This window comes from Nocardia sp. CDC159 (assembly GCF_023740735.1).
In the GTDB taxonomy this organism is placed as follows: domain Bacteria; phylum Actinomycetota; class Actinomycetes; order Mycobacteriales; family Mycobacteriaceae; genus Nocardia; species Nocardia pulmonis.
On sequence record NZ_JAMRXH010000021.1, the window covers coordinates 56824 to 114494 of the forward strand.

The window sequence follows — 57671 nt, forward strand, 5'->3', positions numbered from 1 at the left end:
TCGAATTGGCGTCGGTGCACCGCTTCACCCGCATTCACCGCGACTTCCTCGACCAGCTGATGGAGACCGTCGGCGTCAACGTCAACACCATCGTCGCCAATGCCCGCACCGACGAACTGCTGGGCGAGTCGCAGCGGCTGACCACCGAGTTGCAGGCCCGCTCGCAGGAGTTGCAGGTGCGGCAGGAGGAACTGCAGCGGTCCAACGCCGAGCTGGAGGAGAAGGCGGCGCTGCTGGCCATGCAGAATCGCGACATCGAGACGAAGAACCTCGAGATCGAGCAGGCCCGCCAGGAACTGGAAACCCGCGCCCAGCAGCTGGCGCTCGCGTCGAAGTACAAGTCGGAGTTCCTGGCCAATATGAGCCACGAGCTGCGCACCCCGCTGAACAGCCTGCTCATCCTCGCGCAGCTGCTCGCCCAGAACCCGACCCGCAACCTCACTCCCAAACAGGTCGAATACGCGGGCATCATTCATTCGGCGGGTTCGGATCTGCTGCAGCTGATCAACGACATCCTCGATCTGTCCAAGGTCGAGGCGGGCAAGATGGACCTCACGCCCGAGCGCGTTCCGCTGCGCAAGCTGCTGGACTACGTCGAGGCCACCTTCCGGCCGATGACCACGCAGAAGAGCCTCGGTTTCCGCGTCACCACCGCGCCCGGCCTGCCCCTCGAAGTACTCACCGACGACTCCCGGCTGCGACAGGTGCTGGGAAATCTGCTGTCCAACGCCGTGAAGTTCACCGAGACCGGGTCGGTGGAGCTGCGAATCAAACCGGCCGAGCCGGGTGAGGCACCCGCCGGGGTGCGCCGATACGGTCCGGCGCTGGCGTTCGAGGTGATCGACACCGGCATCGGCATCGCCGAACATCAGCTGGAGTCGATCTTCGGCGCGTTCCAGCAGGCCGACGGCACCACCAGCCGCAAGTACGGTGGTACCGGCCTGGGCCTATCGATCAGCAGGGAGATCGCCTATCTGCTCGGCGGCGTCATCACCGCCGAAAGCACGCTCGGACAGGGCAGTACGTTCACGCTGTACCTCCCGATCGCCCGGCCGGATTTCCAGGAGGCGACACCGCACGCCGGGGAGGACGCCCAGCAGATCGACGGCGATCCCGAGCGCGCGCCCGCACCCGCCACGCCGCAGCAGCAGCGCAGGTTGCTGGTCGTGGAGGAGCGTTCGCACGGTCTGTTGTCCCTGGTCGCGCAGAGCGCGGTGGCCGACCTCGCCGACGGTAACGATCCGCGCGGTCCCGTCCAGATCGTCACCGCGGTCGGCGGCGAGGAGGCGGTGGGGGCGATGGCCGCCGAGGCATTCCACTGTGTGGTGCTCGAGCTGGACATGCCCGACGGCGCCGCGCTGCGTTTTCTGGAGACGATGAGTGGCGACCCCGCGCTGAGCGGCGTTCCGGTGCTGGCCCACAATCGCCGACTCGACGCCGAGCAGGAGCGCCTGCTGCAGGAGCACGCCGCGAACCGGCCGCTCGAGCTGCTGTCCAGCCTGGACGAGCTGCGCGAGCGCATCGTGCTGCACGTCAGCGCCGAGGCGCCCGGTGACGTGCTGCCCCTGGTGCGCCGCGAGGAGGCCCCGGCCGCCGCGCCGCAGCGGCCGGACGGCAAGCTCGCCGGGCGCACGGTGCTCATCGTCGACGACGACGCCCGTAATCTGTTCGCGCTCAGCAGCATTCTCGAACTGCACGGCGTCAGCGTGCTGCACGCCGAGAACGGACGCGAGGGCATCGATGCGCTGCTCGCCCACCCCGAGACGGATCTGGTCCTGATGGACGTGATGATGCCCGAAATGGACGGCTACACCGCGACAGCGGCGATCCGCGAGATGCCGCGCTACGCGGACCTGCCGATCATCGCGGTGACGGCCAAGGCCATGCTGGGCGACCGGGAGAAAAGCCTCGCCTCGGGCGCCAACGACTACGTCACCAAGCCGGTCGACGCGGATGTGTTGCTCACGTGCATCCAGCATTGGCTGGACGCCTCATGACCGAGTCGGATACGCGCGACCCCGCGTCCGCGACCGACCGCCCGGCCCCGGAGCCCGCCCTGCACCGCCTCGCGATCACGGTGGAGCGGTTGCGCCGGGAGATCCGGCAGGCCCAGGCCACCGCCGACGGCCGGGCGCTGCTCGAGCTGGCGAAGGGGGTGCTGGTCGAACGGCTGGGATGCGGGCCCGCGCACGCGGCGCGCCAGCTCGACGCGCTTGCCGAAAAGGCCGGTGTCACGCCGCTGGAACTGGCCGCCGAACTGGTCGATCAGGCGGCCCAGGACGAGGTCAGCGCCGCGGCGGGGGAGTTCCTGCAGCGTGCCGTCACCCCGGATGCACCGTCGGTGACGGTGCGGCTGCGCACCGCCGAGAGCGGACTGCTCGCCGCGGGCGATACCCAGCGGGTGGCGCAGTCGGTGCTGGAGCACGCCCTGGCCCCGCTGGGTGCCACGGCGGTGGCGATCTGGTCCGCGGGCGCCGATATGTCGCTGTCCCTGCTGGGTTTCGCGGGCATCGGTCCGCAGGAGGCCGAGCGCTGGCGGTATGTGCCGCCCGGCGTGGCGACTCCGGCGCGGCGGGCACTGGTGGAGCGCCAGGCGGTGTGGATCGAGGATCTGGGCCGCTCCGGCCTGCCGTCGATCGGCGCCCGCGACGGCGGTCGGATGGCCATCCCCGCGGGCAGCAGCGGCAGACTGCTCGGCGTGCTGGAGGTGTGCTGGCCGCAGCCGCTCGCGCCGCAGCCGCCCCGGATACGCCGGCAACTCGAGGCGCTGGCCGAACTGTGCGCGCACACCCTCGAATCCGATGTGGCCGCCACCCTGGCGCCGGACCGGCCGGCCGTCGCCGACCTCGTGCGGCTGGCGGACGGGCTGTTCGACCCGGCCCTCGTCCTGCTGCCCCGCTTCGACGACGACGGCGCGCTCACCGACTTCCACATCCATCACGTCAACACCTGCTTCGTCGATCCGGTGGGCCGCCCCCGCAGCCTGATTCACGGTGCGTCCCTGCTCGAGGTCTATCCGCTGGCCGCGAGCGAGGGGCGGTTGTTCGAGCGGATCGAGCACGTCTTCGCCACCGGCGAGAGCTTCCGTGCCGACCGGGTGGCGCTGACCGAACTGGTCGACCAGGTCCCCCTGACCGTCTCCGCCGCCCTCAGCATCAGTCGCCACGGCGACATGCTGCTGCTGGTGTGGCGGGTGGAGGACGAGACGGTGCGGTTGGCGGCCCTGCTGCAGCACGCGCAGCGCCTGGGCCGCGTCGGCGGCTTCGAGGAGAATGCGGTCACCGGCGAGATCATCTGGAGCAGACAGATTTTCGCGCTCTACGGACTGACGCCGGATGCGGACCCGATCCCGCTCAGCCGACTGCCCCAGCACGCCCACGCCGACGATGCCGACGCGGTACGGCGGTTCCTGCGAACCCTCTTCCGCTACGGTAACCCGGCCTCGACGGCGTTTCGTCTGATCCGGCCGGACAGCGTCACCCGGCACATCCGGGTCATCGCCGAACCGGTACTCGACGCGGCCGGGCAGCTCCTCGCCATTCGCGGTGCGTACCAGGACATCTCGTCGCAGCACTGGACCGAGGTCGCGCTGTCGGCCACGCGGGATCAGCTCACGCACACCGAACAGCACGCCGCCGAGCAGAGCCGACTGGCGCGGCAGCTGCAGCAGGCGATCATGCCCGCCACCCAGCCGTCCATCGACGCCTTCGGTCTGCGCATCGCGGTGCGCTACCGGCCGACCGAACAGGACCACCTCGTCGGCGGCGACTGGTACGACGCGGTCGTGCTGCCGTCCAAGCAGATCCTGGTATCCGTCGGAGACATCACCGGCCACGGCATCACCGCGGCCACCGGCATGGTCGTGTTACGTAACGCCCTGCGCGGTCTGGCCGCCACCGGATCCGGTCCCGGCCAGCTGCTGATGTGGCTGAACCTGGTGGCCCACCACCTGACCGACGCCATCTACGCCACCGCCGTCTGCGGCCTCTACAACCCCCAGACCCGCGTCCTGCGCTGGGCCCGCGCGGGCCACCTCCCCCCGATCCTCATTCGCGACGGCCGCGCCCGCACCCTCCCCCTGCTCGACGGCATAATCCTCGGCGCGCTGGCCGAAACAACCTACGAGGAAGCCGAACTCCAGCTGGAGCCGGGCGACACCCTGCTGTTCTACACCGACGGCCTGATCGAACGCCGAGGCCGCCTGCTGGACGAGTGCGAGCAGCGGCTGCTGGCGGTGTCGGCGCAATTCACCGGAAGTCTGGAGGACCGCCTGGACGCGTTGCTCGACGGCAGCGACGCCGACACCGACGACGACACGTGCGTGGTCGGTATCCAGGTGGGATAGCGAGGCTAGTGCCCGTTTCCATTGGGGGCGAACCGCATTCGGGCGGTCGCGTCGATGTCGACCTGGAGGGTGTTCAAGAGGATCGCCATGCCGGAGTAGAGCGCGACCAGGATCATGAGCTCGACTGTTCCCCGGTCGCCGAGATGGTCGTGGGCCCGGTCGAAGGTCTCCTCCGGCACGTCCGCGCTGTCGTGCAACGCGGCGGCGACCAGCCGCAGGACGGCCTTCTCGGCGTCGGTGAACACCGCGGCGGACGGGTCATCGGCCTCGAGTGCGTCCAGCTGAGCCTGGGTCACGCCGACCGCCCGCGCCGAAACCTCGTGCTGGACCGCCTCGTACGCGCAGCGGCCGGAGTGTGCGACGAGCAGGATCACCAGCTCCCGCAGCCGCGGATCCAGCGTGGATTCGGCCAGGATCGACCGCGTGGTTTCGTGTAGCGGTCCGACCACGGTGCGGGCCTGAGCCAGCATTCGATCGATGTTCAGATCCCCGAACATCCGCACCTGCGCCCGCACCTCGGGGGCCAGGGCTTCGAGATCGCCGTACGGCACACGCGCCATCAACGCCTCCTTCCGGTCAGTGGTTCGCCGCGACCAGCGTAAGCTGATAATTTGCTGAGGTCTAAAACAGCTTATGCGGCACTGCGAAATCGGCGCGGGGCCACCACCGACGCTGGCAGCGTCGAGCCTGGATCCCGCTCACCGCGCGGGTCGAGACCTCGGGTCGGCGGGAGCGACTTGGCTTGTGGTGTTTCATGTTTCGTGGACCGCACGCCTGGTACGGTGCGATCATTTCGGCGGGCAGGTTCGACGTTCGTGGCGAGACGGTACGGGGGAGGTGCGATGGTCGCGGAGGTGCCCCGGCAGCTTCCGCCGTGGAACAGCAATCACGTGGATCGCGAGGATGAGCTCGATCGGGTCGAACGGCTGGTCCGGGATGGTTCGGGGAACGTCACGGTGATCTTCCGCGGTGCTCGGGGCGTGGGCACGACGTCCGTGGCGACGGCGGTGATGCACCGGTTGTCGCAGCGGTTTCCCGACGGGCAGCTGTTCTATCCGCTCGCCGACGGTGACACACCGCCGAGTGTGTCGGATCTGCTCGCGGACGGGCTGATCGCCCTGGGGGATCGGCGAGATGAACTCCCGGACCTCCCCGAGGCACGGTACGGCAGGTATCTCACCAAGACTCGGGGCCGCCGGATGGCGGTATTCGTGGACGGGGCGTTGACGGCGGGGCAGGTGCGGTGGCTGTGCCCGGCCGACGGGCCCTCGCTCCTGGTGATCACCGCGCGCAATGCGGCGCTCGACCTCGGCGTGGGCACGACGGTGATCGATGTGCCGACGCTGCCCGACGCCGCGGCGCGGGAGTTGCTGATCCGAATCGTCGGAGACGACCGGATCGACCGTGAGCCGGAGGCGGTGAATCGGATCCTCGCGTTGTGCGACAACCTTCCCGCCGCGATCTGTGTCGTCGGCGGCATGCTGGCCCGCCATCCGCAGCGGTCGATAGCCCGAGTCGCCGAACTTCTGAATGACGAGCATCGTCGATCGGAGGTATTGGGATTGCCGGAAATCTACGACGCCGCCTACGAAGATCTGTCCGATGACGCCAAGCGCTGCTACCTATTGCTGGGACTGCGCTCCCACGCCGGTTGGTTGCGCACGGCGGCCATCGAGGCGGCGCTCGGGATGCCCCGGGATGAGATCGACTGGGCCATGCTGGAATTGGCCGAGCACTTTCTGGTTGTCGAGCAGAACGACGGATACCGGGCGGTGTCCTCGGTGCGGACCCATGCCCGGTCGGTGGCCAAGCGTCTCGGCGCCGAACAGGAGAAGTGCGAAGAGAACCTGATCCGGTACTTCGACCGGGCCCTGTGCCACGCCGATGTGCTCCTGGCCCCCGCCCGACCGTGGCGCGCATTGCTCTTCCCCGACGTCGCATTTCCGGGCCCGGGCGTCGGTGAATTCGATGACGCCGACGCGGCCCGAACCTGGTTGCGTTCGGAGCTGGCGAATATCGCGGCGGCAGCCGAATACGCGTTCCACGCGGGTCGCGACCGCCTGCTCATCCGATGGTGCGTGCTGCTGTGGGCGTTCCACGAGAAGGACAAACACCTCGACGCGATGCGTGCGATGCATCTCCACGCGATCGCGGCGGCCGCCCGCTCCGGAGACCGGGCGGGCGAGAGCCTGCTGCGCACGCAGTTGGGTTTCCTGCACTACTGGCTGCGCGAATTAGCCGAGGCGACAATCGAATTCGAAACCGCTGCCCATACTGCCGGCGCCCTGGACGGGTCGGTGGCCACGCAGCTGGAGGCATCGGCGCTGGAAGGTCTGGGACTCACACTGCTGGCTCGGCAACGACCGGACCCGGCGCGTGCGGTGCTCCGGCGCAACCTCGAGCTCGCGCACGGGATCGGCGACACCCGCCGGATCGCGTTGGCCTCGTTGCATCTGGCGAAGGCCGAGGATCCGGATCGGGCCTTGGATCTGCTCGCCCAGGCCGACGCGATATTCGGCGCGGCAACGTACGACGAAACCGAGAACCGCGCGAAAGTTCTTGCTGGGCGGGGGCGAGCGCTTGTACGGCTCGGCCGATGGGGCGAGGCCGAGACGGCGCTGGAATCGGCGCTGGCCGTGATGCGCGAGCGCCGACGCCGGTTCGACGAGGCGGAAATCCTTGTCGCTCTGGGCGACTGCCGGTTGGCGGCCGGAAGCAGATCCGCCGCCGTCGACCGCTACCGAGCCGGGCTCGAGATCTACGACGAGCTGTGCTTCACCGAATCGGCGGCGGTCGTCTCCGCTCGGGTCGCCTCGGCGGAAAATCGATAATCGGTTCCGCCGCAACGGATTCGCCAGCTTCCGGCGATGGCTTCCAGCGGCGCGCCACGACCGTGCAATCGATAGGCCACCGAGGCGAACAGGTGACCGCCGCCGTCGGGTGCGCGCACCCGCACCACCGTAGTGCGGTTTCCGAGCAGCCAATGACCGGCTTCGGTCGGGGCGGCGGCGATCACGCAATTGGGCAGCCGCCTGAGCGTATCGGCGATCCACGCCGCCGTGGCTCCGCCCGGCCGACCGATCAGGACATCGGCGGACGCCAGCCAGCGTCCGCGCGGCCCGTCGACCCCGACCACGAGATGGCCGTCGGGTTCGATGCGCTCGTCGGTGAGCAGACGCTCCGCCGAGTACCGGGTAATCGTGGCACTGCGCTCGGAGCCGATGCGGACATGGACCAGATACGCGTCCGCGTCCCGCAGCGGCGCTGCCGGGATCGGGAGCACGGCGGGATCCGGCGGTTCGGTCGGCTCCGGCAACCGCAGCATGCGGTACATGGCGGATCGAAGCAGTGGCGCGCCGGCGGCGGGCTCGGAGGTCGTGAGCGCCGTGATGGCCGCATATCGGTGCGGATCGTGCGCTGTGAGCACCCGCCGTATCTGGGCCTCGATGTCGGCGGTTCCGTCGAGTCGTGGTGCCGCCCGCAGCAATTGGGCGATGGGTGAATCCGGATCCACGGTGTGCTCGGGCGCGGCGGCCAGGAGCAGCGGATTGCCGAGCGCGGTCGAATAGAAGCCGACCGAGCCGTGGTCGCTCACGGCGAGATCGGCGGCCACGACCGCTGCGCGCCAATCGTCGACACCGCGCAGCAGATGCACTCCCGCCCGGGCGGCATCGTCGAGATGGGCCTCGACCTGCCAGCGTGAATGATACGACCGAATATTGGGATGGATCGCGAGTGCGATGCGGAATTCGTCCGCGGGCAGCGCGGCGGCGAGCCTACGCGGCAGATCCGGCTCGCTGGCGAGCAGCGAATCGGGGCCCCAGGTGGAGGAGATCAGCACCAGTCGCTGCCGGGGACCGAGGCCGAAGGCGCGCCGATAGCTCGGGCGCAGCGGCATGCTCGCGCAGAGCCGGTCGTAACAGATATCACCGGCTACCAGTGATTTGGCGACGGCTTGTGGGCAGTCGCGAAACAGCCGTTCCCGTTGTTCGTGGTGTGACAGGACGATGAGCGATGGGACGACCCTGCCCTTGTGCAGCAACCAGTCCGGCGACAGACCGAATACCGAATGTTCTTTGTTCTTTGTTCTTTGTTCTTTGTTCTTTGTTCTTTGTTCTTTGTTCTTTGTTCTTTGTTCTTTGTTCTTTTGCAGGTATTTATTGTATCCCATTCCGTGAGGGACGACTATCAATGGAGCTCGAACTTTGTGGAGCTTTCCTCCATAACTCGCGGAGACCGCCAGATCGTATTCGCCGAGAAGCGCCTGCTTCCACGGTATTTCGCGAGTCCCTCGGGAGCCGAGGAATTCGCTGGCATCGGTGTCGAAGACCGACGACCCCATCCGGGTGAAGTCGATTCGTATCCGGGGGTCCGGTGCCAGCAGGCTCAGGGTGTCGAAGAGCCGGGTGGCGGCCGTGGTGTTGTGGGTGATGGCGAGGACGGTCCGGTTGTGCGGATAGGTCGACCAGCGGATCGCGTTGTCTGGCGCATGCTGATCGGACGGTGACACGAGGATCGATAGTACCGCCGCGTGCCCCGGGAACCGGGTCCGCTCGTGGGTTCCGACCTGGGCGATCTGGTCGGTCGTGCGGCCGAAGTCTGCTGGTCGGGCCCCGGTCGATGCGGCGCCCGGTATGGTTATTGTGCGGCAAAGGCTTTCGTGATCGTGCTGGTTGGTACCGGTGGTGCCCGGAAGGAGTGGTCGTTCGTGTCGGTCGGCAACGGTCGGGACCGAAGCGGGGATCTGCAGCAGCAGCGCCCGCATTCGGCGCGCATGTACGACTACTTTCTCGGTGGAAAGGACAACTATCAGGTCGATCGCGAGTACGCCACGCAGATCCAGCGGGTCTTTCCCTCGGTGGGTGTGGCCGCGCGAATCAACCGGGCGTTCATGCATCGCGCGACCTGGTATCTCGCATCGCAGGTCGGTATTCGTCAGTTCCTCGACATCGGCGCCGGCATTCCGACCGAACCGAATCTGCATCAGGTCGCCCAGCAGATCGCGCCGGACGCGCGGGTGGTGTACGTCGACAACGATCCGCTGGTCATGGCGTTCGCGCAGGCGTTGTTGCGGGGAACTCCGCAGGGCCGCACCGCCTATGTGCACGCCGACGCCGCCGATCCGGAATCGATCCTGACCGCCCCGCAGCTGCGAGAAACCCTGGATCTGGATCAGCCGGTAGCGCTGAGCCTGATCGCGGTGCTGCATTTTCTGCCCGACGATCGCGACCCATACAAGGCGGTGTCGACGTTGCTCGATGCGCTGGCCCCGGGCTCGTATTTGGTGATTTCGCACCTGACCGTCGACTTCGACCCCGACACCGTGCACCGCGTCGTCGAGGTGTTCCGCGACGGCGGTGTCCCGTTCCAGGCCCGCACCCGGAAAGAGATCGGGCGCTTCTTCTCCGGCCTGGAGTTGGTCGAACCAGGGATCGGGGCGCCGCACCGGTGGCGGCCAATCGAACCACCGTGCTGGTTGCGCCCCGATATCGATCCCCTCGGCCCGGGTCTGGATGAACGGGTCAACTGCTGTGCCGCCGTGGCCCGGAAGTAGCGGCCTTCGGCAGCGACCACAGGCCGAATCGCAGCCCGCGTGGGTCGCGTATGCGGGAGAACACCAGCCCGTCAGGAGCGGCGTCCGGGGCGAGTTCGATGCCGCCGCCGAGTTCCGCGGCGATGGCGGTGGCTGCCGGGACATCGTCGACCAGGAAGGAAGGCATCAGATAATCGACGCCGTCGGGGCCCTGGTCGTACATCCCGCCCGAGGGGCGGTCATCGCCCGTGAAGATGTGGTACCGCGTGGCATTGGCGCCGTCGTCGAGGACGAATTTCCAGCCGAACGCCCTGGTATAGAAGTCTTGCGTGGTCGCGGCGTCGGTGGTGCCCAGTTCGAACCAGCCCATGGATCCGGGAGTCGGCTGGTATTTGGCTTCCTCGATGGCCTTCTCGCCCTTCCGCATCCGTTCCTCGAACCGCTCGGACTCCGAGCGGGAGAACAGTGAGAACGGGTTGCCCCGCGGATCGGTGAGTACCGCGAACCAGGTGACATCGGCGACCTGAGTCGCCGGAATCTCCACGGCGGCACCGAGTTTCGCAAGCCTGTCGACATCGGCGCGCACATCGGTGGACAGGATCGACAGGTTGATCCGTGCCGGGGCGCCCGGGGCTTCACTGATCGCACCCATCGGGAACGGTGCGCCCGGAGCGATGATGCGAATGTAGCGGCGGCCGTCGATGGAGGAATCCGGATCCAGCTCATAGGTCCAGCCCAGCAACTCGCTGTAGAACTTCTGCACCGGATCGGCCGCGTCGATACCGATTTCGAACCAGACTACTTGCCCGGGGGTCATGAAAGTCATGAATTTGTCTCCTTTGGTGTTTATTCGATTGCGGTACAGGACGTCTCGTCAGGCGCCGGGTGCCGACATCCCGCGGTCGAGGTCACGCCTGACGTACTCCGCGGTGTGGGAGTTCCGAGCCTCGAGCAGTTCGGCCGGGGTGCCTTCGAAGACGATGCGGCCACCGTGGCGGCCGCCGCCGGGACCGAGGTCGATGATGTGGTCGGCGTGCTCGATGACATCGAGGTCGTGTTCGACGACCAGCACGGTGTTGCCCGCGTCGACCAGGCGGTCCAGCAGGTTCAGCAGGGTGTCGATATCGGACATGTGCAGGCCGGTGGTGGGTTCGTCGAGGATGTAGATGCCACCGGATTTGCCGAGTTCGCCCGCGAGCTTCAGCCGTTGGCGTTCGCCGCCGGACAGTGTCGACAGGGGTTGTCCGAGCGTGAGATAGCCGAGCCCGACATCGACCAGTGAACTGATCCCACGGCGGATCGTGCGGTCGGGGAACAACTGCGCGGCCTCTTCCGCGGTCAGGGCCAGCACGTCCACGATGGTCTTGCCGCCCAGGGTGTAGGCGAGGACGTCGGGGTCGTAGCGGTTGCCGTGGCAGCGTTCGCAACTCGTGGTCACCGGATCCATGAACGCCATGTCGGCGGTGATCTCGCCGCGGCCGCCACAGCCGCGGCACGCGCCTTTGCTGTTGAACGAGAAAAGCCCGGCGTCAACGCCATTGGCGTCGGCGAATGCCTTGCGGATGCGGTCCATGACACCGAGATGGCTCACCGGCGTCGACCGCGGGGAGATGCCCAACCCGGCCTGATCGACGACGACGGACTCGGGGTGCTCGGCGGCGAAGACCTCCGTCACGAGTGTCGACTTCCCCGAGCCCGCGACGCCGGTGAATACCGTGAGCGCGCCGGTGGGGACATCGACGCTCACATCGCGCAGATTGTGCAGGTTCGCGTGCTCGACACGTAGATACCCAGTGGGCGTGCGGAATTCGGATTTCACGGCGCCACGGCGGCGGAGCGCGCGACCGGTGGCGGTGTCGGCAGCGCACAGGCCGGCATAGTCGCCTGTATAGACGATCTCGCCGCCGTGGACACCGGCCGCCGGACCCATGTCGACGAGGTGGTCGGCCACCGCGATGACGTCGCGATCGTGTTCGACCACCAGCACAGTATTTCCCTTGTCCCGCAACTGTTTCAGCAGCGTGTTCATCCGGCCCACATCACGCGGGTGCAGGCCCACGCTCGGCTCGTCGAAGATGTAGGTCATCCCAGTCAGCGAGGAACCGAGAAACCGCACCATCTTCAATCGCTGCGCCTCACCACCGGACAGGGTGGTCGTCTCGCGGCCCAGGTTCAGATAACCCAAACCGATGTCGACCAGCCGCCGCAATCCGGCAATGGCCTGCTCGGCCAACGGTGTACCGAGCGGATGGTCGATCTTGCCGAGCACCTCGACGAGTTCGGCCACCTCCATGATCGCGTAGTCGTCGATGGTGTGACCGTTGATCCTCGTCCGCAGCGCCGCCCGGTTGAGCCGCGCCCCGCGACACAGCGGGCACACGCCCTGGGTCGTGCACTGCTCCAAGGCCTTTCGCGTGCGCGCCGACAGCGTCGACAGATCTCGATTCAGATACAGGCGGTGGAACTTGTCGAGCAGGCCCTCATAGCTCGTCCACGGGCCGGACCGCGTCGGCTCCGAACCCTCGCGGGGGCCGTGGACGAGGTTGTCCCACTCGGTCTCGCTGTACTCGGCGACCGGCTTGTCCAGGTCGAACAGTCCCGAGGCGGCGAACATCTGCCACTGCACGGTGCCGACCGCGAACAGCGGAAACCGCAATGCCCCCTGGTTCAGCGACAACGACCGGTCGATCATGGCGTCCAGATCGACGGTGGTGGTCCGACCGAGCCCGTCACAACGCGGGCACGCACCTTCGGGCGTGTTGAACGAGTATGCCGTCGCCATCCCCGCCGATGGTTCCCCGGCGCGGGAGAACAGTACGCGGATGATCGAATAGATATCGGTGGCGGTGCCGACAGTCGAGCGGGCATTGCCGCCGATCGGCTTCTGATCCACCACCACCGCGGTGGTCAAACCCTCGATCCGATCCACATCCGGCTTCTCGTAGTGTGGCATCCGGGCGCGCACGAACGTCGTGAACGTCTCACCCAGCTGGCGCTGCGACTCCACCGCGACAGTCCCGAACACCAGTGACGACTTCCCCGAACCGGAGACGCCGGTGAACACCGTGACGGTGTCCTTCGGAACCGACAGCGAGACGTTCTTCAGATTGTGCTCCCGCGCGCCGTCGATCACGATCTCCACAACGACTCCTCTCATTCTGTCGGCCACGACGCTATGGGCCGTATAGGTCACTCGGTGACCTACTCGAATGTCGGGATGGCTTCCCCACCACGGCGACCGGGATCTCGACCGAGGGCGCGCCGGTAGCGGGCGTCGAAGTGGAGTGGGGCGCGTTCTGCGTCAGCAGGCTCCACCAGATGTTGCCGGTCTGGGTGGCCGTGCGCCCGGCCACATGCCGGTAGACCTCACCCACGACGAAATCCTCGAAGTAGCGTCCCTGGCCGATGTCCACCGGCCCACGCTCTCAGTCTCGAGACCGCCGCGGCATGGATCCTCGCCTCATAAATCGCCGCCGTCGTTGTGCCTGATCACAACGCGCGGGGTCCATTGAACGCACGTCCGTCGAAACCAACGGAACTGCTGGGGATGTGGTGCGCGAGGGGGGACTTGAACCCCCACGTCCGAGGACACTGGAACCTAAATCCAGCGCGTCTGCCAATTTCGCCACTCGCGCATGATGGTACGACCGTCCAAACTCTACCGGGCTTGACCGGGTTCGCGAAGCACTGGTCGGGTGTTTCGTACTGGTGAGTAACACCACCTGGGATTATAACAATTTGGTAACGGGCAATGTGAGGGACCCTCAACTTTACTAACGGTCGGTAACGGGGTGGGAGCAGCGGGTTTGAAACATGAGGGAGAGTCATGTTTCGGGGGATTCTTGGACGGGGGTACCGGAATACCGAGGGGTAACCCCCTGGTCGGCGGTGGAACATGAGGAATCCCTCATGATTTTGTGCCATCCTCGGCTGCAATCAGGTCCTCAGGGGCGAGGGACACCTGCGCACGGAGGAGCGGCCCCCTCGAGGGACGAGCCGCCATGAGAAGGAAGTCGATACGTCTTGACGATCAACGAGAGCACCGGGACCGGATCGAGCGCGAAGGTGGCGGCTGGGGGAGCGGCGGACAGGGCGGTCAAGGCGTCGCTGCTGGATCGGCTGCTGGGAGGCGAGACCTATGCCCTGGCCTTCGGTGGGCAGGGTGCGCGGTGGCTGGGCGAACTCGACGAGATCGGGCGCGACGGCGCTCTGGAGCCCGAGCTGACGGCGTTGGTGAACGAGGCGGCCGCGCTGCTGGAGCCGGTGGCGGCGAAGCTGCTCACGGTGCGCCCCATGGGTTTCGACCCGATCGCGTGGATGCTCGAGGACGATCTGGCCGATCCCGAGCAGGGCGAGGTATCGGCGGCGCCGTCGGAGCAGGCGCTGCGCTCGGCCGCGATCTCCATGCCCGGTGTGTTCCTGACCCAGGTGGCCGCGCTGCGGGCGCTGAAGCTGCAGGGCCTGGATCCGGCCGCGCACGCGCCGGTCGCGATCGTCGGGCACTCCCAGGGCCTGCTGGCCGCCGCTGCCGCGCGCGCCGGTGGTGAGCGCGATGCCGAACTGCTCGCGCTGGCCCAATTGATCGGCGCCGCGGCCACTCTCGTCGCCCGTCGGCGCGGTCTGCTCCCGATCGGGGAGCGCTCGCCCATGGTGGCGGTGTCCAACGTCGATCCGGAGCGGCTGCGCGAGGTCGTGGCCGAGGTGTCGCAGGGCGTGGATCCCGTTGCGGCGGCGGTGGTCTCGATCCGCAACGGCCGTCGCCGGGCGGTGCTGTCGGGTACCGTCGCCCAGCTCGAGCGGGTACGCCAGCGCTGCGCCGAGATCCACGACGAGCAGACCCGCGAGCGCGAGGCCAAGAAGCGCGGTGGCGCGGTGTTCGCTCCGGTGTTCGAGGATGTCGAGGTCGAGGTCGCCTTCCACCACCCGGCCCTGGCCGACACCGTGGATCTCGTTGCGGGATGGGCGAATCAGTGCGGTATCGACGGCGAGACGGCCGTCGAGCTCACCCGCCGGATCCTGGTCGATCCGGTGGACTGGGTGGAGATCGTGGACACGGTGGTGGGTCAGGAGACCGACTGGATCCTGGATCTGGGCCCCGGCGATCTGCTCACCCGCCTGACCCTCGGCTCGCTCAAGGGCACCGGTGTCGGCATCGTCGCCGCGTCCACCCGCCCCGGCCAGCGCAGCCTGTTCACCCCGGGCGCGGCGCCCGAGGTCGCGCCCGCGTGGTCCGCCTACGCCCCCAAGCCGGTGCGCCTGCCCAACGGCCGCATCGTGGTGGAGACCTCGTTCACCCGGCTGACCGGCCGCTCGCCGATTCTGCTCGCCGGCATGACCCCGACCACCGTGGACGCGAAAATCGTTGCGGCCGCGGCGAATGCGGGCCACTGGGCCGAGCTGGCCGGTGGCGGTCAGGTGACCGAGCAGATCTTCGCCGACCGGGTGGCCGAGCTGAAGACGCTGCTGCATCCGGGGCGCGCGGTGCAGTTCAACTCGCTGTTCCTGGATCCCTACCTGTGGAAGCTCCAGCTGGGCGGCAAGCGGCTGGTGCAGCGTTCGCGGGCCGCGGGCGCGCCGTTCGACGGCGTCGTGGTGACCGCGGGCATCCCCGAACTCGACGAGGCCGTGGCGCTGATCGAGGAGCTGACCGAGGTCGGCATCACCCACGTGGCCTTCAAACCCGGTACGGTCGCCCAGATCCGGGCCGTGCTGCGCATCGCCGACGCGGTGCCGAACTACCCGGTGATCATGCACATCGAGGGCGGTAAGGCCGGTGGGCATCACTCCTGGGAGGACCTCGACGACCTGCTGCTGGCCACCTACGCCGAGCTGCGCAACCGCGCCAATGTGATCATCTGCGTCGGCGGCGGCATCGGCACCCCCGAACGCGCCACCGAGTACCTGACCGGCGAATGGGCGCTGCCACACGGTTATCCGGTCATGCCGTTGGACGGCGTGCTGGTCGGCACGGCGGCCATGGCCACGCTCGAGGCCACCACCGCCCCCGAGGTGAAGCAGCTGCTGGTGGCCACCCCCGGCACCCCGGACTGGGTGGCCGCGGGCACCGCCTCCGGTGGAATGGCCTCGGGCCGTAGCCAATTGGGCGCGGACATTCACGAGATCGACAACTCCGCCTCGCGCACCGGCAGGCTGCTGGACGAGGTCGCGGGCGACGCCGAGGCGGTCGCGGCGCGGCGCGGCGAGATCATCGAGGCGCTCAACCGCACGGCCAAGCCGTATTTCGGCGATGTGGCGACCATGACCTACCTGGAGTGGCTGGAGCGCTACGTCGAGCTGGCCGTCGGCCTGGACCGGCGCAAGGATTTCGACTGCGGCACCGATTTCGGCGACGTGCTCGCCGACGTCAACCGCTCGGTGTGGCTGGACATCACCTGGCGCGACCGGTTCGCGGAGATGATGCGCCGCACCGAATCCCGGCTGCATCCGGCCGATCGCGGCGCGATCGCCTCGCTGTTCGCCACCGACGACGCGTTCGAGCAGCCGGTGCAGGCGATCTGCCGTCTGAAGGAGACCTACCCGGCCGCGGCCAATACCGTGCTGCACCCGGCGGATGTGCCGTTCTTCGTTTCGCTGTGCAAGACCCCGGGCAAGCCGGTCAACTTCGTGCCGGTGGTCGATGCCGACGTGCGGCGCTGGTGGCGTTCGGATTCGCTGTGGCAGGCCCATGATCCGCGCTATTCGGCCGATCAGGTCTGCGTCATCCCGGGAACCGTCTCGGTCGCGGGCATCACCCGCGCCGACGAGCCCGTGGGCGAACTGCTGGACCGCTTCGAACAGGACACCGCCTACGCGCTGATCCGCGGCGGGGTCGCCCCCCGGGCCGTGGACGGCCGCCGTCGCGTCGAGGTGACCGCGGGTGCGATCGATATCGTGCTGGCCGCCCCCGATGTGCAGTGGGCCGGGCGTACCACCGTCAATCCCGTGCACCGCCTGGGTGATCTGGATAAATGGAGCGCCGACGAGAAGGGTGTGGTGCACCACCCGACCGGCGCGACACTGGTCGCCACCGAGGGGCCCGAGGACCACGCCTACGTGGAACTGACCGTGCCGCTACTGGGTAGCGACGCGGTGCGCATCCGGATCACCGTGCCGACGTCGGTCTACAACGGTGGCGCGCCGGTGATCACCGAGGGCGACGCCGAGGCCGCGATGTCGGCGCTGCTGGCGGTGGCCGCCGGGCGGGAGCTGCCGGAGGTCAAGTCCGCCAACGGGACTCATGTCGCGCACGTGAATCTGGCCTGGACCCCGGACCTGATCGCCGACCACGCCGGAGTCACCGGCTCGGGGCTGCCGCCCACGCTGAGCACCATCGGCCGCGTCGTGCCGGACGTGCTGGTGGGCGCGTGCTGGCCCGCGGTGTTCGCGGTGCTGGGCGCCACCCGCACCGCCGACGGGCTCGGTGTCATCGAGGGCATGCTGGATCTGGTCCACCTCGATCACCAGATCGATCTGTGCGGTGAATTGCCCTCGGCCACAAGCGTTCTCGCGGTGCGCGCGGAGGCGGGCGAGACCGTCGACACCGATATGGGCCGCGTCGTCGAGGTGCGGGTGAAGATCACGGCGATGCTCGACAAGGTCGAGACCGGCATGTCGATGCCCACCGTCGCCACCCTCACCGAGCGCTTCGCGATTCGCGGCCGCAACGGTCAGCACACGCTGACCGATCCGCCGCGCGCCGCGGGCACGGTGTCGGCCGAGGTGACCGACACGCCCCGCAGGAGGCGTCGCGATGTGACCATCACCGCGCCGCGGGCGATGGCCGCGTTCGCGGAGGTCTCCGGCGATCACAACCCGATTCACACCAGCGAGGCCGCGGCCAAGCTGGCCGGGTTGGGCAGCCCGATCGTGCACGGCATGTGGCTGTCGGCCGCCGCGCAGCACGCGGTCTCGGCGATCGATCCCGAATCGGCCTTGCCGCCACGGACTTTGACCGCTTGGACCACGCGTTTCCTGGGCATGGTGCGCCCGGGTGCGGAGATCGATGTGCGGGTCGAGCGGGTCGCGGTGGATCGCGGCAGCGAGATCGTCGAGGTGTCCTGCCGCACCGGCGGTCAGCTGGTGATGGCCGCGACCGGCCGGATCGCGGCTCCCAGGACCGTCTACGCCTTCCCGGGGCAGGGCATTCAGACCAAGGGGATGGGTCTGGACGCGCGCTCGCGCTCCAAGGCTGCCAAGGAGGTCTGGGACCGCGCCGACAAGCACACCCGCGAGGCGCTGGGCTTCTCGATTCTGGCCGTGGTGCGCGACAACCCGACCTTCCTCAAGGCGCGTGGCGTGGAATACCGCCACCCGCAGGGGGTCCTGCATCTGACCCAGTTCACCCAGGTCGCCATGGCGACCCTCGGTGTGGCCCAGGTCGCGGAGCTGCGCGAGGCCGGTGCGTTCGTGGAGGGCGCCATGCTGGCCGGGCATTCGGTCGGCGAGTACAACGCGCTGGCCGCCGTCGCCGGGGTGCTGCCGCTGGAGGCGGTGCTCGAGGTGGTGTTCCAGCGCGGCTCGGCCATGCACGAGCTGGTGCCCCGGGATGCCCAGGGCCGCAGCGACTATCGGATGGCCGCCATTCGCCCCTCCCAGATCGGTCTGCCCGATGCCGAGGTCGTGGACTTCGTGGCGAGCATCGCCGAGCGGTCCGGGGAATTCCTCGAGGTGGTGAACCTGAACCTGCGCGGGGCCCAGTACGCGATCGCGGGCACGGTCCGCGGTCTCGAGGAGCTGGAGGCCGAAATCGAGCGTCGCCGTGCGGAATTCGGCGGCAAGCGGGCGTTCATCCTGGTGCCCGGCATCGATGTGCCGTTCCATTCCACGGTGCTGCGCAAGGGTGTTCCGGAGTTCCGAACCAAGCTCGAGGAGCTGCTGCCCGCCGACCTGCATCCGGAAGTGCTTGCCGGGCGCTACATTCCGAACCTGGTGCCGCGGCCGTTCTCGCTCGAGCGAGACTTCATCGCCGAGATCGCCGGATACGTGCCCTCCGAGCCACTGGCTCGGGTGCTGGCCGACTGGGACGACTGGGCCGCGCGGCCGAACGAGCTGTGCCGGGTGGTGCTGATCGAGCTGCTGGCCTGGCAGTTCGCCAGCCCGGTGCGCTGGATCGAGACCCAGGACCTGCTGTTCACCGATACCGCGCACGGCGGGCTCGGCGTGGAGCGGTTCATCGAGATCGGTCTGGCCGCGACGCCGACCGTGGCGAATCTGGCAAGCAATACGCTCAAGCTGCCGCAGTTCGGCACCGCCAAGGTCGAGGTGCTCAATATCGAGCGCGAGGCCGCGGTCGTGTACGCGACCGATACCGATCCGGCTCCGGCCGACGAGCCGGAAGAGACCGTGGCCGAAGCGGTTTCGGCCACCCCCGCGGCGGCGGCGCCCAGCGCTGTGCCCGCCTCCGCCCCCACCGGCGGCCCCCGCCCCGACGACATCGCCTTCACCGCCGCCGACGCCACCCGTGTGCTGATCGCGCTGTGGACCAAGCTGCGGCTGGATCAGATCGGCCCGGTGGACACCATCGAGGGCCTGTGCGACGGTGTGTCCTCGCGGCGCAATCAGCTGCTGGTGGACCTCGGTTCGGAGCTGTCGCTGGGCGCGATCGACGGCGCGGCGGATGCGGACATGGGCGCGCTGTCGGCGACCGTGGAGCGGCTCGCCCGCACCTACAAGCCGTTCGGGTCGGTGCTGTCCGATGCCATCGGCGATCATCTGCGCAAGGTCTTCGGCCCGTCCGGCAAGCGCCCGGCGGCGGTCGCCGATCGGGTCAAGAAGGTCTGGCAGCTCGGCGACGGCTGGGCACACCACGTCACCGCCGAGGTGTCGCTGGGTACCCGCGAGGGCGCGAGCGTGCGCGGCGGCGAACTGGGCGGGCTGGTCTCGGGTGCGCTGTCCGACGGGGCCGCGGTGGACGCGGCCATCGATGCGGCCGTCCAGGCGGTCGCGGCGCGGCGCGGGATCAGCGTGAGCCTGCCCAGCGCGGGCGGTGGCGGCGGCGCGACCGTGGACGCGGCGGCGCTGGGCGAGTTCACCGAGCAGATCACCGGCCGCGACGGCGTGCTGGCACAGGCTGCCCGGGTGATCCTGGAATCGCTCGGGCACGCCGAGCAGGCGTCGGCCCCGGAGGCCACCGACGACTCGCTGGTCGATCTGGTGTCGGCCGAATTGGGTTCGGACTGGCCGCGTCTGGTCGCCCCGGTGTTCGACGGTCGCCAGGCGGTGCTGATCGACGACCGGTGGGCCAGCGCCCGCGAGGATCTCGCCCGGCTGTGGCTGGCCGAGGACGCGCGGGTGGCGGAGCTGCCCACCGACGGATTCGCCGGTGCCGGGGACGCCGTTGCGGCGCAGGCGGACTGGTGGCGGCAGCGCGCTATGAAGCAGGCCCGCTCGGTGCTGGCCGGGACCTACGAGCGCATTGCCGAGGTGGCGCGCCAGACCCGTGAGGCGGGCGTCTGGTCCTCGGATACGGCCGTGATCACCGGTGCCAGTAAGGGTTCCATCGCCGCGGCGGTCGCCGGGCGGCTGCTGGCCGGTGGTGCGACCGTCGTGGTGACCACCTCGCGGCTCAACGACGCGCGGCTGAGCTTCTACAAGACGCTCTACCGCGAGCACGCCCGCCACGGTGCGGCGCTGTGGGTGGTGCCCGCGAATATGGCCTCGTATCAGGACATCGATGCCCTGATCGACTGGGTCGGCAACGAGCAGACCGACAATGCCGGTGGCGCGAAGGTTTTGGTCAAACCCGCCATGACCCCGACGCTGTTGCTGCCGTTCGCCGCGCCGCGGGTGGCCGGTGACCTCTCCGATGCGGGCGCTCGCGCGGAGCTGGAGATGCGGGTGCTGCTGTGGTCGGTGGAGCGGTTGATCGGCGGGCTGTCCAAGCTCGGCGCCGACCACGATGTGGATTCGAAACTGCATGTGGTGCTGCCGGGTTCGCCCAACCGCGGCATGTTCGGCGGCGACGGCGCGTACGGCGAGTCCAAGGCGGCGCTGGACGCGGTGGTGGCCAAGTGGCGCGCGGAGAAGTCCTGGGCGCAGCGGGTCACACTGGTGCACGCGCTGATCGGCTGGGTGCGCGGCACCGGGCTGATGGGCCACAACGATCCGCTGGTGGCCGCGGTCGAGAAGGCCGGGGTGCAGACCTGGTCGACCCAGGAGATGGCCGACGAACTGCTCAAGTGGTGCACCTCGCGGGCACGGGTGGTGACCACGCAGGGGCCGCAGCAGATCGACCTCACCGGCGGCCTGGCGCGGGCCAAGCTGGATCTGCCCGCGCTGGCCAAGCAGGCCGAGCCGGACGAAGGCTCCTCGGAGGCAATCGAATCCGAGGGGCGCACGATCTCGGCCCTGCCGACCCCGCCGACGCTGACCTCGGCGCTGCCGACCCCCGAATGGGGCGCTGTCACGGCGGATCTCGACGATATGGTCGTGATCGTCGGCGCCGGTGAGCTCGGCCCCTACGGTTCGGCACGGACCCGGTTCGAGATGGAGGTCGACGACCGGCTGTCCACCGCGGGCGTGCTGGAACTGGCCTGGACGACCGGCATGGTCACCTGGGAGAACGATCCCAAGCCGGGTTGGTACGACGCCGAGACCGGGGACTACGTCGACGAATCCGAGCTGGCCGAGCGGTATCACGACGCGGTCGTGGAGCGCTGCGGCATCCGCCGCTACGGCGACGACGGCGCCATGACCGACAACACCGCGCCGCTGCTCACCTCGGTGTTCCTCGACAAGGATCTGAGCTTCGTGGTGAACAGCGAGGCCGAGGCGCGGGCGTTCTACGCGGCCAATCCGGATTCGACGGTCATCACCCCGGTGGCGGATTCGGGCGACTGGCAGGTGACGCGCAAGGCGGGCACCGAGATTCGGGTGCCGCGGCGGGCGAAGCTGTCGCGCACGGTCGGCGGCCAGATCCCGACCGGCTGGGATCCCACCAAGTGGGGCGTCTCGGCGGATATGGCGGGTTCGATCGACCGGGTGGCGCTGTGGAACATCGTCTGCACCGTCGACGCGTTCCTGTCCTCCGGATTCACCCCGGCCGAGCTGATGGGCTGGCTGCATCCGGCGATGGTGGCCAACACCCAGGGCACCGGCATGGGCGGCATGTCGTCGATGCGCTCGCTCTACATCGACAACCTGCTGGGTGAGCCGCGGGCCAACGACATCCTGCAGGAGGCCCTGCCGAATGTCGCGCTGGCGCATGTGGTGCAGTCCTACGTCGGCAGCTACGGCGCGATGATCCATCCGGTGGCGGCGTGTGCCACGGCGGCGGTGTCGGTCGAGGAGGGTGTCGACAAGATCAAGCTGGGCAAGGCCGATCTGGTCGTGGCCGGTGGTTACGACGATCTGGGCATCGAGGGCATCGTCGGCTTCGGCGACATGTCGGCGACCGCGGATTCGGCGGCCATGAGCGCCAAGGGGATCAGCGACCGCTACTTCTCGCGGGCCAACGATCGCCGTCGCGGCGGCTTCGTCGAATCCCAGGGCGGCGGCACGGTGCTGCTGGCGCGCGGCAGCGTGGCGGTCGAGATGGGGCTGCCGGTGCTGGGCGTGGTGGCCTACGCGCAGTCCTTCGCCGACGGCGTGCACACCTCCATTCCCGCACCGGGATTGGGCGCGCTGAGCGCCGGGCGCGGCGGGGCGCAGTCGCGGCTGGCGAACGAGCTGCGCAAGCTGGGCGTCTCGGCCGATGACATCGCGGTGGTGTCCAAGCACGACACCTCCACCGCCGCCAACGATCCCAACGAGTCCGAGCTGCACGAGCGGCTCGCCGCGGCGCTGGGTCGCTCCGACGGCGCCCCGCTGTTCGTCATCTCGCAGAAGTCCCTCACCGGGCATGCGAAGGGCGGCGCGGCGGCGTTCCAGATGATCGGCCTGTGCCAGGTGCTCGCCCACGGCGTCATCCCGCCCAACCGCAGCCTCGACTGCGTGGACGAGAAGATGGCCGAGTATCCGCACCTGGTGTGGCTGCGCGAACCGCTGCGGATGGGAGATCGCTTCCCGCTCAAGGCCGGTCTGGTCACCTCGCTCGGCTTCGGCCACGTCTCGGGCCTGCTGGCGATCGTGCATCCGCAGGCCTTCCTCGAGGCCATCGACCCGGCCCGGCGCGAGCAGTACCTGCGCCGCGCCGAGGGGCGTCAGCTCGCCGGACGTCAGCGGCTGGTCGAGGCGATGTGCGGCGGGGCCCCGCTGTACGAGCGGCCCGCCGATCGCCGCCTGGGCGGTGACGGCACCCCGGCCAAGCAGATCCGCCAGCTCGAGGCGGATGTGCTGCTGGGTGCGGAAGCCCGGCTCGCGGACGGGGTGTACACGGTTCCGGGGACCGACTGCCGGTAACGCGGGCCGATAACGGCGGTGCCTGCTTTCGAGCGGGCACCGCCGTTCTGTTCGCTGAGGGGAGGCGGTGGGCGGGGACCCCTATTTGTTCCCCGTGAGTAGGTCTCGTTCGATGCCCGGGTGTGGGTGGGGGCCGGGATAGCATGGCCGGGTTCGGCTGGTATGCGGTCTGTTTCGGGGCCGCGCGACTTCTAGGGGCGGCGTTGACGATTCTTGGGATCGGGCTGGACCTGGTGACCATTTCCGAGTTCGCCGAGCAACTGCAGCGGGCCGGGACGACGATGTTGCGGGAGAGCTTCACGGTGGGGGAGCGGCGGTATTGCGAGAGCAAGGGGACCGAACCGGCGCGTAGCTATGCGGCGCGGTGGGCGGCCAAGGAGGCGGTGCTCAAGGCGTGGGCCTCCTCGCGGTTCGCGCGCAGCCCGCAGATCGGAGACAACCCGTATCCGCTTATCGAGGTGGTGAACGACGCGTGGGGGCGGCCGAGTATCAAGCTGCACGGGCTGGCGGCGGAGTTCCTGCCTCGGGTGCGGGTGCATCTGTCGCTGACCCACGACGGGGATACGGCCGCGGCGATGGTCGTGCTCGAGGATCCGGGTGAGCTCGCGGATCTGATCGAGAACTAGGCCTGCGGCTCCTTCTGCCCGCCGCTGCGCGATTCCTTCTCGGCGACAAGCAGATAGGCCACCATCAGCCGCTTCAGCTCCGAGACGGCGTCCTGGTGGCGCAGGCCGTCCTGGACGGAGAAGTTCAGCATCGAATACACCACGTGCACCAGCACCTGGGCCATCATCGACCGGCGGGCCCGCGGTGTGCGCGGCATGAGCGGCCGCAGCATCTGCTGGACCACCTCGGCGAATTCCTTCTCGTGGATGGCCCCGGTGGCCCGGGTGGACGGCGTGGACTGCATGGCCAGCCACACCTCGCGCCGGGACGGATCGGTCATCCACAGGTCGGCCAGGTGATCGACCAGCTTGTTCATGTGGCGTAACCAGTCCATCGAGGGGATCTCGCCGTGGAAGTCGGCCAGCTCCTGCGAAACCGCCACCAGATCCTGGCGATTGAGCTCGCAGACGATCACGTATTTGTTGGCGAAGAACTGATACAGCGTCCCGATCGGCACCTCGGCGCGGGCCGCGACCTCCTCGCAGGTGAACGATTCGAAGCCGACCTCGACCAGCAGCTCTCGCGACGCCTGTAGCAGCGCGTCGAATTTGCGCTTGCTGCGCTCCTGGGTGGGGCGGCGCCGGGGCATCAACTCCTGGGGGTCGTCCTGCAATTCCAGGGCGGGATCCGGACGTCTGCTCGCCCTCGTAGCCGTACGCGTCTCCACCACACACTCAGGCTAGCGGTAGCGACACGCGGATGACACGCGGCTACGCCGTCCGTGTCGGGTTTCGTGGCCGGTCATGACCCATCCACGCCGGACATGGTGACGAACACATACCGAGGAGGAGTACCTCGAGACCTGTCGACTCAGTGCATCGGAGGCGTGATCTGTGGCTCGATCTGCGGTGACTCTAGGCGTGTCCACCGAACGCGGCACCGTCCACGCGGTGGCGTTGTCCGACGACGACGGGCGGCTGCCCGAACGGGTGCTCGTCCAACGATCCGTGCGGATTCGCGGCGAAGGTAAACCCGAGCTCGCCCAGGCCGTCGAGGTGGCGCTGGAGAGTCTCGCCGACGAGATCGGTCCCGATCGGGAGATCGTCGGCGCGGCCGTCACCTATCGTGACGCGGCCGAGCGGCGAGCGATCGTGAGCGGCCTGGCGGACGGGGCCTGGCACGACGCCTCGCTGGTGTCGGTCAAATCGGCCCATCTGGCCCTGGCCGGGGCGATGAGCTGGGTCGACGAATTCGAGAATCTCGCGATCTGCGAGGTGGTTCCGGGCCATCAGGCGTTCTCGCTGATCTCGCCCGAGCGCGATCGAGTGGTTTCGGCGGTCGCCTCGACCGGGGCGGTGGTGACCAAGGAGACCATGGTCCCGGCGGTGACGGCGGCGTGGGATCAGTTCGACGCGGCGGGTGTGCGGCCCGATGCGGTGGTGCTGATCGGTTCGGCGGCAAGTGAACCGGCGGTCGCCTCGGCGCTGGCGGCCGGATTCGGGGCGCCCATCCTGCCGTCCCGGGTGGCGGCGGCCGGATCGGCCATCGGCGCGGCGCTGGTGGCGCTGCCGGAGTCGGCCGGTGTGGTGGACGCCGGTGAGCGCGCGCGGTTCAGCCGCAGCACCGCGGCCCTGTTCGCGGCGGCGAGCGTGCTGGCGGGCGGACTGGTCGCGGGCGGGGTGTACGAGATCAGCCGCACGCGCTCCGACGGCACGCCGGTACTCGCCGACGCCCGCGTGGCGGCCGATTCCCATCGGACTCGCCCGATGGAGGAGCAACTGCCCTTCGTGCCGGAGCCGGTGGTGGCACAGGAGCATCCGGAAATGCCGGTGGTCGCCGATTCGGGATCGCCCTCCACCGAACCCGTTGCCACGGTGGTCACCCTCGACACGACCACCATGACCTGGGGACCGGAGGGTACCCGCCGCCTCAATTTACGTCAGGACACGCAGTCCAACCCCGCTGGCGAGGACACGGAGGCCGCCAAGGCGCCCGCGCCGGCGATGCCCGAAACCGGTTCGGCGGGAACGGCACCCGCCACCCCCGGCACCTCCCCCGCGGTGGCTCCGAACGGATCCCTGCTGTTCCCGGGTGAGCCGGCCCCGCCCGAAATCACCAGCCCCGAATTCATGCAATGGTGGGACAACCATTGGCGACTGACGATGCAGTGGGCGTCGGCTCAGGTGATGCCACGAACGTGATTCCGGAATAGGCGTCACGACTTCAGTCTCTGGAAGTCCCCGGCCGCGAAGCGGCCGGGGACTTTTCGTTTACACCGACAAATCGCGGCGCAGCTTCGCGACGTGGCCGGTGGCGCGCACGTTGTATTGCGCCAGCTCGATTTTGCCCTGTTCGTCGACCAGGAAGGTGGAGCGGATCACGCCGGTGATCTTCTTGCCGTACATGGTCTTCTCGCCGAAGGCGCCCCAGGCCTGTAGGACCTCGCGGTCGGGGTCGGACAGGAGTGGGAAGGTGAGGTTCTCGTTGTCGCGGAACTTGGCCAGTTTGGCGGGCTTGTCGGGGGAGATGCCTAGGACATCGATCCCGGCGCCGTTCAATTCGGCCAGACTGTCGCGAAAATCGCACGCCTGCTTGGTGCACCCGGGGGTGCTGGCCGCGGGGTAGAAGTAGACGATCACCTTCCGGCCGCGATAATCGGCGAGCGACACCTCCTTGCCGTCGGCATCGGGGAGGGTGAACTCGGGCGCGGTATCGCCGACATTCAAGCGGTGATTCTCTGTCATGCCCAAGCACGGTAATAGACGGCTGTGACACGGACGGCACATCCCGGCGACCGATAGACTCGAGGCTTCAGCGACGCACATCGACTACAGGAGACAACGTGGCGAGGGATACCGAGCGCATCGAGCAGGAGATCGAGGCGGCACGCAACCGGCTCGCGCACACACTCGACGAGCTCGCGGTGCGGGCCGATCCCCAGCGGATCGCCGACAACACCAAGCAGGCCGTGCTGGCGAAGGTGAACGAGCCGAAGGTGAAGTACAGCCTGATCGGGGCGGGCGCGCTGGTGGTGCTGCTGGTGCTGGTCAAGATCTTCCGTCGCTGAGCCCCCACGAATACGAAACACCCGGTGTGGCAGTGCGCCACACCGGGTGTCGTCGTTTTATCGGTCTCTCAGACCGTCGGGCAGGCCATGCCGGTGCCGTCCGGGTCGAGGTGGGGGGAGTAACCCGGCTCGCCGCGGAACAGCGGAGCCCGGCCCGCGGCGCGCGCCTCGTCACAGTTCCTGAAGGTGCGACCACCGGCGGAACCGGTCTGGGCCAGGCCGGACGATCCGGTAGCGCCGATCAGATCATCGATGCCCGACGATCCGGTGCCCGCCGAACCGGAGGGGATGAAGGGGTCGGCGGTAGCGGTCGGAGCGAGCGGGGCGGCGAGGGTGACCAATCCCGCGCTCACAGTCACGATGAGCCTGCGAACGTTCATGTATTCCTCGTTGTCTGCTGCGATGTGTATGCGGTCCGACCGACACTCCCCGCGGTGAAACGGGTCGGGAACCGCGGGGTCTACCTTTGTGATGGTGAGTGTCGTTGTCAACCGCACGGCCGATCCTCGCTCATTCGCCCAGGCGTTTACCGGTCAGATGCTCGGCCGGAACCCGACCCATCCGACCCGCCTCGAAATCCTCGATGGCCTCGATGATTTCGTGCCGCGCGTTCATCACGAACGGCCCGTACTGCACCACCGGCTCGCGAATCGGCTGCCCGCCCAGCAGCAGGACTTCGAATTCGCCCGTCGGCGTGTCCTGCCGCTCGTCGGCGGTGACGGTGATCGCCGCACCGTGCCCGAACACCGCCAGCCGACCCGCCCGCACCGGTCGCCTCTCCGCGCCGACGGTACCGCTGCCGGACAGCACATACGCCATCGCCGAGAAATGCTGCGGCCACGGCATTTCCAGGCGCGCGCCCGGACCGATCGAGGCGTGCGCGTAGGAAATGGGCGTACAGGTCGAGCCGGGCCCGGTGAATCCGCCGAGTTCGCCCGCGATGATGCGGACCAGCGCGCCGCCGTCGTGCGAACTCACCAGCGTCAGCTGCGAGGACCGCAGATCCTGATAGCGCGGTGGGGTCATCTTCTTCTCGCGCGGCAGATTCACCCACAGCTGTATGCCGTGGAACAGCCCACCCGAGACGACCAGCTCCTCGGCGGGCAGCTCGTCGTGCAGGATGCCCGCACCGGCGGTCATCCACTGCGTATCGCCCTCGCCGATGGTGCCCCCGCCGCCGTTGGAGTCGTGGTGGACCATGGTCCCGTCGAGCATGTACGTCACGGTCTCGAAGCCGCGGTGCGGATGCCAGGGCGCACCCTTGGCCTCGTACGGCTCGTACGCCACCGGTCCCATCTGATCGAGCAGGATGAACGGATCGGCGTAGCGCAGCTCCAGGCTGGGGAAGGGGCGGTGCACCTCGAAGCCCGCGCCCTCGCGCTGGGTGTTCGCGGTTACGACGGCGGTGACCGGCCGCTGCCGCTCGGTCAGGTCCGGGCGGGGCAGGCGCGGCAGCACCAGGATGTTGTCGACGGTGATGGCGGGCATCGGGACCTCCTCGGTCGCGTTTGGTGTCCATGTCAACCAAACTCCGATTAGGATCATTCCCATGGTGCGATGGCTCAGCGAGGACGAGCAGGCGACCTGGTCGGCGTTCATCCGGATGCGGCAGCGTCTGGACGCGGCGATGGCGGCCGGGCTGGCCCGCGACGGGTTGTCGATGCCGGACTACGAGATTCTGGTGGCCCTGTCGGCCGCGCCCGGGGACTGCCTGCGCGCGCGGGATCTGGCCGCCGAGATCTGCTGGGACAAGAGCAGGCTGTCGAAGCATCTGGCGCGCATGGATTCCCGCGGGCTCGTCGAGCGCAGCCCGGCCGCCGACGACGCGCGGGGCGTTGTCGTCCGGCTGACCGGGCACGGGCGGCGGGCGCTCGAACAGGCCGCGCCCAATCATGTGGCATTGGTGCGCCGCCTGTTCGTCGACGAGATGACCGACGAGGAGGCCAAGGCGGTTCGCTCGCTGTCGGAGCGGGTCGTGGCGGCGGCAGAACGCGCCACGGCCCTCGACTGACCGGACGCACGCGGCGGCCGGGCTAGGTGGCCGCGTGCTTCCCGTCGCCGAAGGGCTCGTCGCGTTCGCGCACCGCCTCGCGGAAACCCACGGTGGCGGCGCGCAATTGGAAGGCGTAACCCTCGCGGGTATGCCGGGAGATGCCGTCGAAGACCGTGCCGATCATGCCGGAATTGGCCACCCCCTGGGCCAGCAGCGCGCTGTTGAGCGCGAGTTTGGCCATGATGAGCTGATTGATCGGAACCTGCGAAATCCGGTGCAGCAGTTGCTCGGTGCGCTCGTCGAGCTCCTCGGCCGGGCAGGACTCCACCGCGAGCCCCCATTCGGCGGCCTGCCTGCCGGTGAGACAGTCTCCGGTGAACAACAACCGCTTGGCCCGCTGATCCCCGAGCCGATGCGCCCACATCCCCGCGGCGGGAATGCCCCACACCCGGGTCGGCGGATAGCCGATCTTCGTATCGTCGGCGCAGATGATCTGATCGGCGAACAGCGCGATATCGCTACCGCCCGCGATGGCGAAACCGTGCAGCTTGGCCACCGTCGGCTTGTTCGCGTACAGCAGACTCGCGAAGCCCCGGTTGCAGCGGCTCATCATCTGATAGTCGAGCATGGGATCCCAAGTGCCCCAGGGATTGTGATTGCGCGCCTGTGCCACCGGATCGAGCACCGTCCCGGTCGCGGGCCGCGCGGACCGCTGCGGCCGGAGCCCGCCCGCGGCGAGGATCGACAGATCGTACCCACCGCAGAACCCCTTCCCCCGCCCCGACACCACGATGACATGCACCCGCGGATCCAGATCGGCCCGTTCGACCGCATGCGCCAGATCGAGCGGGGTGTCGGCGGTGATGGCATTGCCGTGCTCGGGCCGATCGAAGGTGATCCGCGCGATGCGGCCGGTGACCTCGTAGGTCAGGGTGGGGTAGGAGGCCTGGTCGGCGGGCGTGGGACGGTCGGCGAAGGGGGTATCCGCACCGGCGGTGGCAGCCTCCCGCCAGGCGGCGGGACGGGTACCGCTGTGGTGCTCATAATCGGGGGACACTCAAGAAGTGAACTCCCGTTCATTTCTTGGTGTCAAGAGGGGACCGAGTAATGACTACTCGCTATCGGTGCGGCGCTCACCCCACGGTTTCACGGGCGGTTTGACCCACAGGATCTTCTCGTCGAGGTTGTGTCGTTGGGCGGCAGGGTGATTCGGGTGGCGGGCGGCCCAGGCGTCCTTTTCGTCCAGTAGCTCGGCGACCAGGTGCCAGGTCTCGTCGGTGCCGGGTGGGTTGGTGGCGGCGGAGCGGGCCAGTTTGCGGCGGGTGGCGGGTGGGAGGGAGCGCAGGTCTGCGCCGGTGATGCCGCGGTGCCAGGCGTAGGCGGCCAGGCGGCGGGCCTTGTCGGCGCGGCCCTTGGCGGCGTGGTCGGTGTGGGCGTAGTCGGTCATGGCTCGGCCAATCCGTGGTGGTAGGCGTAGCGGACGGCGTCGGCGCGGTTGCGGGTGCCGATCTTGGCGAAGGCGTGGTTGATATGGGTCTTCACTGTGGCCTCCCGGTCGACCACGAGCACCCGGATCGGCGCGTCGCCCTCGCTCACTCCGGAACCTCCGCCGTCACCTGCCATCCCCGCCCGTCCAGCCCGGGCCCGGCCGACAGACTGCCGCCCACCAGCGCGATGCGTTCGCGCATCCCGGTCAAACCGTACTCGCCCGCGGCATTCGAGTCGCCATTGCGCGCGGCCGGATTGTGCACCGACAGGCGCACCCGGGCGGGATCGAAGCTGAGCACGATCGACACCGGCGCACCCGGCGCATGTTTGCTCGCGTTGGTGAGCGCCTCGCGGGCCGTGCCGAGCAGTGACACCGCGGCCGCCGAATCGACCGGGCGCGGGGTGCCGGTCACCTGGCAGTCGACGGTCATGTGATGATCGCGCCGGTAGCCGTCGACGAGCCCGCGTAACCCCTCGTCCAGTGGTGGAATGTCGTGGCGCAGCGCGGCAACCGCGGCCCGGGCCTCGGCCATCCCGTTCGCGGCCAGCCGCCGCGAGCGCCGCACCCGGGCCAGTGCGCCCGGTACATCGCCCTTCTCACTCAGCAGTCCCTCGGCCACGTCGAGCTGAACGGCCAGCGCGCCGAGGGAATGCGCGAGCACGTCGTGCAGTTCGCGGGCGATGCGGGTGCGCTCGTCGAGCGCGGCGGCCCGCGCCTGCTCGTGCTGGGTGCGGCGGGTCTGTTCGAGCAGCAGTGCGGTCTGCCGCACGCGCAGCAGATACTGCCGCCGGTACAGGCCCAGCAGCATGAGTGCGCACAGGATGATCAGGTGGATCACCAGATCGGCGGATTGCCTTGCGAGCAGCGAACTCGCCGCGAGCGCCGCACCGTCCGCCACGGTCGCGGCCAGGATGAGCAGCGCGCTGGCCGACAGTTGCTGGCTCAGCACGCCGATCGCCGCGAAGGTCATGATCAGCGCGGACGAATCGCCCGGCCCCACCACGGCCGCGCCGATCAGTGCGCCGCCGATCAACGCGGCCAGGGCCGGGCGCGGCCAGCGGGTGTCGAGGATCGCGAAGGATACGATCCCGAGGTAGACCGCGCCCAGTGCCGCCCACAGCCAGAGCGGGATCGGCCCGGCGTGGTTGTAGACCAGATTCACCGCCAGTAGTGCGCAGACGACCAGGCGCATGAGCGGGCTGTTCTCCGGGGCGTCGCCGATCAGTCGCCGACCGACGGTGCGCAGCCGCTGCCGCATGATCCTCCTCGCCGTGTTCGCACTCCTGCGCGCATTCTCGTCCCAGGTGGTTCGTTGCGCAGACCATCCGGGGGTGGAGATCGGGGTGGAAGATGCGGGTCGGACTGCGTTCCCGGCCGCGCGCGGTATGGCTACTACCACGCCGCGGGCCGCACCCGCCCCGGACGCACCAGGTGAGCCAGGCCGTTGCGTAGCTCGGAAACCGTTGCCGCGCCGAGATCGTCGGCCCAGCGTGCGGTGAATTCCGTCATCGCCGCCTCGGCGGCCCGGGTCGCGGCCCAACCGCGTTCGGTGAGGGTGATCAACCGGGCCCGGGCATCGCGCGGATGCGGCTGGCGTTGCGCATAGCCCTTGGTCACCAGTTCCTCGACCAGCTGACTGGCCGCCTGCTTGGTGACGCCGAGATGTTCGGCGATCTCGCCCACCGTCGCGCCGTCGGGGGCCATGCGCACGAAGGCGAAGCCGTGACTCGGCCGCACATCGGTGAATCCGGCCGCCACGACACCCGCCTGAATCGCATCGGTGACCTCCGCGGCGGCGGCCAACAGCAGCAGCGGCAGGTCGGGCGCGGGCTTGGGATCGCGGGGCGGCATGACTGCCATCTTGGCACTTGACACAGAAGTCAAGTAGCTTGACTATATGGTCAAGTAAGTTGACTATTAAGGAGTGTTCGATGCCCGTGATTCGCGCCGACGAGGCCCAGGTGCACCAGATGCACAACGCCCGCTTCTTCTCCTATATCCGGCCGGGAACCGGCAGTGCCGAGATCTGTCAGTGGCGGGTGGAGATCGAGCCCGGCACCGTCGGGCAGGCGCATCGCGTCCTGCGCGAGGAGTCCTTCGTAATGCTCGACGGCACAGCGGTGTTGTCCATCGACGGCGAGTCCGCCGCGCTTGCGCCCGGTGATGCCGCGCTCGCCCCCGCCGGTGCGACGATCCGGCTCGACAATCCGGGGGAGCGGGTGGCCGCGCTGCTGGTGACGGTTCCGGTCGGCTTCTGTGGCGAATTGGCCGACGGCACCCGAATCACCCCGCCCTGGGTGAGCTGAGGCCCCCTGCGGTCACGGTGCCGCTCGCTCCGGCCGCGTGATGCCCGCCGCGACGAAATCGATGATCTCCGAACAGATCTCGTCGAGCGTGGGGGCAGGCTCGCGGTCCTGGTCACCGCGGGCGAGTTCCTGAGCCAGCGAGTTGACCGCGCCGATGACCGCGACGGCGAACAGCCGATAGTCGCGCGGGCGGGCCTCCCCGCGCGCCACCGCGCGCTCGGCCTCGCTCCGCAGCAACTCGCCGATGCGCCGCCGCCACTCGCGCCGCCACCCCTCGACCGCGTCGCTGACGCCGACCACCTCGATGTAGCAGACCCGGGCGGACTCCGGCGTCCGGCAGGTGACCTCGAGATAGGCCCGGAAACCGCGTGCGATCCGCTCGGCGATCGGCGCCTCGGCGGCGGTCCGCAGCTCGGTCAGCGCGGCCGCGGCGGCCCGGCCGGTGATGTCGTCGGCGAGGGCGATCAGCAGATTCTCCCGGCTGCCCATCTCGTCGTAGAAACTGCGCGTGGAAATGCTGGCGGCCGAGCACAATTGCTCGATCGAGGTGCCCGCGTACCCCCGGGTGCCGTACAACGCCAGCGCGGCCGTCAACAGGCGCGCCCGCCGCTGCCCGGCCCGCTCCTCGGCGCTGCGGCCCGCGTAGTGCCGTCGCGACCTGCTGCCATCGGTCATGGTCGCGGATCTTTCCATACGGCCGTGCGGGTCACGAGGAGCAGGCGATTGTGGCCGAAGGCCGTCGCGGCCGGGGGCCGCCGTGTCAGAATCCGCAGCAGAGTTGTCCGCCCGATGGGGAAGCGATGGCGCCCGAACGGATCATGGTCTGCCTGCTGTTGACGGGGGCGACAGCCGTGCTGTCGTCGTGCGATCGGAGCGAACCCGCTCCCGTGGAGACGACGATCACCGGACCGCCGATCGCCACGACGGTCGCGGAGCCGAGCACCCAGGCGACGCGGACGGCGTCGCGCGGTTCGGTGATTCCGCACACCGCGAAAATCCCGACCGCGGAGCCGACTTCGGGAGCGCAATTGCCGACGACGGTGATCAGGTCCGATACGACACAGCCGCCGTCGACCAGGCCCACCGAATGACCCTCGACGCCCTGACCGACCGGCCCGGCGCGCTGCGGATCGCCGTCTCCGCGGTCGGCACGATCACCTCGCAGGTCGCGGTCGCCACGGCGGTGCTGTACTACTTCGGCCTGATGTACACCCGCGCGTGGTACGGCTACTTCGGCATCGATGCGAGCATGCTGGGCCTGTCCACCGCGGACTACCTCTACCGCAGCCTCTACGGCGGCTACTGGCCCGCGGTGCTGTTGCTGCTGCTGGTCTCGGTGCTGTACACCGGTCGCCGAGTACCCGTCGTGGTGGCGGCGTGGAGCCGCCGACCGCGACTGGTGCTGCGGGTATGGGCGGCGGCGATTTTCACCGTCGGCGCCGTGCTGCAGGTGCTGGTCGCGGTGGGCATTCTGATCCGGGGTCGGCTGCCCGCGGCCATGAGTCTGTACCTGCCGATCATGCTGGTACTCGGCGCGGCGCTGGTGGGATATGTGATCGCGCTGCGCGCACAGTATCCGGTCCAGCTCGCGGCCCGCTCACGGGCGGCGCCGCCGATCTGGGTGCCGCTGCTGGCGATTGTGCTGCTGATCTGTCTGGGCATGCTGTGGGCCGTCGGGGTCTACGCGCAGCGCCGCGCGAGCGCCGACGCCGCCATCGCCGAGGCGCGCCGGTTCGCCGACCGCCCCGTGGTGCTGCTGTTCAGTGTGGATCGCCTCGGCATCGAGGGCGGTGGTTCGCAAATGGGCGAGATCACCGCCGCGGGTGAGAAATACCGCTACGTCTACAGCGGACTGCTGCTGTTGGCCCGCACACCCGATCGCTACTTCCTGCTGCCCCACGACTGGAAGCCCAAGCGCGACAGGGTTTTCGTGGTCAACAGCGGTGACGGCGTCCGCATCGATCTCGCCCCGCACCCCTGACCCGCGCTCGTGACGCACCGCCACTCCGCGCGAATTGCGTTGGCGCCGTGGGCATCGAGGCGGCGCAACGGCCGTTGCCGAGACGACTTGGAATATGGTTTTCCGCAACGACAATAAGAGTAAACTGTGATGAGCGTCACATCTATGGCAGGCAAACGTAATTCAGCCAGAGAGTCGGGAAGCAATTCTGCCGAGTTACGTTTCGGCTACGACAAGATGTTTGACCCGTTCCGAGGCCATTGATAAAATGTTTTCAATTAGAACGGATTGAATTCGGACAGACTTGATTTCGTCCTTTCGCAGCCGTTTCCGAAGCTGCGCCGTGTATGCATGGCCCCGGACGATCCCGGGGCCAATTGTCGTGTGGCGGGGGTTCGGGGGCGCGGCAGCGGCGTGAACGCAGTGCAGTGGAGGAAAAACAGTGCCGGGGCCCACGCAACGAGATGTCAGAAACGCCTTCGACGGTGGCCTGCCACCGCAGCGCGCGGGCGAAAGGGTGATCGTCGTCGGCGCCGGGCTGGCCGGACTCGCCACCGCTTATGAATTGCGTAGGCAGGGCGTCGATGTCATCGTCCTCGAGGCGAGCGATCGGCCGGGCGGCCGAACCTGGACCTTCCGGTATCCCTTCGCCGATGATCTGCATGCCGAGGCCGGTGCGATGACCGTGACCGACCACTGCCACTACACGATGCGCTATCTGCGGGAAATGGGTGTCGACACCGAGCCCAGCGACCTCGTCGACACCGATTTCGCCTACTACCGCAACGGCATCCGCATCCGGCCCGACCGGATCGGCGATCACGCCGAAACCCTGGGACTGCATCCGGACGAGCGGGACCGCACGGTCGCCGATCTGATCGCCGGATATGTCACGAAGCCGAACGAGGAACTCGGCCCCGAACTCGCCGAACCGTTCTGGACCCCCGCCCCGCGCCTGCTGGCGCTGGACCGGATCTCGGTGCGGCGCATTCTCGAGCAGCGCGGCGCCTCCGCGGCCGCGATCGACCTGATGGAGCCGATGTTCCTGGAGATGCGCGGCGGCGAACTGGAATCCGCCTCGGCCATGGCGTGGGCCCGGTACGAATCGGGCCCGCGGTCGTTCTCCACCGCCGATGGCGGCTGGCACAAGATCGCCGGCGGCACCGACCGGCTCGCCCGGGCGCTGGCCGACCGGATCAAGGATCGAATTCACTATCGCAGTCCCGTCGTTCGCATAGCCCAGACCGCGGACGAGGCGCAGGTGACCTATCTCGATCGCAATCGGCTGCGGACCCTCGGTGTGGACCGCGTGGTCGTCACCGCGCCGTTCAGCAGCCTGCGGCGGGTCAATCTCTCCCAGGCCGGACTTCCGGCGGCGAAACATGCGGCGATCCGCCGCCTGCGCTACGCCTCGGTGCTGCGCGTCTTTCTCCAGATGCGCACGAAATTCTGGCCCGAGCAGCGGCTGATGCTGTCCACCGACACCCCGATCCGCACGGTGCGCGACGCCACGCCGCGGCTGCGCGGTCCGCGCAAGATCGTCGAATGTTGGCTCACCGGCTGGCCCGCTCAGGCGGCCGCCGCCATGAGCCCCGAGGAGCGAATCGACTTCGCGCTCGGCGAACTCGAACCGATCCTGCCCGGCGCGCGCGCCAACTTCGAATTGGGCACCTCGATCGCCTGGGACAACGAACCGTACATCGGCGGCGCCTATCTCCTGCCGGAGACGGGCCACGGCGAGCTCATGGCGCATACCGCGGCGCCGGTGGGCCGCCTCCATTTCGCCGGTGAACACACCGCATTCGAACCCAACGGCGGGTCGATGAATTACGCACTGGAATCGGCGGTCCGAGTACTGCTCGAACTGTCCGACCGGTGATTACCGACAATTGAATCCGAATCGAATAGCGCTGGAAGGGAGTACCGTTGCTTCACCCGCGTCTGTTGGTGGTAGCCGATTGCGAGGGCCGCGAGGATACGGTCATCGACCTCAGACGGCACGGCTTCGACCCCGAATCGGTCACGACCGGAGCCGAAGCCTTGGCGTCCTATCCCGAATTCGATGTGGTGCTCGTCGATCTCGAATTCTCCGAGTTCGACGGGCTCACCCTCTGCCGAGAAATCCGCAACGCCAGCGACATTCCCCTCATCGGCTTCGCCTCCTACGAACTCGACCGGGTGCTGGCCCTGGAGGCGGGCTGCGACGACTGCGTCGTGAAGCCGTATCACAGTCGCGAGCTCATGGCCCGCCTGCGCGCGGTGCTGCGGCGGGTACACATGATGACCCAGCCCACGCTCATCGCCGGACAGCTGGAGATCAACTCGTCGCTGCGCGAGGTCCGGCTCGACGGGCGGCTGATCGAGCTGACCCGCAAGGAGTTCGAACTGCTGCGGCTGCTCGCCGCCGAACCGCACCGGGTCTTCTCCAGGGCCGAACTGCTGCACCGGGTCTGGGGCTACACCGAGGTGGACGCCGAGGTCACCTCGCTGGCCAGCCGGACCATCGATACGCATCTGAGCAGCATCCGCAAGAAGCTGGGCTCGCCGCACTGGATCGTCACCGTGCACAGCATCGGCTTCCGGTTCAACGACGCGGCCATGCGCGGTAAGCCGGTCCATGCCGCCGAGGCCGCCCGCGCCAGCGGCAGGGCGGGCTGACCGGCCCCGCCGCTATCCGGTGCGCTTGCGCGCGAACCGATCTCCGTACAGCTCCACGAAATCGGCGATGATGGCGTCCTGCTCCCGGTGCAGGTCGCGGCCGTGGCACAGCGAATCCAGCGCCGCGCTCAGTTCCCGGTGCACGCGCTCGGCGGCGTCGTAGGGCATGTGGGTGAAGGCCACCAGCTGATACAGCGGGGTGTACAGCTCCGGCCACAGCTCGTGCAGCCGCCGCTCGAGCGCGCGGCGCGCCAGGAACAGCGGGTCGTTCACGTGATCGGACAGCTCCTCCAGATTGCGCAGGGACAGTTCGGCCAGCGTATGGCCGGCCCGCACCCGCACGTCGCTGTACTGCTCGGCGACGGCCCGCGCCGCCACCGCGCTGTCGTGCTGGATCGTGGACCGGCACTTCTCCAGCAGGCTCGCCAGCGTGGCCGCGTCCTCGAAGCTGCAGTTGATGCCCTGGCCGAAGAACGGGACCACCGCGTGGGCGGCATCGCCGACCAGCACCGCCCGCCGATGGTGGTAGGGGGCGCAGGTGACGATGCGCAGCACCCCGGGGCTGCGGGTCGCCAGATCCCTGCCGACCCCGTTCATTCGGCCGAAGACATCCGGGAACTGCGTGGCGCAGTAGGTGCTGATCGCCTCGGCCGACGGGAGTCCGGAGAAGTGCCGGTGCCGGGCATCACCGGCCAGCGGCTTGAACAGGCTGGTGGTGAAGGTCTGATCCCGATTCGGCTGGGCCTGCAGGAAATGATCGCCGCGTGGCCACAGGTGCATGCCGGTCGGATCGGCGTCGCCGTAGTCCATCGTGATCTCGGCGTAGCCGTGCGAGATGATCTCGCGGGTCACCCACAGCTGCTGCGGATGCGCGGCGGCGATGGCCTCGCGCACGGCGCTGTTGGCTCCGTCGCAGCCGACCAGCAGATCGCCGGTGACCCAGGTGGTGGCGCCGTCGCGACCGCGCAGCAACGCCGCCGGGCGGGCGGTGTCCACATCGATACACGCCTGGCCGTAATGGATTTCGGCCCCCGCCCGCAGGGCCTGGTCACGCAGGATGTCCTGCAGGACCCGGCGCGGTATCGACAGCAGGTGATGAGCGTCGGTGGTGCCGTACGGCTGGGTGGAGATCGCGCCGTCGCGGTGATGGATGATGCGTTTGGCCAGCACCGCGCCCTGGAGGTAGAGGCGGCGCTTCACCGAGCGGGGCAGGCAGTCCAGCCCGCGCGAGGTCAGGGTGAGGTTGAACGAGTGGCCGGATCCGGTTCCCGCCGACTCCGTTCCCCGTTCGAACACCCGCACCCGCAGCCCCTGCCGCCGCAGCAGCGTGGCCAGCGCGCAGCCGACCGGACCGGCCCCGATGATGACCACCGAGCGAATCGCCAGTTCAGGCACTGTGAACTCCTCCCTGAGGGACCGCTTGCGGCGGCCGGACGGCGCCGACGACGCGGAAGTACTCGAACATTCCGTGAATCCAGCCCGGTTCCGCCGCCGGGAACGGGCAGCCGAGTTCGGCCAGCGCGCGCTCGGAGCGGGCATTGTCGAACGAATGCGCGCCCAGCCGCAGCACGCCCTCGCGCATGAAGGGCACCAGCGGCCCCAGACCCGCGCGCTGGTCGCCGGTCTCGACCTGCCGTTCCAGCTCCGCCAGCCAGGTGGGCAGATCCGTCGGATCGAGCGCATAGCCGTGCGTGCGCATGGCATCGAGAATGGTCGGCCAATCCAGACCCTCGGCGTGGTACAGATGCCAGGTCTCGTTGTCCGGCTTGGCTTCCGACAGCCGCACGATCGCCCGTGCCACGTAGTCGACCGGCAGCAGATCGACCGGCGGCGCCTCGGCCATCTCGTCCGGATAGCGCCCGAGCAGCGCGAAACTCTTCATCTGCAACCAGAAGAAGTCGTCGTGCCGGCAGGCCCCGGTGCGGCTGTGCCCGCCGATGCGCCCGACGCGGTGCAGTGTGACCGGCAGCCCCGCCCGGCGCGCCCGCAGCGCGAGCTGTTCGGCGACCCATTTGCTCTGCGAATACCCGATGCCCAGCGAGGCCGGATCGCCCGGCACCGCGTCCTCGTCGATCACGCCGGAGGAGGCATCGGGTGGGAAGACGGCCAGTGTCGAGATCAGCCGCAGCGGCGTGGCGTTGAGCGCGCAGAATTCGATCAGGTGGCGCAGGCCGTCGACATTGGTGCGCTTGACCGTTCGATACGGGACGACGAAGTTGATGTGCGCCGCCGCGTGATACACCTGGCTCACCGCACCCGCCAGCGCCTGGTATTCCGTGCCCAGGCCGAACCGGGGCCGATCGAGGTCGCCGGGGCAGATCTCGACCTCGTCCAGTCCGGCCGGGTCCAGGGCGAACTTGTCGAAGGCGGCGCGTAGCCGCTGCCGACCGTGTTCGACGCTGTCGGCGCGGATCAGGCAGCGCACCCGATGGCCGGTCCGGCGCAGCTCGTCGAGCAGGTGGCTGCCGAGGAATCCGGTTGCGCCGGTGAGCAATACGACGCCGTCGGCCGGTTCCCGGCGCGGTCCGACGACCAGGTCGGGCAGGGCGGCCTCCGCGCGCAGATCCACGTCCGCGGCGCCGTCGCGGCCGGTGAGGATGCGGGCCATGCCCCGCGGGGTTGGGTTGTTCAGCAGGGTCGACAGCCCGACCTCGGCGTGAAAGCGCTGTTTGGCCAGCCGATGCAGGCGGGCGGCCAGCAGCGAGTGCCCGCCCAGCGCGAAGAAGTCGTCATCCGGTGTGCCGGGCCGCTGCCCGAGCACCTCGTACCACACCTCGGCCACCGCCCGTTCCGCATCCGTCCAGTCGCCGACGAGAACCGTGGTGTCGTCACCGGATTCGGCGGCGAGCAGCGTCTCCAGCGCTCGCCGGTCGGTCTTCCCGTTCGGCGTCACCGGAATGGCATCGATGCGGGTGAGCCCGCGCGGGACCATATAGTCCGGCAGGACCGCCGCCAGTCGCGTGCGCCAGTCGGCGGGCGGTTCGGCGGCGCTTTGGACGAAGCCGTGCAGCACGCGGTCGGCGCCCGCGGCGATCGCGATCACCGCGGCCGCGTCCACGCCCAGCTCTCGTTCCAGCGCGGCCACGACCTCGCCGGGCTCGACCCGGTAGCCGCGTATCTTGACCTGGTCGTCCTTGCGGCCGCGGTAGTGCAGGTGACCGTCCGGTGTCAGCACGACCGCGTCGCCGGTGCGATACATGGTCTGTCCCGCCACGAACGGGTCGGGCACCATGGCGCGGCGCGTCCGGTCCGGCAGGCCGATATAGCCGGGGGACACGACCGGGCCCGCGACGCACAGTTCGCCCTCGACGCCGAAGGGCGCGAGCCGGTCGTCGCCGTCGAGGACGTAGGCGTCCACGCCCGCGACCACCCGCCCGATCGAGGGCAGCGCGGGCCAGGCGCCCGGATCGGCGGGCAGCCGTTCCCAGCTGCACAGGTGCGCCTCCGACGGGCCGTAGGCGTTGATCAGCCGAGCATTCGGATTGCGCCGGAACATGATTCGCAGATCCTCGGTGATCACCACCCGCTCGCCGGTGACGACCACCTCGCGCAGGGCGGGCAACTCGATCGCCGAACTTCGCAGCACGGCCGCGAGCTCGCGCAGCGCGACGTAGGGAAGGTACATCCGCTCGACGCGCTGATCGGCCAGCAGTGTGGCCAGAGCCTCGAAATCGGTGCGGGCCCGCGCGGGCGGGATCACCAGAGTGCCGCCGGTGCACAGGGATCCGAAGACCTCCAGGGCGAAGACGTCGAAGGCCGGGGGCATGTACTGCAGCGTGCGCAGGGGTCGGCCGCCGGAGAACAGCGCCTGGTTGCGGACGAGATTGGCCAGGGTGGTCTCCGGCATCGCGATGCCCTTGGGGCGGCCGGTGGTGCCGGAGGTATACACGACGTAGGCCGTGTCCCGCGGTGTCTTGCGCTGGTCGGCAATGGGTTCCGAGCCATCGGTGAGATCCGGTGCGGCGATGACCGCGAGCCCGTCGGGCGGGTACAGCCCTTCGAGGTCGATGCCGGGGTCGCACACCAGGATGGTCGCGCCGCAGTCGGACAGGGTGAAGTTCAACCGCTCCCGCGGCAGATCCGCATCGAGGTTGACGTAGCTGCCGCCCGCGCGCAGGATGCCGATGATCACCGCCACCAGGTCGACCCCCGGCCGCAGCAGGACCGCGACCGGGCGGCCGTCGCGAACTCCCCTGGCGGCAAAGCTCTTCGCCACCGCCTCGGCGCGGGCCGCCAAATCGGCGAACGAGGTCACCGTCTCGTCGGTCACCACCGCGGGTTCGGCGCCCGATCGCGCGACGGTCGCGGCGAACAGGTCGGCGGTCAGCTCGGTGCCCAAGGCGGGTGCGGCCGTGCGGCGTGCGCACAGCTCGCTGATCGCGTGGCGCTCGGCATCGCTGATCCAGCGCAGGTCCCGCACCCGCGCCTCGGAATCGACGAGCGCGCTGGCGACCAGGGTCTCCAGCCGTCGCGCCAGATAGTCGGTGAACTCGGCACCGCCGGGCGCGGTCGTGGTGTGCTCGACCTCGAGGGTGAAATGCCCCGCGGTCTCGTCGACGAGGATCGCCAGCTCGTACTTCGCCCCACCGGGTGCGTGTTCCCACGTCCGCACCCCCCACTCTCGCAGGTCCAAACGACGTGCGGCCCAAGGCATCACGGTGATCATCGCGTCGAACGGGTCGCCGTCGCGATTGCCGCCCGCGCGCAGCGCACCGATCACCGCCGCCAGCGGTGCGTGCCGGTGCCGCAGCGCCTCGAGCATGTCCCGCTTGACCGTGCGCAGCACATCGCGCAGGCTCGCGCCCGGCCGCAGCCGGTGGCGGAGCACGACGGTATTGGTGAGATGCCCCAGAACCTCGGCGTCACCGCCCTCGCGGACGGTGACCGGAATGCCGAGCAGAATGTCGTCGCGACCGGTATGTCGATGCAGCAGAACGAAAGCGAGCGCGACGAAGAACATGCTGGGGGTGAGGCCCTGCGCGGCACAGAACTCCCGTACCCGCGTCGTCGTGCGGGCATCGAGCACCCGCTGGCGGACCACGTAGCGCGGCGGCTCGTCCCCGGGTAGCCCGATCGGCGCGCGGGCCGGAGGATCGGCCAGCCTGTCTCGCCAATAGTTCAGCGTCTCGGGCGCACCACAGCGCTCGGCCCAGCGGGCGTAGGACTCGAGCGCCTGCCGCGCCGGTTCGGGGCCGCGATCCGGCGCGACATAGGCCGCCTCCACCTGGGTGAGGTACGGCTTGAACGACATGCCGTCGAAGACGGTGTGATGGATGTTGAAGATCAGCACGCTGCGGTTCGCGTCGGGCACCCGCAGATGCCGAACGCGCGCGAGCGGGCCCGCGCGCAGATCGAAGACCGTGCCCGCGACCTCCGCCAATTGCGTTGCCACCCAAGCCTCGGCGTCACCGCCGGGATGCTCGCGCAACTCGACGATCGGATCCAGCTCCGCATGCACCACCTGCCGCAGCTCGCCCTCGGCGGCCTGCTCGAAGGTGGTGCGCAGCGCGACGTGCGCGCGGTGAACCGCGCGCAGCGCCGCGACCAAACGGTCGTGATCGAGCAGCCGGTCGGGGCGCAGCACCAGGGGCTGGTTGTATGCCGTGGGATCGGGCCCATGGATGCTGGCGAACCACATGCCGGGCTGGGCCGGGGAGGCCGGGACGCGCCCGGCGTCGGTCGCGGGACGTTCGTTGATCGCGGTCATCGCTGCCCTCGTGCACGCTTGGTGCGGATCAGGTCGGCGACACCGCGCACGGTGCCCACGCCGACGATCTCGTCGGGCGCCAGGGCGACGCCCACGACGTCCTCGAGCCGAGCCCCCAGATCGATCAGATGTAATGAGGTGACACCGCTTTCGATCAGTCCGGCGTCCAGTTCGATCGCCCGATTGGCCGTCACATCGATCAGGGTCGAGCGGATGAGCTCGGCCAGCCGGTCCGGCGCGCCGCCGCGCGAGCTGCTCCCGGTCTGCGCGGACCCGAGCCGCCCCGCCAGCTCCCTGCGGTCGATCTTGCCGTTGGCATTGAGCGGAAAGGACTCCAGGACAAGGATCTTCGACGGCACCATATAGTCGGGCAGGCGGTTGCGCAGATGTTCGAACAGTGCGTCTTCGGACAGTTCGCGGCCGGGCATGGGCGTGCACCACAGCGCGAGCTGATCGGCCACCCCGCCGCTGGGCACCGCCTGGGCCACCGCGCGCTGCACGCCCGGAAATGCCTCGGCCGTCACCTCGACATGCCGGGGCTCCACCCGGAAGCCGCGCACCTTCAGCATCTGGTCGGTGCGGCCCGCGAGCACGATCTCCCCGTCGTGGGTCAGCTTGGCCAGATCGCCGGTCCGCAGCAGCCGACGGCCGTCGTGTTCGACGAATTTGCGGTCGGTGAGGTCCGGGTCGCCGAGATAGCCCAGCGCCACGCCGTCGCCCGCGATGCACAGCTCGCCGATCCGGCCGGGCGGGCATTCGTCGAAATATTCGTCGCGCACCGTCATTTCGACCGTCGGCATGGGCCGCCCGACCGGGATCTCGGCGTCGGTCAGATCCGCCGGGGTGATCTTGTGCACCGCGGTGAGGGCGGAGTTCTCGGTGCAGCCGAAGGCATTGAACAGATCGCCGTCGAGGACGGCCAGGGCCCGCTCGAGGTGGGCGGCGGACGGGAAGTCGCCGCTCACGATGACCGTGCGAACGTTGGCCAGGCTGTCCGGATGATGTTCGACGAGCAGATTGAACAGGCCCACCGACAGATTGAGAACGGTGATCCGCTCGCGCGCGATCAGCTGCGCCAACTCGCCCAGCGGCGGCACCTCCTGCGGCGCGACCGTGAGCCGCCCGCCGCGTAGCAGACATGTCCAGATGTCGGTGGTCGAGGCGGCGAACGCGGGCTGCGCGAGCTGCAGGAAGCGGTCCTGCGGCCCGGGGGTGAAGCCGGTGAGATGCCGTGCCACGCGGGCGATTCCGCGGTGCGCGATGACCACCCCCTTCGGCACGCCGGTCGAACCCGAGGTGAACAGGATGAAGGCGGGCGCCTCCGGGCCGACCTCGGGCCGCACCGGCTGCACGGGCAGAGCCGCCGCGGCGGTGCGCAATTCGTCGACCGGCAGGCACGCGGGCTCGGGAAGGCCGTCGGCGGTGGCGGAGTCGGTCACCGCGAGCGCGGGTTCGGCGGCCCGGAACATGCGCGCCTTGTGTTCGGCGGGGTGGCGCGGATTGAACGGCACCACCACCAAACCGGCGCGCAGGACGCCCAGGAACACCTGATAGGTGGCCAGGCCGCGCTCGAGGTGCACCGCGACCCGCTCACCCGGGGTGAGTCCGCGATCGCGCAGCGCCCGCGCGATCCGGGCGCTCAGTGCGTCCAATTCGGCATAGGTCAGAGTTGTCAGGCCGTCGGAGATCGCCTCGCGCGCGGCATATTCGGCCGCGGTCCGCTCGAACGCGTCGACGATCGTCTCCGTGGTGACGGCCGTATTCGTCGTCGTCATCGCGCGGAGGTCACCGTCCCTTCTCGTGTGCGGGAGCCCATCGGGGCTAGCTGGCTGAGGGTTTCCCGGCCGAGCGGGGTCGCCGGATCGGCCAGGTCCAGCGCCAGGTCGAAGTGGTCGCGATCGGGCACGATCAGTGAGGTCACCGGAATCGACCGGGCGGCAAGGTATTCGGCGTAGCGCTCGTGCTGGCGCAGATAGGTGCGCGTCTCGTACTGCCCGGCGGCGAGCAGGACCGCGTCGCAAGGCGGTGCGGGCATGCCCAGCGGACTGCAGTCGCGGGCGAGGCCGGGCGTCAGCCGCAGGGCGTCGTTGACATAGGTTCGCGGAATCTCGGTGAGGTCGTACAGCCCGCTCAGCAGGCAGGCGCTGCGCACCCGCGGCGTCGCGCCGACGGCCAGCGCCGCGGCGAGCAGATGCGCCCCGGCGCTGCTTCCGGCGACATGGATGCGCTCCGGGTCGATGCCGAACAGCGGCCCGGCGTGGGTAAGCCAGTCCAGTGCGCGCGCCACCGAGCCGATCATGTCCGGCAGCTTGCGGGCCGGGGCGAGGCCGTAGCCGACCGCCACGAACGCGCAGCCGTGCGCCACGGCGTGTTCGGCCGCGAAGCAGGCCTCCTCGATGCCGGACTCCTGCCAGTGCCCGCCGTGCACGAAGACCAGCACCGGCGTCCGCGGTCCCCGGATGCCCGCTGGCGCCGCGGGAAAGACGTGGCAGCGTTCGCCGCGCTCCTCGCCGTAGCGCACCGCGAGATGTACGTCGAGCCGCGAGCGCGCGGCATCGCTGCGCATCCGGTACCGCCGCAGCGATCCGGCCGGATCCCGCGCGACCGAACTCGGCGAGTACTCCCGGTCGAGGTCCGGCTCAGACATGGGGCTTACGTCCTTCGATGACCCCGTGCGGCGTCCAGCCCTCGTTGTATATCCGGGTGATGTCGACGAATCCCGCTGCGGCGAGCCATTCTTCGTGTTCGCGCCACCGGTAGATCGTCGACTCCTCCGACGGCAGCGTCGCGAAGTACACATTGTCGAGCGCGGTGTAGAGCGGCCCGCGCCCGTCGTCGTCGGCGAACGCGTTGAACACGACCACCCGCCCACCGGGCGCGAGCGCCTCGTGCGCGCGTTTCAGCAGCGCCAGATTCTGCTCCGGCGACCAGATCACGAACTGATGCGCGAACAGCACCAGGTCGTGGCCGTCGGGCAGCGGGTCGCCGAACATGTCCCCGGCCACCGCGTCGAGCCGGTCGCCCAGTCCGGCGGCGGCGATATTGTCGCGGGCCACCTCGACCGCGCCCTCCAGATCGAACACCGTGATCCGCAGGTGCGGATGGGCGCGCGCCAGTGCGATCGCGTTGACCGCGTCACCGCCGCCGACATCGAGGATCGTGGTCACCTCGCGGTAGTCGACCTGATGCAGCAGCACCGGATTGGATAGCTCCGACCAGGAGTGCATGCCCCGAAAGAACAGATTCTCCAGCTCCGGGGTCTGCTCCAGCCGGGTGTAGAGGTCGCCGCCCGTGCCGGGCAGATGCCGCAGGCCCAGATTCTTACCGGTCCGCAGCGATTCGGCGTATTCCATCGCGGGCAGATACGACAGTCGCTGCTGGAAGTCGATGATGTTGCGGATCAGCGGCCAGGTGCCGTCCTCCATTGCGGCCCGCAGTGTTTCGCCCAGCGCGTAGTGGTCGTCCTCGCGTTCGGTGAGATGCAGTGCGGTCGTGCCGAGCAGCAGCTTGCGCGCCGATTTGGCGGGTAGGCCCAGACCGGCGGCGGCCTGATCGGCGGTGCACGGTCCGTTGAGCGAAAGATATTCGAACAGTTGCAGTTCCGAGGCCGCCCGCAGTTGCTGGAAGGCGGCGAAGCCGAACAGCACCGGGACGAGCGAGCTGAGGTCGACCGGTTTGGTCGTGCCGGTCTCGAGTTCGGTCATCGTGATCGTTTTCCTCCAGATCTCATAGCCGGGTGCGAAATGTCCACAGTTCCGGGAAGAATCGGTGTTCGTTGATGGCCCGCAGCCAGGCAGCGCCATCGGTTCCGGCCGTCCCGCTCTTGCCGCCGAGCATGCGTTCGACGACGAGCAGATGGGTGGCCCGCCAGCAGGAGAACTGATAGGCGACCTCGAGCAGGCATTCGGCCAGCCGGTGTGCCCGGCGGTGGCGGTCGGGGTGGCGGTAGATCTCCAACCACACGTCCTCGACGCGGGGGTCGGCCTCGTGCTGGCGGGTGGTCGGCCGCTCCAGGATCTCCTCTGGAACCGGAAAGCCTTGCCGGGCAAGGTATCCCAGCGTCACATCGTAGAGCGACGGCTTGGCCAGCTCGGCCCGCAGCCAGGGGTGGCCGCTGGTCCTGGCCTCCTCGACCTGGCGCTGCGGGCGGTTGCCCAGCAGAAACTCCAGATTGCGATACGCGAAGGACTGCACGCCCGAGGCGTCGTTGAGAACGTGCCGGAAGGCCACGAACTCGTCGACGGACATGCCGTTCATCGACTCCCAGCAGGCCACGAGCACGCGCTGGGTGCGCGTCGCTCGGGCCAGGGCCACGCACGCCGCGGCGACGTCGTCGCGTTGCAGTTCCTCGCGCGCCGCGTCCAGATCGTCGGTGACCGCGCGGAACAGCAGTTCCTTGACGTGGCTGAGCAGAATGAAATTCAGTTCGCCCCGCGCCTGGCTGCGCGGGCGCTGCAGCTGGTGGAGTTCGTCCATATGCGCGTAGGAGACGTATTCGTCGACGGTTCGGGTCATCGTGCTCCCTTCACGGCGTGGTCCAGGGCGTCGACCGCGTGCCACACCTGCTCGTGGGTCACATACAGCGGCGCGAAGGCCAGGCGGATCAGATCCGGCGGCCGCGAGTCGACGTGCACGCCCGCGGCGGCGAGTGCGGCCTCCACCGGCTCGGCCTCGGGAATCCGCAGCGCCAGATGGCCGCCGCGGCGATCCGGATCGCGCGGCGAGGCCAGTCGCCCGGCCAGATCCGGCGCGCGCTCGGCGAGGCATTCGAGGAAGAACTCCCCGAGTTCGCGGCCGCGCCGGTGCAGCGCCTCGATGCCCACCTCCACCAGCGGATCGAGCGCGTGGTCCAACGCGATGAGGCTGAGCACCGGCGGTGTACCCGTGCGTGCCCGATCGATACCGGGCGCGGGCTCGAATTCGGCCGTCATGGCGAACATTCGCGCGTGCCCGTGCCAGCCAGTCAGCGGGAGATCCAGCAGCGGCTGCAGCCGGGCGGGGACGTAGAGATAGGCCGGTGCGCCCGGGCCGCCGCCCAGATACTTGTATCCGCAGCCGATCGCGAGATCGACCTGGTGGGCGTCCAGATCGACCGGCAGCACGCCCGCGGCGTGGCTGAGGTCCCACACCGACAGGGCCCCGGCGGCCTGGCACCGCGCGGTGGTCGGGCCGATGTCGCGGCGCGCTCCGGTGCGGAAGTCGACGGGTGCGGCGAGGGCCGCCGCCACCCGTGCGCCGTGCCGGGCGAGGTAGGCGTCGAAACCGTCGCGCGAGCGCACGATCAGCTCGCGATCCAGCAGCCGCGCCACCGAGGCGGCGATGTACAGGTCGGTCGGGAAGGACTCGGCCTCGATGAGCAGAACCGGCCGGGTCGGTCGCAGGCGGCAGGCGGCGATCAGCGCGTTGAACAGCGTCGTCGACGTCGTCTCTCCGGCGACCACGACCTGGCCCGGCGCCGCGCCGAGCAGCGTCGCCAGCTTGTCTCCGATCGTGCGCGGCAGATCCAGCCAGCCCTCGCGGAACCAGCCCTGCACCTGCCGCGGCGCCCACTGATCCGAGACGACGCGGTCGAGCGCGCCGGTGAGACTGGCCCGCGGCGGACCCAGCGAGTTGCCGTTGAGGTGGATCGCGCCGTCGGTGATGTACTCGCGCGCGTATTTCGTCAGCGGATCGGCCTCGTCGCGCCGCCGTGCCTCCGCGCGCAGAGCCGAGCGAATCGTCATGTCCCACTCGCTTTCTCGTCGTCGGACCCGGGCACCCAGACCCGGCCGGTGATGCGCACACCCGCCTGACCGTCGCCGAGCGCGCCGGTGCAGTCGAACCGCGATTCGCTGCCGTGCCGGGTCACCTGGCGCACCGTCACCGCTGCCGACCGCTCCCCGGCCGCGCGCAGTGCGGCGAGGGCCAGTGCGGCGGCCGCGGGCAGGCATCCGGCGTCCTCCGGGATGCCGAAGCCCGGGGCGAACACCCGCGCCAGCACCTCCCGGCGATCCGGATCCCAGCGGAAGAAGGTGAGGTCGGTCAGGCCGACCTCCCGCATTCGCTCGAGATCCGGGACGGGCAGCGCGCGCGGATCCTCGCTGATGCGCACGAAGTTGAACGCGCGCCCGACACCGCCCGCGTGCGCCGCACCGGAATAGGGGCCGAACAGCGTGGGATCGTGCGGAATCGGCTGGTGCACAGCGCGTCCCTCGAACGGCACCCGCACCTGGTGACCGTCGGTCCACAGGTGCTGACTGCACGTCGCGGCGATCCGCCCGACCTCACCCGGTGCGAGCAGGCCGGTGTGGACCAGGCAGGCCGCCGCGCCCGCCAGGGAGTGCGTCGCGAACGGCGTCTCGCCGTCGGCGTTGAAGATTCGCGAGGTGAAAGTCCCCTGCTCCCGGCAATATTCGCCGACCAGGACCGTCTCGTCCGAGGTGCTGCGCCGTGCGTACGCGGCGGCCTCCGCCGCGATACCTTCCCCGCACGGGCCCTCGGGGACCAGCACATCCACCGCGCTGCCCCGGCCGGGTGCGGCGCCGAACATGTCCACCGTCGTCACCCGCATCGCCGACCTGCCAAATGCTTCTCCGCGAATTCGACGACGACGCGCTCGTCGCCCTGATACGGCTGATCCGGCCGCGGCCAGTGCACGATCAGATCGGTGAACCCGATCGCGGCGAGCTCGGCGGTCGCGTCCTCGTACGCGGCAACCGATTTCGTTATTCCGCCCGCCGCCGCGTCGGCGACGAACACTCGGTGCAGTGTGCCCGGCTCGCGTCCGGCACGCTCGCAGGCGGCGTCCACGGCCCGCAGCTGCGCGCGCAGCACGGGCACGATCTCGGCCAGCGGGCGCATGCGAAAGTCGTTGGGCGGACCGGAGGTTATCCAGTACCGCGCGAACCGGGCGGCCAGCGCCATGCCGCGCGGTCCGGTCGCGGCCACCGCGAACGGCGGCCGGGCGCATTCGCCGCGCGGATGGAAGTTCACCCCGGAGGCGGTGTACCAGCGCGAGGACTGATTGACGCTGCCCTGGACGAGCACCGCGTCGAGCAGTTCGACGAAGGTCTCGAAGCGCTCGGCGCGCTCGCGGGCGCCGAGGTCCGGGCCGCCGAGGATGCTCGCGTCGTATCCCGGTGCGCCCGAACCCAATCCACAGATCAGCCGCCCGCCCGCGATATCGTCCACGGTGGCCAGTTCCTTGGCCAGTGCGACCGGATGGCGGAAGTTCGGGGTGGCCACCAGCAGGCCGAGTCCGAGCGAACTGGTGACGGTGGCGGCGGCGGTGAGGGTCGGTATCGCGCCGTGCCAGCGGCGATCGGCGAACCAGCGCCACATCAGATGGTCGTACGTCCACCCGTGGTGGTAGCCGAGCTGTTCGGCGGCGCGCCAGCGTTCGGCCGCGACCTTCCATTCGTGCTCGGGTAGCAGGGCGATGCCGTGTTTCATCGGCGCACATCCTCGAGACGCAGGGCCGACACCAACCGGGCCGCGCGATCGGTCACCCGCAGCACGCCGGTCACCAGCGGGCGCAGCACGGTCGACTGCTCGGGAACCACCGGGTAGTGGCGGCCTTCGACGCGGGGGTAGAGCCCGTTGTGCCGCAGATCCGCGGCGAGTTCGGTCAGGCGCGAATCCAGTTGTGCCACCAGCTCGGCGTGGCTCACCGGGCGGCGGACGGTCAGGAAGAAGTTGTCGTAGAGGTCCTCCTTCTCCCGGGACACGCTCACCCCGGGCGCCCCGGCGGACTGCTGCAGCAGCGAGCGCCCGTCCGGGACCAGATGGTCGGCGATGTGGTCGTGGGTCACCCCGTTGCGGGTGACCGCCTCGTCCAGCGCCGCGCACACCGGATCGCCCTGCCAGGGGAATCGACCGCGGAACAACCGGCGGATCGGCCGGTAGTCCGGGGCCCACGCCCCACTGAACGACGGATGCTGCAGGGCCATGCGCACCCGGGTGTGGGCGTGGTAGTGCTCGCGGGGAACCGTCGAGGAGTACAGCAGCATGGCGCTGTAGCCGTCGACGCAGGCGGCCAGGACGTCGAGTTCGCGCTCGTCCGGCACGCCGTCGGGATGCCGCCCGAGGATGTCGTGCATCGCCCGCCACAGCACGAACGAGATCTGATGACCCGCGATCCAGCGATACCAGAACAGCGGCTGCGCCTGGACCGGGCGGTCGCCGAGGATGTCGTACTCCGGGAGATCGCGCTGTTCGGCGGCGTCGCGATCCAGCTCGGGGGAGGGCGCGTAGGGCTGGCCCGTGCGCGGCATGAACAGCAGCCGCGTCAGCAGCACGGGAGGATGGTCGCTGCTCACGAGCCCTCCCCCGGGAAGTAGACGAATTCGAGTTCGAGCCCGTTGGGGTCCAGGACGTAGAGGCTCTGCATGCCGTCGTCGTCGGTCACGATGTCCGACGGTGGTTCGTCGCGGGCCCAGCGCAGCGCGGTCTGCTCGCGCGCCCGCAGCCACTGCTCCCGCAGTTGCACCAGGTGCTCGGGTCGGCGCACGGCGATGCCCACGTGCTGGAACTGGTAGTCGAGCGGATTCGGGCCGTCCTGGGTGTGTTCGGCCCGGTCGAAGACGTGGAACCGCACGTCCCCCTTCCTCAGCTCGACCAGCTTCTGGATTCCGGGTAGTCGCGCGTGGGTGAGCGAGGAGAAGCGATCCAGTGACCACTCCACCGTGGTGCCGAGGAATGCCTCGTACCACTTGATCGTCGCGTCCACGTCATCGGTCTGAATGGCGAGGTGGTGAAACCTCGGCGCGATGTCAAGCCCGTCCATCGGATGCCCTTCCGTCGGAATGCGCTCGTCGACTTCATGGTCGGCGCGCGAGCACGACAGGGGCAATCAGAGGATGCTCGAGAAAGTCTCAAGTTGTTGTCAGACAGTCATTGTCGCACCCGATACCGGCAACAAAAGACGCCGCAACCACTTTCGTGATTGCGGCGTCGAAAAGCGGGTATTCACACTCCCTTTCGGGCCTCCTGCGCGGGAATTTCGGCGGGCTCGCCGGGTCGGTCCCGAAGCCGCGGGGTGATATCGGGCAGCAGCGTGAGCAGTCCGCCCAGTGCCATTGCCGAGCCGATCCACAGCGGCGAGGCCAGGCCCAGTCCGGCGCTGATTCCCAATCCGCCCAGCCAGGGTCCGATGACCACGCCGATATTGATGGCCGAGCCGTTGACGGTATTGACCAGCGCACCCTCGTTGGATACCGACATCACCCGCGCGGCCATGGCCGGGTTGAGCGGCAATCCGATGAGGCCGAGCAGCACCGTCGCGACGATCGTGGGCGCCTTGTACTCCAGGGTGAGGGCGAACGCGGCGAAGATGAGTGCCACGGCGATCAGGCCGCCGATCAGGATGGGCAGCGTGTAGCGGTCGGCGAAGCGCCCGACGACCGCGTTGCCCACCACCGTGGCCACCCCGTACACCGCGAACAGCACCGGCACCGTCGACGCCGCGAAGTGGGTGCCGTCGGTGTAGATCGGTGACAGATAGGTGAATCCGGCGATGACCGAGCCGATGACGAGGGCATTGGTGGCATACGCACCCCACAGCCGCGGGTTGCGGAACGCGCCGGTCTCCGCGCGCAGGTCGAGGGTCTGCGCGCCGCCGCCGGACGGAACGACCGCCACGACCGCGGCCACGCAGACCAGGGCCAGCGCGTCGACGATCCAGAAGCTGGCGCGCCAGCCCCAGTGCTGTTCGATGAACGTGGCGACCGGCAGGCCGACCACCTGGGCGACCATGATGCCGCCGTACAGCACCGACATCGCCCGCCCGCGCCGCTCGGCCCCGACCAGACGGATACACACCGCGGCGGCCACGCCGAAGAAGGCCGAGGCGGCCAGCGCGGTCAGGATGCGCGCCACCACGAGCACCCAGTAGTCACGGGCCAGCGCACCGATCGTCTGGCCGACGACGAACACCGCCAGCAGCAGTATCAACGATCGCTTCTGCGCCACCCGCCACAGCCCGACGATCAGCAGCGGCCCACCCACGACCATGCCGAAGGCGAAGATCGACACCAGATAACCCACGGCGGCGATGGACACCCCGAGGTCACTGGAGATGCCGGGAATCAGCCCGGCGACCATGATTTCGGTGGTGTTGAGGCAGAACACGCCCAGCCCCAGCACATAGACGGCGAAGGGCATGCGGGCTCACCCGTCCGCGGGCCGGGCGAACGAACTCCACCGATTGCCGAACCGATCGGTGAACTGCCCGATGATCAGTCCGTTGCCGTCGGGGAACGGGCCCATCACCCGCTGCCCGCCCGCGCGTTCGCAGCGCTCGAGCAGATCGGGGACGTCGGCGACGAGCAGTCCGGGGATGGCGTAATCGGTCGGTGTGGGACCGGCGGACAGATCGACCATCCCGCCGATGGGTTCGCTCGCACCCTCGACCAGGATGTTGTAGTAGGCCACCCCCTCGGCGGCCTCGTCGCGCTCGTAGCGCCAGCCGAAGGCCTGCTCGTAGAACTTGCGCGAGGCGGCGAAGTCGGTCGTGCCGATCTCGAACCAGGCCAGGGAGTTCGGCGTCGGCGGCTGTGGGCCGGGTGCCGAATTCCGCTGTGCCGCAGGCGCGAACAGGCCGATCCGATTGCCCTGAGCATCGGTGACGATCGCGTGCAGATCGCCCGCCGGTGTCCGTGCCGGTGGCTCGACGACCGTGGCGCCCAGCGCCTCCAGGCGCGGGATCGTCGCCGTGAGATCGTCGCAGATCACGCTGATGCACAACGCATCTCGTCCGCCACGGCGCAGCGCACCCGTGGCGACGGCGGCATCGGGCGCGGTGATGGTGTGGTACTCGGAATCGAAAGCGGTGAACCGCCAATCGAAAAGGCTTCGATAGAACTGTTCGGCGAGTTCCGGCTCGGCGGTGGTGATTTCGAACCACCCCACGGTATTCGGTCGAAAGACCGCGGTGCTCATGACCACTCCCTCCCGTGTGGGTTACGAGTTGGTGTAGCGCGACCCACCCTAGACTAGTTTCCAATTGGAAATCAAGCGACGGGTGAGGAGTACCCAGTGTCCTTCGGGGATAACGACATCGAGAACGCACTGGCCTACCTGACCTGCGTCCTGGTGGCGCGGCGCACCCGCACCACACCCGAGCGGGTGACCTGGCAGCAGTACGACGTGCTCGAAATGCTGCGCCTGCACGGCCCGATGACCCCGTCGGCGCTGAGCGAATCGCTGCGGGTGTCGCGCCCGACAATGTCCAAGGCGCTGCGCGTGCTCAAGGATCGGCACCTGGTCGAGCAGGCCGCACTCGGCGCCGATCGGCGCGAGCAGACCACCTCGCTCACCGCGGCGGGTCGCGAATTCCTCGACCGCGCGGCGCAATGCAGGCGCGACAACGCCGATATCGCCGCGTCCGTGCTCAGTCCGGCCGAACGGCGCGTCTTCGCCGAACTGTGTGCCCGGGTGGCCGCCGCGCTGGGCTCGGATTGACGAGGTTCTGACACTATTTTGAAGATCTTTTGAATGTGCCCGCCACTCGGGCGCGGTTATGTTCGACGCAGGGGGAATGGCCGAAAGCCTTTGCGCCGAAAGGAGTTTTCCGTGTCCGCGATCGTGGGATTCGATCCGATCGCCCGCGCCTGGGTGAAAGACCCGGGGCCGGGGACGAATTCGTCGTTCGCCGCCGCACCCGCGCTGGCGGGCGAACTCCTGGTGGACGCGGCGGCGCGGCGGGCGGTCGCCACCGACCTGGGCAATATCACCGTCCGTGAGCCGGGCGCGGTGCTGCGGCCCCGCTCGGCGCAGGACATCGCCGCGATGATCCGCTTCTGCCGCACCTACGGCATCCCCGTGTCGACCCGCGGGCAGGCGCACACCACCCTCGGCCAGGGCCTCAGCGACGGGCTGGTCATCGAGAACCGGTATCTGAACCGCATTCACTCCCTCGGCCCGGACGTCGCCGAGGTCGACGCCGGAATTCACTGGAAGGATCTGGTAACCGCCGCATTCGAGCATTCGCCGCGGCTGACCCCGCCCGCGATCACCGGCTACACCTCGCTGACCGTGGGCGGCACGCTGTCGGTGGGCGGGCTCGGCGGCCTGGTGGGCGCGCTGCGCACCGGACTGCAGATCGATCACGTCCGCGAACTCGAGGTGGTCACCGGCACGGGAGAGATCGAGCGCTGCTCGCCGGAGCACCGGCGCGACCTGTTCGAGGCCGTGCTCGGCGGGCTCGGCCAGTTCGGCGTGATCACCAAGGCGGTCGTCGAACTCACGCCCGCGCGCGAACGTGCCCGCACCTACGTGCTGGAGTACACCGACAATGCCGCGTTCTTCCGCGATCTGCGCACGCTCATCGAGCGCCCGGCCATCGATCACGTCTACTGCGAGCTGTACGCGCCGCAATCGGAACCGACACACAAGCTCTACGCGACGGTCTTCTACGATCCGGCCACCCCGCCCGACGATGCGGTGGCCACCGCCGGGCTGAGCACCGAACCCGCCGTCGACGACACCACCTATCTGCACTACGTCTTCTCGATCGATCGGCTGGTCGACGGCATGCGCGAGACGGTGAACTGGGACCGGCTGCTCAAGCCGTGGTACGACGTGTGGCTGTCCGGATCGGTGGTCGAGGACTATGTGGCCGAGGTCCAATCCTCGCTCACCGCACGCGATATCGGGCCGTTCGGCATCAGCCTGCTGTATCCGCAGCGGCGCAGCCGCATCACCCGGCCGCTGCCGCCGCTGCCCGAGCCGGACGGCTCCGACTGGGTGTTCGTCCTGGACATCAACACCGTCTCCGAAACCGCCGATGCCGACCCGGCCTTCGTCGAGGAGATGCTCGACCGCAACGACCGCCTGCTCACCCAGGCCCGCAAGCAGTACGGGGCGGTGCTGTATCCGATCGGGTCGCTGCGCATGACCGGTGCGGACTGGCGCGCCCACTTCGGCGACCGATGGTCCGCGCTGTGCGAGGCGAAGAAGCGCTACGACCCCGGCGCGATTCTCACCCCCGGCCCCGGCATCTTCGACGACGAGTAAGGGAGTAGTCGCATGCTGCCCTCCAAACCCGAGCTGACCGGCACCATCGGCGCGGTGGCCAGCACCCACTGGCTCGCCTCGGCCGCGGGCATGAGAATGCTGGCCCGCGGCGGCAACGCCTTCGACGCCGCGGTCGCCGCGGGATTCGTTCTGCAGGTGGTGGAACCGCATTTCAACGGCCCGGGCGGCGATGTCTCGATCGTGGCGCGCCGAGCCCGGCGCGACGATGTGCAGGCGATCTGCGGGCAGGGCCCGATGCCCCGCGCGGCCGATATCGCGGCGTTCACCGATCTCGGACTGCGCGGCATCCCCGGCTCCGGTCTGCTGCCCGCCTGCGTTCCGGGCGCCTTCGGCGGCTGGATGCGGCTGCTCGCCGAATTCGGGACCCTGTCGCTGGCCGAGGTGCTGGAGCCGGCGATCGGCTACGCCGACAACGGCTTTCCGCTGCTTCCCGAGACCGCCCGCGCCATCGAGGTGCTCGCCCCGCTGTTCCGCGAGGAGTGGCACGGATCGGCCCGGACCTATCTGACCGGCGGCGTCGCCCCGGCCGCGGGCAGCCGGTTCCGCAATCCGGCGCTCGCCCATACCTATCAGCGTTTGATCAAGACGGCCGAATCCGCCTCGGCCGATCGCGAGGCGCAGATCCAGGCCGCACACGACGCCTTCTACCGAGGCTTCGTCGCCGAGGAGATCGCCGAATTCCTCGCCTCCGGGCCGATGCTGGACGCGACCGGCAGGCGACATCGCGCGCTGCTGACCGCCGACGATCTGGCCGCGTGGGAACCGACCGTCGAGACCGCGCCGAGCCTGCACTACGGGCCGTATCAGGTCTTCAAGCCGGGGCCGTGGTCGCAGGGGCCGGTCTTCCTGCAGCAACTCGCGCTGCTGGCGGGCTTCGACCTCGCCGCCATGGGGCCGGGCAGCGCCGACTATGTGCACACCGTGGTCGAATGCACCAAGCTCGCGATGGCCGACCGCGAGGCATGGTACGGCGATCCGACGTTCAGCGAGGTGCCGCTGGCGGGGCTGCTCGACGCGGACTACACCCGGGCCCGGCGGGCGCTGGTCGGGGCGCGGGCCGCGCTGACGCTGCGGCCCGGTGAACCCGGCGGGCGCGCCTCCTTCATCCCCGAACTGCCCACCATCGACTATCCGGACGCGGGCAGCGAGTGGATGTCCCAGCTGCGCAACGGACTTCCGACCATTCTCGCGGCCACCACGGCCAAGGCCGATACCTGCACAGTCACCGTCGTCGACCGGCACGGGAACATGGTGGCGGCCACCCCCAGCGGCGGCTGGCTGAAGAGTTCACCGGCCATCGGCGAGCTCGGCTTCGCACTGGGCACCCGTGGCCAATCCATGTATCTGCTGGAGGGACACCCGAATTCACTGGCGCCGGGCAAGCGGCCACGGACCACCCTGAGTCCGAGCGTGGTGCTGCGGGACGGCAAGCCGTTCGTGGCGTTCGGCACCCCGGGCGGCGATCGGCAGGACCAGTGGACCCTGCAGTTCTTCCTCAATGTCGCCGAATTCGGCCTGGACTTCCAGCGCGCCACCGAGACCACCGCCTTCCACACCGACCAGGTACCGGCGTCGTTCACCCCGCACGCCTTCCGGCCCGGGGTGCTGGTGGCGGAGGAGACCTGCGATCCCCGCACGGTCGCCGAACTCGAAAA

45 protein-coding genes and 1 tRNA gene (2 of these 46 only partly in view) are annotated in these 57671 nt (G+C 69.1%); 16 read left to right on the forward strand and 30 right to left on the reverse strand.

Going from position 1 to position 57671, the window contains the following annotated elements:
• Nucleotides 1-1997 carry the final stretch of a HAMP domain-containing protein gene (locus tag NDR87_RS32635; protein ID WP_251917713.1) on the forward strand. It extends 2521 nt beyond the left edge of the window, so 1997 of the gene's 4518 nt are visible here — the last part of the coding sequence; the start codon falls outside the window, past its left edge; the stop codon is at nucleotides 1995-1997.
• On the forward strand, nucleotides 1994-4345 hold the full coding sequence (locus tag NDR87_RS32640) for a SpoIIE family protein phosphatase (RefSeq protein WP_251917714.1): 2352 nt from the start codon (nucleotides 1994-1996) through the stop codon (nucleotides 4343-4345). The genes NDR87_RS32635 and NDR87_RS32640 overlap by 4 nt, the downstream gene beginning before the upstream one ends.
• Before the next feature lie 5 nt (nucleotides 4346-4350).
• On the opposite strand, the gene NDR87_RS32645 is transcribed toward NDR87_RS32640, so the two are convergent.
• Nucleotides 4351-4905 (reverse strand): carboxymuconolactone decarboxylase family protein, encoded by a 555-nt coding sequence (locus NDR87_RS32645; protein ID WP_251917715.1) that lies wholly within the window; start codon nucleotides 4903-4905, stop codon nucleotides 4351-4353.
• 282 nt (nucleotides 4906-5187) lie between these two features.
• Here NDR87_RS32645 and NDR87_RS32650 point away from each other — a divergent pair, with 282 nt between their 5' ends.
• A complete protein-coding gene (locus NDR87_RS32650) occupies nucleotides 5188-7176 on the forward strand; it encodes a tetratricopeptide repeat protein (RefSeq protein WP_251917716.1) in 1989 nt (662 codons plus the stop codon).
• Here NDR87_RS32650 and NDR87_RS32655 read toward each other — a convergent pair.
• Nucleotides 7104-8855 carry a hypothetical protein gene (locus NDR87_RS32655; RefSeq protein ID WP_251917717.1) on the reverse strand — a complete coding sequence of 584 codons (1752 nt, stop codon included), beginning with the start codon at nucleotides 8853-8855 and terminating at the stop codon, nucleotides 7104-7106. The two genes, NDR87_RS32650 and NDR87_RS32655, sit on opposite strands and share 73 nt — an antisense overlap.
• A gap of 198 nt (nucleotides 8856-9053) precedes the next feature.
• On the opposite strand from NDR87_RS32655, the gene NDR87_RS32660 reads away from it, so the two are divergent.
• On the forward strand, nucleotides 9054-9899 hold the full coding sequence (locus NDR87_RS32660; RefSeq protein WP_251917718.1) for an SAM-dependent methyltransferase: 846 nt from the start codon (nucleotides 9054-9056) through the stop codon (nucleotides 9897-9899).
• On the opposite strand, the gene NDR87_RS32665 is transcribed toward NDR87_RS32660, so the two are convergent.
• From NDR87_RS32665 to NDR87_RS32680, 4 genes are all read right to left on the reverse strand, one after another.
• Nucleotides 9868-10704 carry a VOC family protein gene (locus tag NDR87_RS32665; protein ID WP_251917719.1) on the reverse strand — a complete coding sequence of 279 codons (837 nt, stop codon included), beginning with the start codon at nucleotides 10702-10704 and terminating at the stop codon, nucleotides 9868-9870. The genes NDR87_RS32660 and NDR87_RS32665 overlap by 32 nt on opposite strands.
• Before the next feature lie 48 nt (nucleotides 10705-10752).
• The gene (locus NDR87_RS32670; RefSeq protein WP_251917720.1) at nucleotides 10753-13020 is read right to left on the reverse strand and encodes an excinuclease ABC subunit UvrA; all 2268 of its coding nucleotides are present in this window, start codon (nucleotides 13018-13020) and stop codon (nucleotides 10753-10755) included.
• A 31-nt stretch (nucleotides 13021-13051) separates the two neighbouring features.
• A complete protein-coding gene (locus tag NDR87_RS32675) occupies nucleotides 13052-13291 on the reverse strand; it encodes a hypothetical protein (protein WP_251917721.1) in 240 nt (79 codons plus the stop codon).
• 137 nt (nucleotides 13292-13428) lie between these two features.
• Nucleotides 13429-13513, reverse strand: a tRNA-Leu gene (locus NDR87_RS32680).
• A gap of 388 nt (nucleotides 13514-13901) precedes the next feature.
• Between NDR87_RS32680 and NDR87_RS32685 the strand changes: the two genes are divergently transcribed.
• Together NDR87_RS32685 and NDR87_RS32690 are read left to right on the forward strand one after the other, a co-directional pair.
• Nucleotides 13902-23216 (forward strand): type I polyketide synthase, encoded by a 9315-nt coding sequence (locus NDR87_RS32685; protein ID WP_286014307.1) that lies wholly within the window; start codon nucleotides 13902-13904, stop codon nucleotides 23214-23216.
• A gap of 203 nt (nucleotides 23217-23419) precedes the next feature.
• Complete coding sequence (locus tag NDR87_RS32690) at nucleotides 23420-23842, forward strand: holo-ACP synthase (protein WP_251917722.1); 423 nt, start codon at nucleotides 23420-23422, stop codon at nucleotides 23840-23842.
• Here the strand turns inward: NDR87_RS32690 and NDR87_RS32695 are convergent.
• Nucleotides 23839-24471, reverse strand: coding sequence for a TetR/AcrR family transcriptional regulator (locus NDR87_RS32695; RefSeq protein WP_286014320.1), 633 nt, complete (start codon nucleotides 24469-24471; stop codon nucleotides 23839-23841). The genes NDR87_RS32690 and NDR87_RS32695 overlap by 4 nt on opposite strands.
• A 271-nt stretch (nucleotides 24472-24742) precedes the next feature.
• Between NDR87_RS32695 and NDR87_RS32700 the strand changes: the two genes are divergently transcribed.
• Nucleotides 24743-26023, forward strand: coding sequence for a hypothetical protein (locus tag NDR87_RS32700; protein ID WP_251917723.1), 1281 nt, complete (start codon nucleotides 24743-24745; stop codon nucleotides 26021-26023).
• A 69-nt stretch (nucleotides 26024-26092) separates the two neighbouring features.
• Here NDR87_RS32700 and bcp read toward each other — a convergent pair whose 3' ends face one another.
• Nucleotides 26093-26566, reverse strand: a complete 474-nt coding sequence (bcp, locus tag NDR87_RS32705; RefSeq protein ID WP_251917724.1) for a thioredoxin-dependent thiol peroxidase — start codon at nucleotides 26564-26566, stop codon at nucleotides 26093-26095.
• A 98-nt stretch (nucleotides 26567-26664) separates the two neighbouring features.
• On the opposite strand from bcp, the gene NDR87_RS32710 reads away from it, so the two are divergent.
• Nucleotides 26665-26889, forward strand: a complete 225-nt coding sequence (locus tag NDR87_RS32710) for a DUF3618 domain-containing protein (protein WP_251917725.1) — start codon at nucleotides 26665-26667, stop codon at nucleotides 26887-26889.
• A gap of 68 nt (nucleotides 26890-26957) precedes the next feature.
• Here the strand turns inward: NDR87_RS32710 and NDR87_RS32715 are convergent, their stop codons facing one another.
• Together NDR87_RS32715 and NDR87_RS32720 are read right to left on the reverse strand one after the other, a co-directional pair.
• The gene (locus NDR87_RS32715) at nucleotides 26958-27269 is read right to left on the reverse strand and encodes an excalibur calcium-binding domain-containing protein (RefSeq protein WP_251917726.1); all 312 of its coding nucleotides are present in this window, start codon (nucleotides 27267-27269) and stop codon (nucleotides 26958-26960) included.
• 130 nt (nucleotides 27270-27399) lie between these two features.
• Complete coding sequence (locus NDR87_RS32720; protein ID WP_251917727.1) at nucleotides 27400-28377, reverse strand: pirin family protein; 978 nt, start codon at nucleotides 28375-28377, stop codon at nucleotides 27400-27402.
• 61 nt (nucleotides 28378-28438) lie between these two features.
• Here NDR87_RS32720 and NDR87_RS32725 point away from each other — a divergent pair, with 61 nt between their 5' ends.
• Nucleotides 28439-28900, forward strand: coding sequence for a MarR family winged helix-turn-helix transcriptional regulator (locus tag NDR87_RS32725; RefSeq protein WP_251917728.1), 462 nt, complete (start codon nucleotides 28439-28441; stop codon nucleotides 28898-28900).
• 22 nt (nucleotides 28901-28922) lie between these two features.
• On the opposite strand, the gene NDR87_RS32730 is transcribed toward NDR87_RS32725, so the two are convergent.
• The 5 genes from NDR87_RS32730 to NDR87_RS32750 all read right to left on the reverse strand — a co-directional run bounded on the left by NDR87_RS32730 (nucleotide 28923) and on the right by NDR87_RS32750 (nucleotide 32231).
• Entirely contained in the window at nucleotides 28923-29939 is a 1017-nt protein-coding gene (locus tag NDR87_RS32730; RefSeq protein WP_251917729.1) for a crotonase/enoyl-CoA hydratase family protein, read from the reverse strand.
• A gap of 54 nt (nucleotides 29940-29993) precedes the next feature.
• A complete protein-coding gene (locus NDR87_RS32735) occupies nucleotides 29994-30329 on the reverse strand; it encodes a hypothetical protein (protein ID WP_251917730.1) in 336 nt (111 codons plus the stop codon).
• The gene (locus tag NDR87_RS32740; RefSeq protein ID WP_251917731.1) at nucleotides 30326-30478 is read right to left on the reverse strand and encodes a LuxR C-terminal-related transcriptional regulator; all 153 of its coding nucleotides are present in this window, start codon (nucleotides 30476-30478) and stop codon (nucleotides 30326-30328) included. The genes NDR87_RS32735 and NDR87_RS32740 overlap by 4 nt, the downstream gene beginning before the upstream one ends.
• Nucleotides 30475-31629: a sensor histidine kinase gene (locus NDR87_RS32745; RefSeq protein WP_251917732.1), complete on the reverse strand. Its 1155-nt coding sequence runs from the start codon at nucleotides 31627-31629 to the stop codon at nucleotides 30475-30477. Before NDR87_RS32745 ends, NDR87_RS32740 begins: the two co-directional genes overlap by 4 nt.
• Nucleotides 31630-31763: 134 nt before the next feature.
• Nucleotides 31764-32231 carry a MarR family winged helix-turn-helix transcriptional regulator gene (locus tag NDR87_RS32750; protein ID WP_251917733.1) on the reverse strand — a complete coding sequence of 156 codons (468 nt, stop codon included), beginning with the start codon at nucleotides 32229-32231 and terminating at the stop codon, nucleotides 31764-31766.
• A gap of 71 nt (nucleotides 32232-32302) precedes the next feature.
• Here NDR87_RS32750 and NDR87_RS32755 point away from each other — a divergent pair, with 71 nt between their 5' ends.
• Nucleotides 32303-32677: a cupin domain-containing protein gene (locus NDR87_RS32755; protein WP_251917734.1), complete on the forward strand. Its 375-nt coding sequence runs from the start codon at nucleotides 32303-32305 to the stop codon at nucleotides 32675-32677.
• A 12-nt stretch (nucleotides 32678-32689) separates the two neighbouring features.
• Here NDR87_RS32755 and NDR87_RS32760 read toward each other — a convergent pair whose 3' ends face one another.
• Entirely contained in the window at nucleotides 32690-33352 is a 663-nt protein-coding gene (locus NDR87_RS32760; RefSeq protein WP_251917735.1) for a TetR/AcrR family transcriptional regulator, read from the reverse strand.
• Between the two features lie 85 nt (nucleotides 33353-33437).
• The gene (locus tag NDR87_RS32765) at nucleotides 33438-33761 is read right to left on the reverse strand and encodes a hypothetical protein (RefSeq protein WP_251917736.1); all 324 of its coding nucleotides are present in this window, start codon (nucleotides 33759-33761) and stop codon (nucleotides 33438-33440) included.
• A gap of 3 nt (nucleotides 33762-33764) precedes the next feature.
• On the opposite strand from NDR87_RS32765, the gene NDR87_RS32770 reads away from it, so the two are divergent.
• The 3 genes from NDR87_RS32770 to NDR87_RS32780 all read left to right on the forward strand — a co-directional run bounded on the left by NDR87_RS32770 (nucleotide 33765) and on the right by NDR87_RS32780 (nucleotide 37295).
• Nucleotides 33765-34658: a hypothetical protein gene (locus NDR87_RS32770; protein WP_251917737.1), complete on the forward strand. Its 894-nt coding sequence runs from the start codon at nucleotides 33765-33767 to the stop codon at nucleotides 34656-34658.
• 421 nt (nucleotides 34659-35079) lie between these two features.
• Nucleotides 35080-36516: an NAD(P)/FAD-dependent oxidoreductase gene (locus NDR87_RS32775; RefSeq protein ID WP_251917738.1), complete on the forward strand. Its 1437-nt coding sequence runs from the start codon at nucleotides 35080-35082 to the stop codon at nucleotides 36514-36516.
• A 47-nt stretch (nucleotides 36517-36563) separates the two neighbouring features.
• Nucleotides 36564-37295, forward strand: a complete 732-nt coding sequence (locus tag NDR87_RS32780; RefSeq protein WP_251917739.1) for a response regulator transcription factor — start codon at nucleotides 36564-36566, stop codon at nucleotides 37293-37295.
• 12 nt (nucleotides 37296-37307) lie between these two features.
• Here NDR87_RS32780 and NDR87_RS32785 read toward each other — a convergent pair whose 3' ends face one another.
• The 13 genes from NDR87_RS32785 to NDR87_RS32845 form a co-directional block, all read right to left on the reverse strand.
• Entirely contained in the window at nucleotides 37308-38690 is a 1383-nt protein-coding gene (locus NDR87_RS32785; RefSeq protein ID WP_251917740.1) for an NAD(P)/FAD-dependent oxidoreductase, read from the reverse strand.
• On the reverse strand, nucleotides 38683-43002 hold the full coding sequence (locus NDR87_RS32790; protein WP_251917741.1) for an amino acid adenylation domain-containing protein: 4320 nt from the start codon (nucleotides 43000-43002) through the stop codon (nucleotides 38683-38685). Before NDR87_RS32790 ends, NDR87_RS32785 begins: the two co-directional genes overlap by 8 nt.
• A complete protein-coding gene (locus NDR87_RS32795; RefSeq protein ID WP_251917742.1) occupies nucleotides 42999-44777 on the reverse strand; it encodes a non-ribosomal peptide synthetase in 1779 nt (592 codons plus the stop codon). Before NDR87_RS32795 ends, NDR87_RS32790 begins: the two co-directional genes overlap by 4 nt.
• Entirely contained in the window at nucleotides 44774-45649 is an 876-nt protein-coding gene (locus NDR87_RS32800) for an alpha/beta hydrolase (protein ID WP_251917743.1), read from the reverse strand. The genes NDR87_RS32795 and NDR87_RS32800 overlap by 4 nt, the downstream gene beginning before the upstream one ends.
• Complete coding sequence (locus tag NDR87_RS32805; protein WP_251917744.1) at nucleotides 45642-46706, reverse strand: acetylserotonin O-methyltransferase; 1065 nt, start codon at nucleotides 46704-46706, stop codon at nucleotides 45642-45644. Before NDR87_RS32805 ends, NDR87_RS32800 begins: the two co-directional genes overlap by 8 nt.
• Before the next feature lie 22 nt (nucleotides 46707-46728).
• Nucleotides 46729-47517, reverse strand: a complete 789-nt coding sequence (locus tag NDR87_RS32810; protein WP_251917745.1) for a tryptophan 2,3-dioxygenase — start codon at nucleotides 47515-47517, stop codon at nucleotides 46729-46731.
• On the reverse strand, nucleotides 47514-48725 hold the full coding sequence (locus NDR87_RS32815; RefSeq protein ID WP_251917746.1) for an aminotransferase class V-fold PLP-dependent enzyme: 1212 nt from the start codon (nucleotides 48723-48725) through the stop codon (nucleotides 47514-47516). The genes NDR87_RS32810 and NDR87_RS32815 overlap by 4 nt, the downstream gene beginning before the upstream one ends.
• The gene (locus NDR87_RS32820) at nucleotides 48722-49552 is read right to left on the reverse strand and encodes a PhzF family phenazine biosynthesis protein (protein ID WP_251917747.1); all 831 of its coding nucleotides are present in this window, start codon (nucleotides 49550-49552) and stop codon (nucleotides 48722-48724) included. The genes NDR87_RS32815 and NDR87_RS32820 overlap by 4 nt, the downstream gene beginning before the upstream one ends.
• A complete protein-coding gene (locus tag NDR87_RS32825; protein ID WP_251917748.1) occupies nucleotides 49543-50433 on the reverse strand; it encodes an LLM class flavin-dependent oxidoreductase in 891 nt (296 codons plus the stop codon). The genes NDR87_RS32820 and NDR87_RS32825 overlap by 10 nt, the downstream gene beginning before the upstream one ends.
• The gene (locus NDR87_RS32830; RefSeq protein WP_251917749.1) at nucleotides 50430-51299 is read right to left on the reverse strand and encodes an L-tyrosine 3-hydroxylase; all 870 of its coding nucleotides are present in this window, start codon (nucleotides 51297-51299) and stop codon (nucleotides 50430-50432) included. Before NDR87_RS32830 ends, NDR87_RS32825 begins: the two co-directional genes overlap by 4 nt.
• Nucleotides 51296-51766, reverse strand: a complete 471-nt coding sequence (locus NDR87_RS32835) for a VOC family protein (protein WP_251917750.1) — start codon at nucleotides 51764-51766, stop codon at nucleotides 51296-51298. Before NDR87_RS32835 ends, NDR87_RS32830 begins: the two co-directional genes overlap by 4 nt.
• A 182-nt stretch (nucleotides 51767-51948) precedes the next feature.
• Nucleotides 51949-53142: an MFS transporter gene (locus NDR87_RS32840; protein WP_251917752.1), complete on the reverse strand. Its 1194-nt coding sequence runs from the start codon at nucleotides 53140-53142 to the stop codon at nucleotides 51949-51951.
• Between the two features lie 6 nt (nucleotides 53143-53148).
• Complete coding sequence (locus NDR87_RS32845; protein ID WP_251917754.1) at nucleotides 53149-53919, reverse strand: VOC family protein; 771 nt, start codon at nucleotides 53917-53919, stop codon at nucleotides 53149-53151.
• Nucleotides 53920-54015: 96 nt separating this feature from the next.
• On the opposite strand from NDR87_RS32845, the gene NDR87_RS32850 reads away from it, so the two are divergent.
• The 3 genes from NDR87_RS32850 to NDR87_RS32860 all read left to right on the forward strand — a co-directional run.
• Nucleotides 54016-54441: a MarR family winged helix-turn-helix transcriptional regulator gene (locus tag NDR87_RS32850; RefSeq protein WP_251917756.1), complete on the forward strand. Its 426-nt coding sequence runs from the start codon at nucleotides 54016-54018 to the stop codon at nucleotides 54439-54441.
• A 111-nt stretch (nucleotides 54442-54552) separates the two neighbouring features.
• Nucleotides 54553-55995 carry an FAD-binding protein gene (locus NDR87_RS32855; protein ID WP_251917758.1) on the forward strand — a complete coding sequence of 481 codons (1443 nt, stop codon included), beginning with the start codon at nucleotides 54553-54555 and terminating at the stop codon, nucleotides 55993-55995.
• 12 nt (nucleotides 55996-56007) lie between these two features.
• Nucleotides 56008-57671 carry the 5' portion of a gamma-glutamyltransferase family protein gene (locus tag NDR87_RS32860; RefSeq protein WP_251917759.1) on the forward strand. 136 nt of this gene lie beyond the right edge of the window, so the window shows 1664 of its 1800 coding nt (coding positions 1-1664); the start codon lies at nucleotides 56008-56010; its stop codon lies beyond the right edge, outside the window.

What these genes read in the sequence shown, in the direction of transcription:
- NDR87_RS32790 (WP_251917741.1), bottom strand. Translation starts at nt 43,002, where the DNA reads ATGACCGCGATCAACGAACGTCCCGCGACCGACGCCGGGCGCGTCCCG.
- NDR87_RS32815 (WP_251917746.1), bottom strand. Translation starts at nt 48,725, where the DNA reads ATGACGATTCGCTCGGCTCTGCGCGCGGAGGCACGGCGGCGCGACGAG.
- NDR87_RS32840 (WP_251917752.1), bottom strand. Translation starts at nt 53,142, where the DNA reads ATGCCCTTCGCCGTCTATGTGCTGGGGCTGGGCGTGTTCTGCCTCAAC.
- NDR87_RS32755 (WP_251917734.1), top strand. Translation starts at nt 32,303, where the DNA reads ATGCCCGTGATTCGCGCCGACGAGGCCCAGGTGCACCAGATGCACAAC.
- NDR87_RS32715 (WP_251917726.1), bottom strand. Translation starts at nt 27,269, where the DNA reads ATGAACGTTCGCAGGCTCATCGTGACTGTGAGCGCGGGATTGGTCACC.
- NDR87_RS32650 (WP_251917716.1), top strand. Translation starts at nt 5,188, where the DNA reads ATGGTCGCGGAGGTGCCCCGGCAGCTTCCGCCGTGGAACAGCAATCAC.
- NDR87_RS32820 (WP_251917747.1), bottom strand. Translation starts at nt 49,552, where the DNA reads ATGCGGGTGACGACGGTGGACATGTTCGGCGCCGCACCCGGCCGGGGC.
- NDR87_RS32810 (WP_251917745.1), bottom strand. Translation starts at nt 47,517, where the DNA reads ATGACCCGAACCGTCGACGAATACGTCTCCTACGCGCATATGGACGAA.
- NDR87_RS32695 (WP_286014320.1), bottom strand. Translation starts at nt 24,471, where the DNA reads ATGCCCCGGCGCCGCCCCACCCAGGAGCGCAGCAAGCGCAAATTCGAC.
- NDR87_RS32795 (WP_251917742.1), bottom strand. Translation starts at nt 44,777, where the DNA reads ATGACGACGACGAATACGGCCGTCACCACGGAGACGATCGTCGACGCG.
- NDR87_RS32760 (WP_251917735.1), bottom strand. Translation starts at nt 33,352, where the DNA reads ATGACCGATGGCAGCAGGTCGCGACGGCACTACGCGGGCCGCAGCGCC.
- NDR87_RS32750 (WP_251917733.1), bottom strand. Translation starts at nt 32,231, where the DNA reads ATGGCAGTCATGCCGCCCCGCGATCCCAAGCCCGCGCCCGACCTGCCG.
- NDR87_RS32735 (WP_251917730.1), bottom strand. Translation starts at nt 30,329, where the DNA reads ATGACCGACTACGCCCACACCGACCACGCCGCCAAGGGCCGCGCCGAC.
- NDR87_RS32805 (WP_251917744.1), bottom strand. Translation starts at nt 46,706, where the DNA reads ATGACCGAACTCGAGACCGGCACGACCAAACCGGTCGACCTCAGCTCG.
- NDR87_RS32725 (WP_251917728.1), top strand. Translation starts at nt 28,439, where the DNA reads ATGGTGCGATGGCTCAGCGAGGACGAGCAGGCGACCTGGTCGGCGTTC.
- NDR87_RS32640 (WP_251917714.1), top strand. Translation starts at nt 1,994, where the DNA reads ATGACCGAGTCGGATACGCGCGACCCCGCGTCCGCGACCGACCGCCCG.
- NDR87_RS32800 (WP_251917743.1), bottom strand. Translation starts at nt 45,649, where the DNA reads ATGTCTGAGCCGGACCTCGACCGGGAGTACTCGCCGAGTTCGGTCGCG.
- bcp (WP_251917724.1), bottom strand. Translation starts at nt 26,566, where the DNA reads ATGACAGAGAATCACCGCTTGAATGTCGGCGATACCGCGCCCGAGTTC.
- NDR87_RS32770 (WP_251917737.1), top strand. Translation starts at nt 33,765, where the DNA reads ATGACCCTCGACGCCCTGACCGACCGGCCCGGCGCGCTGCGGATCGCC.
- NDR87_RS32845 (WP_251917754.1), bottom strand. Translation starts at nt 53,919, where the DNA reads ATGAGCACCGCGGTCTTTCGACCGAATACCGTGGGGTGGTTCGAAATC.
- NDR87_RS32745 (WP_251917732.1), bottom strand. Translation starts at nt 31,629, where the DNA reads ATGCGGCAGCGGCTGCGCACCGTCGGTCGGCGACTGATCGGCGACGCC.
- NDR87_RS32835 (WP_251917750.1), bottom strand. Translation starts at nt 51,766, where the DNA reads ATGGACGGGCTTGACATCGCGCCGAGGTTTCACCACCTCGCCATTCAG.
- NDR87_RS32645 (WP_251917715.1), bottom strand. Translation starts at nt 4,905, where the DNA reads ATGGCGCGTGTGCCGTACGGCGATCTCGAAGCCCTGGCCCCCGAGGTG.
- NDR87_RS32825 (WP_251917748.1), bottom strand. Translation starts at nt 50,433, where the DNA reads ATGAAACACGGCATCGCCCTGCTACCCGAGCACGAATGGAAGGTCGCG.
- NDR87_RS32720 (WP_251917727.1), bottom strand. Translation starts at nt 28,377, where the DNA reads ATGCCCGCCATCACCGTCGACAACATCCTGGTGCTGCCGCGCCTGCCC.
- NDR87_RS32665 (WP_251917719.1), bottom strand. Translation starts at nt 10,704, where the DNA reads ATGACTTTCATGACCCCCGGGCAAGTAGTCTGGTTCGAAATCGGTATC.